This window comes from Microbacterium indicum DSM 19969 (assembly GCF_000422385.1).
Lineage (GTDB): Bacteria > Actinomycetota > Actinomycetes > Actinomycetales > Microbacteriaceae > Microbacterium > Microbacterium indicum.
In genome coordinates this window covers 451,240-507,610 of record NZ_AULR01000002.1, presented here as the reverse complement: position 1 = coordinate 507,610, position 56,371 = coordinate 451,240, and the positions used below count along the sequence as shown (strand labels likewise).

Below are 56,371 nucleotides of genomic sequence, written 5' to 3'. Positions count from 1 at the left end.
GCCCGAGCACGCGGCGCCCCTCCTCGTCGACGGGTCGCCCTACGCGGGGCCGCTCGGGTGGGATCCCTACCGGGACTGGTCGGCCTGAGGCTCGCCCCACCACAGGGTCGTGTCGCCGTACGCCTTCGCGCGGTACGCGGCGAGGCCCGCCGCCGCCCAGTCGGGCCCGCCCGACCGCGTCGCGCGCTCGACGATCACGAGTGCGTCGGCGGCGAGGCGGGGCGCGAGGGCGCGGAGATCCTCCGCGAGCTGCGCGTCGGGGACGTCGTAGGGCGGGTCGAGGAAGACGAGGTCGTACGCGCGCCCCGGCTGGCGGAGGAACTGCTGCACGCCCGTGTGGTGCACGGCAGCGGATCCGCCTGCCCGCGCGACGCGGTCGGTGTTCGCGCGGGCGACCTGGGCCGCCTTCTGGCCCTTCTCGACGAGGTCGGCCGTCGCCGCGCCGCGGCTGAGCGCCTCGAGGCCGAGGGCGCCCGAGCCGGCGTAGAGATCGAGCACGGCCGTGCCCTCGAGGAGTCCCGTCGACTTGAGGGCCGCGAAGAGCGACTCGCGCACACGCTCGCTCGTGGGGCGGGTTCCCGCGGGCGGGACGTCGAGCCGGATGCCGCCCGCGCGGCCCGCGATGATCCTCGTCACCCGCCCAGCCTACGTGCGTCGCCCGAGATCGAAACTATGATCGAAGCATGGTCCTGACGTTCGAGACCCCTCTCGCCGAGGCCCTGGGCGATGGCCCCGCGAAGCAGCTCGCCCGCGGCTTCGAGATGGCGACGGTGGGAGACCTCCTCGGCCACTACCCGCGGCGATACGCCGAACGCGGCAAGCTCACGCCCATCGCCGAGATCCCCGTGGGCGAGCAGGCGACGATCATCGCGCAGGTGATCAGCGCGCAGTCGCGGCCCATGCGCAACCGCCGCGGCACCATCCTCTCGGTCGAGATCGGCGACGGAACCGACACGATGTCGCTCACGTTCTTCGGCCAGGCCTGGCGAGCGCAGGAGCTCCTTCCGGGCAGGCGCGGGATCTTCTCCGGCAAGGTCGGCATGTACCGCGACGTCGTGCAGTTCTCGCACCCCGAGTACGAGATGTTCGTCGACGACGAGGAGCAGCCCGACGACGCCGAGGACTGGGCCGACACGCCCGTGCCGCTCTACTCCGCGACCTCGACGGTGCGGTCGTGGGAGATCGCGAAGTTCGTAGGCCAGGCGCTCGACGACCTCGGCGACGTGCCCGACCCCGCGAGCGACGAGCTGCGGGCCGCGCAGAAGCTCCTGCCGGCGCGCGAGGCCCTCGAGCGGATCCATCGCCCGCGCCGCGAGTCCGACTACCGCGTCGCGCGCCACACGCTGCGCGTGCACGAGGCGCTCGTCATGCAGACGGCGCTCCTGCAGCAGCGCCGGGTCGTCAGCGCCCTCGAGACGGCGCCGCGCCCGGCCGCGCCCGGCGGGCTCCTCGAGCGGTTCGACGCGGCGATGCCCTTCACGCTGACGGCCGACCAGCAGACGGTCGGCGACGAGATCGCGCGCGACCTCGTCTCGGGCAGCCCCATGAACCGGCTCGTGCAGGGCGAGGTCGGCTCGGGCAAGACCCTCGTCGCGCTGCGCGCCATGCTCCAGGTCGCCGAGTCGGCCGCGCAGAGCGCCCTCATCGCGCCGACCGAGGTGCTCGCGGGCCAGCACCTGCGCTCCATCACGAAGATGCTCGGCCCCGACCTCGCGGCCGAGCTCCTGCCGACCCTCATCACGGGGCAGATGACGACGTCGGAACGGCGCAGGGCGGCGCTGCGCGTCGCGTCGGGCCAGGCGCGGATCGTGGTCGGGACCCACGCGCTGCTGAGCGACAAGACGACCTTCGCCGAGCTGGGATTCGTCGTCGTCGACGAGCAGCACCGCTTCGGCGTCGAGCAGCGCGAGGCGCTGCGCGCCAAGGGCGACAACCCGCACGTCCTCGTCCTCACGGCGACGCCGATCCCGCGCACCGTCGCGATGACGGTCTTCGGCGACCTCGACGTGTCGACGATCCGCACGATGCCATCGGGCCGCGCGGGCATCTCGACCTTCGTCGCGCCGATCGCCGAGAAGCCGGGGTGGTTCTCCCGCGTCTGGCAGCGCACGGCCGAGGAGGTCGCCCAGGGGCGCCAGGCCTTCGTGGTGTGCGCCGCGATCGACACCGACGAATCGTCGACGGGGCCGAAGGAAGACGGATCGGTGCTCGACGCGCCGCAGGACGACGACCAGAAGGGGCCGCGCTTCGGCGTCGTCCAAGTCGCGCGCATGCTCGCGCAGCAGGAGGCGACGCGCGACCTGCGCATCGCGATGCTGCACGGCAGGCTCCCGGGCGAGGAGAAGGACGCGATCATGCAGGCGTTCGCGCGCGGCGAGATCGACGTGCTCGTCGCCACGACGGTCATCGAGGTCGGCGTCGACGTCCCCAACGCGTCGACCATGGTGATCCTCGACGCCGACCGCTTCGGCGTCTCGCAGCTGCATCAGCTCCGCGGGCGCGTCGGGCGCGGATCCGTCCCCGGCCTCTGCCTGCTCGTGACCGAGGCCCTCGAGCACTCCGATGCCCGCGAGCGCGTCGAGGCCGTCGCCGCGACGCTCGACGGGTTCGAGCTCGCCGAGGTCGACCTCGAGCTGCGCGGCGAGGGCGACGTGCTGGGCGACGCGCAGTCGGGCGGCCGCTCGTCGCTGCGCGTCCTGCGCGTCGTGAAGGACGCGAAGCTGATCCAGGAGGCGCGCGTCGTCGCGCAGGGGATCCTCGACGAGGATCCGACGCTCGAGCGGCATCCGGGTCTCGCCGAGCTCCTCGCCGCGCGGGTGTCGAGCGACGAACTCGCCGCTCTGCGCAAGAATTGACGCCATGAGCAGCAACCGCGTCGCCGTCGTGCCCGGCTCGTTCGATCCGCCGACGCGCGGACACCTCGACGTCATCCGCCGCGCGGGCGGCCTCTATGACGAGCTCCACGTCCTCGTCGTGCACAACCCCGACAAGCACGGCATGCTGCCGATCGAGGTGCGGCTGCGGCTGCTCGAGGAGTCGATCGCCGAGGAGCGCCTTCCCGGCCGCGTCGTCGTCGGATCGTGGAGCTCGGGGCTGCTCGTCGACTACGCGCGCGACGTCGGTGCCGGCGTGCTCGTCAAGGGGATCCGCTCGCCCCAGGACGTGTCGTACGAGACGCCCATGGCCGTCGTCAACAACCACCTGACGGGCGTCGAGACCGTGTTCCTCCTCGCCGATCCGGCGAACTCCGTCGTGTCGAGCTCGCTCGTCCGGCAGGTCGCGGCCCTCGGCGGAGACGTCTCTCCGTATGTGCCCGGCCCCGTCTCGGCCTACCTGGGGTCGGCGGAACGTACCCTGGATGAGTGAAGAACCGCACTGACGGACCATTCGTCCTCTCGGCACACGACATCGTGCGCCACCCGGGCGAGATGCGCGAGCACGCGCTCACGGTCCCGGCGCCCGACAGGTGGGGCGAGGGGATCGTCGCGATCGAGAAGGGTCGCGACATCGAGCTCGAGGTGCGCCTTGAGTCGGTCCACGAGGGGATCCTCGTGTCCGGCACCGTCGACTCGGTGTTCGACGGTGAGTGCAGCCGCTGCCTGCGAGCCATCTCCCAGCCCGTCGAAGTCGAGTTTCAGGAGCTCTTCGAGTATCCTGGAGGAGAAACCGCTGACTTCGAGCTTCAAGACGACCACGTGGATCTTGAAACTCTGGTCAGGGATGCGATCGTTCTGTCGCTTCCGTTTCAGCCGGTCTGTCGGCCCGATTGCCCGGGCCTTGATCCCGTCACGGGCGAGCTGCTGACCGAAGAATCCGGTGTGAACGCCGAGCCCATCGACTCCCGTTGGGCCGCGCTCCAGAACTTCACCGAAACCCCGCCGGCGCCCAGCGCCGCGCAGACCAGAGAAGAGAAGTAGTCATGGCAGGTAACCCTCCGAAGCGCCGCGTCTCCCGTTCGAACACGCGCTCGCGTCGTTCGCAGTGGAAGGCTCAGGCTCCCGCCCTCGTCAAGACGGTTGAGAACGGCAAGGTCGTGTACAGCCGTCCCCACCAGGCGAAGGTCGTCACCGACTCGCAGGGCACCGAGCTGTTCCTCGAGTACAAGGGCCGCAAGGTCGCGAACGCGTAAGCACCCGCACCCGCAATGACAGGCACCACTTCACGCGTGCCGTCATCGCTCACCGAGAAGCTCGGCGTCGAGATCGACGCCGAGCTTCTCTCGTTGGCGATGACGCACCGGTCCTACGCGTACGAGAACGGCGGGATCCCGCACAACGAGCGCCTCGAGTTCCTCGGCGACTCGGTTCTCGGCCTCGCGGTGACGGCCCGGCTCTACGAGCGCTTCCCCGACAAGCCCGAGGGCGAGCTCGCGAAGCGACGTGCCGCCGTGGTGTCGACCCTCGCCCTCGCCGACGTCGCGCGCGGCATCGGCCTCGGCGAGCACATCAAGCTCGGCCGCGGCGAGGAGCAGACGGGCGGGCGCGACAAGGACTCGATCCTCGCCGACGCGACGGAGGCGCTCTTCGGGGCGACCTTCCTGTCGGCGGGGCGCGCGGCCGCCGACGCGCTCGTCTTGCGCCTCATCTCGCCGCTCATCGAGGATCCGGCCCGCTACGGGGCGTCGGCCGACCCCAAGACGAGCATGCAGGAGCTCGCCTCCCGGCTGGGGGTCGCCCCGCCGGCGTACGAGGTCACAAGCACGGGCCCCGACCACGACCGCCGCTTCCGGGCCGTCGTCACCGTCGGCGAGCACAGCGCCGCGGGCGAGGGCACGAGCAAGAAGCACGCCGAGATGGCGGCCGCCCGCGAGCTGTGGCGCGACTTCCACGCCGCGAACCCCGCGGGTGCCTGAGCTCCCCGAGGTCGAGGTCGTCCGTCACGGCCTCGCGCCCGCGGTCACGGGCGCGCGCGTCGCGGGCGTCGAGGTTCTCGACGAGCGCGCGCTGACGCGTCACCTGGGCGACGGGGCCGACTTCGAGCGGCGGCTCGTCGGCCGCAGGTTCCTCGCGGCGGCGCGCAGGGGCAAGTTCCTCTGGCTGCCGCTCGACGGGGCCGACGAGTGCGTCGTCGCGCACCTCGGGATGAGCGGCCAGATGCTGCTGCGTGAGCCCGGGGCCCCGCGCGAGCGGCACGAGCGCATCCGCCTCGCGATCGAGCACCCCGAGCACGGGGAGTTGGCGATCGCCTTCGCCGACCAGAGGACCTTCGGATCCCTCGCCCTCGACGCGCTCGTCGCGACGCCGGACGGCGCCGCCGGCGGGTTCGGATCAGAGCTCGCGTCGGTCGCCGCCCAGGCGGCGCACATCGGGCGCGATCCGCTCGATCCCGCGTTCGACGAGCGCGCCTTCCGGGCCGCGCTCGCACGCCGGCGTTCGGCGATCAAGCGCGTGCTCCTCGACCAGGGCCTCGCGAGCGGCATCGGCAACATCTACGCGGACGAGGCGCTGTGGGCCGCGCGGATCCATCCCGAGACCCTCGCATCCGACCTGTCGACGCGGGCGGCGAACCGGCTTCTCGCCGAGGTGCGCCTGATCCTCGAGAAGGCCCTCGCCGAGGGCGGGACGAGCTTCGACGCGCAGTACGTCAACGTCAACGGGCAGGCGGGGTACTTCGCGCACTCGCTGAACGCCTACGGGCGCCACGGCGAGCCGTGCGCCCGCTGCGGCACCGCCATCGTGCGCGAGAGCTTCATGAACCGCGGTTCGCACTTCTGCCCGAGGTGCCAGCGGAGGCGCTGAGCGCGGGACCGGAAGGCGGTGTGCGCGCCCGAGGGCCGATGAAGTGTCTCGGCAGGTCAGTGGGAAGCCCTCCGCGTGATCGCTGACCCAGGGAGCGCAGCGAACCATTTCACGTGCACGTCCACGCGCTCGGATCCTCGCGTACGCACTCTCGCGTCCTGCACGGATCGGGCAGACCGTCACGATCGACGCCCTCACGCTCCTGGGTGACGGGCCGGAGATGCTCCGTCTCTCGGGCGACGATGTCCTGGCGCGGATCCGCTTCAGGAGATCGCCCGATCCGGACCGTGCGCCGGCTGCCGGACTGAGCGACACCGTGATCCTCGACGTGACGGTCTCCGCGGGCTCGGAGATCCGGTCCCCGCTGACGCGAGTCGTCGGGCTCTCGCCCGATGCCGCGATGCCGCCCCTGGTGACGGCGCAGACGATCGCGCCCGTCGACACCATGGCTCCCGCACCGATCGTCATCGGACCCCGCCGGAAGGCGACGGCAGGCCCGTCGGGAACGGGTGCCGCGGAGCGTCGGCATCGGAGCGCGATCAACCCCGACGGCTTCGAGCTCGAGGAGTACGGCGGGAACCACGTCATGGGGAGAACGGCGGGCGGGGCGTACGCGTGCTACGCGCACCTGCAGGGCGGCAACGCCGAGGACCTCGCCATCGGGCAGGAGATGTCGCGGGTCGACGCGCTGGGGCAGCTCGGCAACTCGGGCAACACCGACATGCCTCACCTGCACTTCCACGTGATGGAATCGCCGTCGCCGCTCGGGTCGAACGAGCTCCCGCTGATGCTCGACGAGGTCACGGTCGCCGGGGAGGTCCTCGTCGGCCAGGGGGCCCGTCCAAGTATGCCGCCGCGACGACCGCGAGCTGGCCCGTGCCGTCGTCGTCCTTCAGGAGGTAGGTCTCGTAGAGCGCGGCGGGGGATCCGGGGCGCCCCGTGCGGGTCGCGGCGAAGCACCCCCTGGGGCGGATTGCGCGGCCCGAGGAGGTCGCATCGGTCATCGCCTTCGCCCTCTCGCCCGAGGCGTCCTACGTCGCGGGCACCACGATCCGCGTCACCGACGCGGCCTGAGCACCTACGATCGGGACATGAGCCGGATCCACCAGCTGACCTTCGCCGCGGTCTACCCGCACTACGTCGCGAAGGTCGAGCGCAAGGGCCGCACGGTCGACGAGCTGCACACCGTGATCGAGTGGCTCACGGGCCTCGACGAGCCGGCGGTGCGCCGCGAGATCGAGGACGAGCACACCTTCGTCGAGTTCTTCGACGACGCGACGCTCAACCCGAACGCCCACCTCATCACGGGCACGATCTGCGGGATCCGGGTCGAGGAGATCGAGGACCCCGTCGACCAGAAGGCGCGCTACCTCGACAAGCTCGTCGACGAGCTCGCGAGGGGCCGGCCGCTCGAGAAGATCCTGCGCGCCTGAGCCCTCAGCTCGAGGTGCGACGCGAGAACCCCGTCGCGACCGTCGCGAGGCAGCCCGCGCAGATGACGGCGAGCCCCGCGAGGCCCCACGCGTAGGGGATCTCGGGGGCGATCGCCGCGAGGACGGTCGGCAGCAGGAACCCCACGTACGTGAGCGAGTAGAAGAGGCCCGTGATCCCGGCGAGGTCGCGCGGCGTCGCGAGCGACTGCGCGATCACGAGGCCCGAGACCACGCTGATCCCGTAGCTCCCGCCGAGGACCGCCGCGACCGCGACCGCGTAGGCGGGGCTGTCGAGCACGGCGCCGGCCGAGGCGCCCACGAGGCCGAGGATCACGCCGCTGAGCCCGACGATGAGGGCGCGTCCGCGCGTGATCCGGTTGACCCAGGGGACCGCCGACTGCGCGAGGGCGCCGACGCCGAGCCCCACGACCGTGAGGAGGGTCGCGTAGATCGTGGCGTGATCGCCGAGGCGGTGCTCGAGGATCGACGGCAGGACGGCGTAGGCGATGCCCGCCGCCCCGAACACCCACGGCGCGGCAGGGACGACGATCCGCCAGAACGCGCGTTGTCCCGCCGACGGGATCGCGAGATCGCGCCACCAGGCGCCCGTCGCTCGAGCGCCGCGCGGCAGCGTCTCGGGGACCCTCAGGAGAGCGAGCGCGGCGAGGATCGTCAGCACGATGTGCACGACGTAGGGCAGGACGGAGGGAAGGGGCGCCCACTGCGCGATGACGCCCGAGACGCCCGCGCCGATCGCGAAGCCGAGGGTGAGGATGAGGGACGACCGCCGCGCGCCGAGCGTCGCCTCGGCGCCGGGTTCCCAGGGATCCGCCGAGAGCTCCTTGATCCACGACGACCCGACCGACATCGCGATGCCGACCGCGATCCCGGCGAACACGCGGCCAGCGCAGAGCAGGGGGTACGACGCGAGACCCGCGGCGAGGATCGCGCTCGCGGCGAGCGACGCGGCGAGGCCCGCCACGAGGACGGGGCGCCGACCGAAGTGATCCGAGAGCGCCGACGCGATGAGGAGACCGGGGACGAGGCCGAAGACGTACATCCCGAGGAGGAGGTTCGCCTGCCACGCGGCGTAGCCGCCGAGCGTCTCGTAGAGGTGCAGCAGCGGCGTGAAGTGGTTGCCGCCCCACGCGAGCATGAAGACGGCGGGCGCGGCGGCGGCCCAGGGGCGCCTCATGCGAGGTACCCCGGGTGCCCCGCCGAGAGGTGCGCGTCGAGGGCCGCGCCGAACGCCGCCTCGTCGCCTGCCGCGACGGCGTCGGCGAGGGCGCGGTGGCCGTCGAGCAGGCCGTCCGTCCCCGTCGGCGAGGTCGTGACCGCGAGGTGCGTCAGGCGGTACAGGCGCGGCGCGAGGGTCGTGAGGATCTCCTCGACGACGCCGTTGCCCGCGGCCCGGATGAGGCTCATGTGCCCCGCGTAGTCGGAGGCCGCGAACGCCGTCGCGTCGCCGAGGGCCGCCTCCTGACCCGCGAGCGCGTCGCGCATGTCGGCGGCCGCGGCCGCGCGGAGGCTCTCGGACGGGGCGATGGCCGCCAGCGCGTCGCGCTCGAACATCGCGCGGACGCCGAGGAGCTCGTGGCGTTCGCGCGCGAGCGGGGACGTCACGACCGAGCCCTTCTTCGGGACGAGCCGCACGAGGCCCCAGCGCTCGAGACGCAGCATCGCCTCGCGCATGGGGGTGCGGCTCGCGCCGTAGGCGGCGGCCGTCTCGACCTCGGTCAGCAGGGCGCCCGGGGGGATCTCGCCCGTCGCGATCCGTCGCGCGAGGTCACCCGCGACGCGCTCGGCGACGGGCGACCTGTCGGTCGTGAGATCCCATGGCAGCAAGAACGACATGCGTCGATCTTAATGCATGCATCAATGGGTGCATCATGTGAGCACTAGCCTGGGGCGATGCGCATCACCGTGATCGGGGGCGGCGTCGGGTGCGCCCGCTTCGTCCTGGGGCTCCGCGAGCACGTCCGCCGTTCGGGCTCGGGCGACGAGATCAGCGTCGTGGTCAACACCGCCGACGACTGGTGGGTCTCGGGACTCCGGATCGCACCCGACCACGACAGCCTCCTCTACGCGCTCGCGGGCGTGAACGACACCGAGCGCGGGTGGGGGCGCGCGGGGGAGAGCGAGCGCGTCTCGGCCGAGCTCGCCGCCTGGGGCACGGCGCCCGACTGGTTCACGCTCGGCGACCTCGACCTCGGAACGCACATCGCGCGCACGGCGTGGCTGCGCGGCGGCGCGACGGTCAGCGAGGTCTTCCGGCGCCTCGGCGCGCGGTGGGATCTCGGCGCGACGCTCGTGCCCGCGACCGACCAGGAGATCGACACGCACGTGCAGACCGACGGCGGAGAGATCCACTTCCAGGAGTGGTGGGTGCGGCACAGGTCTCAGATCCCCGCGCGGGGCTTCGCGCAGCGCGACGTCTCCTCGGCCGAGCCGTCGCCCGGCGCCCGGGCCGCGCTCGAGGGCGCCGACGTGATCCTCCTCGCCCCCTCGAACCCCATCGTCTCGATCGGGCCGGTCCTCGCCGTCCCCGGCATGCGGGACCTCGTCCGGGAGGCGGCGGCGCCCGTTGTCGGCGTCTCCGGGATCATCGACGGGGCCGTCGTCCGCGGCATGGCCGATGCGTGCCTCGCCGCCGTGGGCGTCGAGACGAGCGCCCGAGCGGTCGCCGAGCACTACGGCGCCCGCTCCCGCGGCGGCGTGATCGACGGCTGGCTCGTCGACGAGACCGACGCGCCTGCCGCGGCCCCGCTCGAGGCGGCCGGGATCGCGACCAGAGCCGTTCCGCTCTGGATGCGCGACCCCGACACCTCGGCGCGGCTCGCGGCCGACGCGCTCGCTCTCGCGCGCGAGCTCGTCTGACCCGGCTCAGGCCAGCGTCTTCTGCCAGTCGGCCTCCCAGAACAGCGGGCGGAAGCCGACCCGCTCGTTGACGTCGAGCATGAACCGGTTCTCCTCGGCGTTGAAGGTGACGACGCACGGAGACTCCGGCACCTCCTCCTTCCACCGCAGCAGGCCGAGGCACTTGACCACGGTGCCGAGCCGGTGCCCGCGGTGCTCCGGCATGACGAGGGTCCCGTAGTTGTGCGCCGTCGCCGACCTGTCGGGGTCGGCGACGATCTCGTTGAACGCCGCGACCTCGCCCGTCGGGCGGTGGATCACGGCGGTGATCCCCCAGGTGCGCCCCGTCGCGATCTCGCGGAGGTCGCGTTCGCGCACGCGGTCGGCGTCCCAGACGGCCTGCTCGATCTCGAGCTCTCCGGCCGGGACGTCGGTCGACATGCGGGCGATGGCGGCGGCGTAGCCCGCGCGGAGGTGCTCGGGCGTCGGAAGCGGCCACCAGGCGGTCTCGTACTCGGGGCCGGCCTCGGCGAGCGCCGCGGCGAGCACCTCGCGGAGCGGCTCCGTCGGGCCGTCGAGGTCGAACACGCTCGCGCGCTCGACCTGCGACAGCCGGTACCCGGCGTCGATCATCGCCTGGACGCGGGGATCCCGCGGGTCGATCGCCCCCGCGCCCGTCGCGGGGCGGAGCACGCGGTCCTCCGGCTCCGCCCGCAGGTCGACGGCGGTCGTCGTCCAGGTCGTCACGAGCGTGCGCCCGAGCGCCCGCGCCTCCTCCTCGAGGAAGTCGAGCAGGCGGCGCTCGACCGCGAGGTCGCGGCGCGCGGGATCCACCGCCACGAGCAGCAGGGCCTCGCGGTCGGTCGAGCGGTCGTACTGGAGGTTCGCGACGCCGAGGATCTCGCCGTCGCCGCCGCGCGCGACCCACAGGTGGATCGCGTCGTAGCGCTGGTCGCGGGCCTTCGCGAGCCAGACCGCGGGGTCGCCGCGGAGGAGATCGGTCCGGGCGTCGTCGGCCTGCACGGCGTTCGCGATCTCGACGTACCGGTTCCAGTCGCGCGCGTCCGGCGCGTCGACGGACTCGGGGATGCGCAGGGGTTCGATGGTGAGGGCGGCTGTCGTCATGTGGTCCTCCTGGTCACAGTCCGAAGGTGCGGTAGACGTCGTGGTGCAGCAGGGCACCGCGGGCGAGCGAGGAGTCGACCGCGTGCGCGGCGTAGGCCTCGCGGGGTTCGGCCCGCTCGGGCACAGCGGCCTGACGTGCGGGGCGGCTGCCCCAGACGAGCAGCGCGAGGCCGACGCGCATCGCGAACCGGTCGACGAGGGGCACCCGCGGGGAGCGCCTCTCGACGACCAGTGCGGCTGCGGTCGCCGCTGCCACGGCAGACCGCTGGGGACAGGGCGGATGGAGTGTCTTGTTCATGGGAGCGAGAGCTCTTTCGTGGGAGTCGTGATGAGGGGGCGTGAGTACGCCGCGGAGCCGCGGCGCGGCAGAGCCCGGATCGGGCGCCGCCTGCCGGCGACGGGGGAGCGCGCGCGGGGCGCGCCGAGGACATGGCCTCAGGCGTCGCCCACGTGGGGCGCGGGAGCGTTCATCGGCCGCGGACGCGGCACGGAGCGGCTGCTATCCGAGACGGACGGAGCAACGACGCAGAGCGGGGAACGGAAGGTCACGAAGATCGTGGTGCGTGATCGGATTCATGGTCTTCCTCCTCTCGGACCTCTGCGGGCGATCGACCCGGGTGAACAGTGCCTTCGAACGATAGGCGCCGAGCCGCCGCCGCGTCAAGGGAACTCCCAGCGTGTCGGCGTGTCCCGCGTGTTTCCGGGCCCGCCGCGGGCGAAAGCCTAGGGTTGACGGAGCGTGTCGCGGGCCACGACGGAAGGGGGAGCGCGTGCATCTCAAGAGCCTCACCCTCAAGGGGTTCAAGTCCTTCGCGAGCCCCACGACGTTCGCGCTCGAGCCGGGCGTGACGGCGATCGTCGGCCCCAACGGATCCGGCAAGTCCAACGTCGTGGACGCCCTCGCCTGGGTCATGGGCGAGCAGGGCGCGAAGACGCTCCGCGGCGGGAAGATGGAGGACGTCATCTTCGCCGGCACCGCGACGCGCGGCCCGCTCGGTCGCGCCGAGGTGCAGCTCACGATCGACAACGCCGACGGTGCGCTCCCGATCGAGTACAGCGAGGTCTCGATCCGCCGCACGCTGTTCCGCAACGGCCAGAGCGAGTACGCGATCAACGGAGAGACCTGCCGCCTGCTCGACGTGCAGGAGCTCCTGAGCGACTCGGGGCTCGGCCGCGAGATGCACGTCATCGTCGGCCAGGGCCGCCTCGACACGGTCCTGCGCGCGACGCCCGAGGAGCGCCGCGGCTTCATCGAGGAGGCGGCGGGGATCCTCAAGCACCGGCGGCGCAAGGAGAAGACGCTCCGCAAGCTCGAGGCGATGGAGCAGAACCTCGCCCGGCTCAGCGACCTCGCGGGCGAGGTGCGCCGCCAGCTGAAGCCGCTCGGGCGCCAGGCCGAGATCGCGCGCCAGGCGCAGACGATCGCGGCGGTCGTGCGCGACGCGAAGTCGCGGCTCCACGCCGACGAGGTGGTCGAGCTGCGGCAGGCCCTCGCGGCCCACGCACACAGCGAGCAGGAGCGGCACACCGAGCGCGTCGCCCTCGAGGAGGAGGCCGCCGGAGTGCGCCTGCGGATCTCGCAGCTCGAACGCGAGCAGACTGCGCGGGCCGTCGACGAGGCGCGGCGCGTGCTCTTCGGGCTCGAGCAGGTGCAGGAGCGGCTGCGCGCGCTCTTCGCCCTCGCGAACCAGCGCCTGTCGCTGCTCTCGGCGGACGACGACGATCCGTCGGCGCACGTGACGGTGTCGCAGGGCGCGATCGACGCGGCGCGCGAGGAGGTCACGCGCCTGCGAGACGGGATCGGCGATGCCCAGGACCAGGTGCAGCAGGCGTCGCGCGTCCTCGCGCGGGCGCGTGCAGACCTCGACGCCCTCGACATCGAGATCGCCGCCCAGACGGCGCTCATCTCGGAGCACGACATGCGGCTCACGACGCTCCGGGGGGCGGCCGACGCGGCGCGGCAGACGCTCGAAGCGGTCCGGCAGGGCGTCGTGCGCCAGCAGCAGGCGCTCGACAGCGCGATCGAGCGCAGGGCCGCGGCGCAGGCGGCCTTCGACGAGCTCGAGGCCGCCGAGGCGTCGGAGGAGGTCGCGGCGCGTCACCAGGAGGCCTACGAGCGCGCCCAGGCCGAGACGGCGGCGGCCGAGAAGGCGCTCGACGAGCTGCGCGAGCGGCACCGCGCCGCCGAGCGCGAGTCCGACGCGCTGCAAGCCAAGACGGCGGCCCTCGGGTCGGCCCTCGACGTGAAGAACGCCGCGGGCGCGATCGTCGCGCGCGGTGACGCGGGCGTCACGGGTCTCGTGAGCGAGTCGGTTCAGGTCACGGCGGGATACGAGCAGGCCGTCGAGGCCGTCCTCGGGCCGCTGGCGGCGGGCGTGCTCGTGTCCGATCGCGCGGCGGCGCTGCGGATCGCGGGATCGACGGGCGACGCGGGATCCGTCGACATCGCGATCGCCGACGCGCCCTGCGGGGAGGCCGTCCCCGCCGCGGCCGGCGCGGTGCCGGCCGTCGACGTCGTGACCGCGCCTGGCGGCGTGCTGGGCGTCCTCGCGCCCGTGCTCATCGCCGACGACCTCGGCCGGGCGGCCGAGGCGCTCGAGGCGCTGCCCGGTGCGTGGGCCGATCGCGCGGTCGTCGTGACGCGCGGCGGCGAGATTACGACGCTCCGCACCGTGCGGGCGGGGTCGGGCGGCGGGAGCTCCCGTCTGGCGCTCCAGGCCGAGCGCGACGAGGCGGCGCAGCGGCTCGACGTCGTGCGCTCGGACGTCGAACGGCTCGCATCCGAGCGGCGGGTGCTGCAGGAGCGGGTCCAGGGAGCGCGGGTGGCGCAGAAGGACGCGCTCGCGGCTCTCCGCGCGCACGACGCCGAGCTCGCGCGGCAGGCCGAGCACGTCAACAGGGTCACGGTGCGCCGCGAGACGGCGATCGCCGAGTGCGACCGGCTCTCCGCCGATCTCGAACGCGCCGAGGGGGCCGTCGCCGACTCCGAGCAGCGCGCGGCGCGCGCCCGATCCGCCCTCGAGACCGCCGAACAGCAGCCGCGACCGCTCCTCGACGCGTCGCAGCGCGATCCGCTCCTCGCCGAGGTCGAGGCGGCCCGCGAGCGGGAGGTCGCGGCGCGACTCGAGGTCGAGACGACGCGCGAGCGGGTCCGCGCCGCCGAGGCCCACGCCGCGGGCCTCGAGGCGCAGCGGGAGCGCGAGCAGCAGGCGGCCGAGCAGGCCGCGCGCCGCGCCGTCGTCCGGCGCCGACAGCGCGACGTCGCGCAGCAGGTCGCCGACCGGCTCCCCGCGGCGCTCGCGTCGGCCGACCGCTCGGTCGCCGACGCGCGCGTCGCCCTCGGCGAGGCAGAGAAGGTGCGCAGCCAGGTCGGCGGAGAGCTGCGCGACCTCCGCGAGCGCGAGTCGCGCATGCGCGAGCGTCTCGCGGGGCTCACCGAGAGCGTCCACGGGCTCGAGCTGCAGATCCACGAGAAGAAGCTGCAGCTCACGAGCGTCCTCGAACGCGTGCACTCCGAGCTGGGCCTGAGCGAGGAGATCCTCGTGGCCGAGTACGGGCCCGATCAGGGGGTCCCGCCCGAGGACGAGGGCGGGGAGCCCGAGGCGTACGACCGGCAGGCGCAGCAACGCCGGCTGCGCGACGCCGAGAAGCGCCTCGCACAGCTCGGCCGCGTCAACCCGCTCGCGCTCGAGGAGTTCGCGGCACTCGAGCAGCGGCACGGCTTCCTCGTCGAGCAGCTCGACGACCTCACGCGCACGCGCGCCGACCTCACGAAGATCATCGCCGACCTCGACGAGCGCATGCAGCAGATCTTCGCCGAAGCCTTCGCCGACACGCAGGCGGCCTTCGAGCAGGTCTTCCCGATCCTGTTCCCGGGCGGCACGGGATCGGTCTCGCTCACGAAGCCCGACGACCTTCTGACGACGGGGATCGAGGTCGCGGTCCGGCCCGTCGGCAAGAAGATCGAGCGGCTCTCGCTGCTGTCGGGCGGCGAGCGATCGCTTGCGGCGGTCGCGCTGCTGACCGCGATCTTCATGGCGCGGCCGAGCCCCTTCTACATCCTCGACGAGGTCGAGGCGGCGCTCGACGACGCCAACCTCGGGCGCCTGCTCGGGGTGTTCGAGAAGCTGCGCGAGAGCAGCCAGCTCCTCGTCATCACGCACCAGAAGCGCACCATGGAGATCGCCGACGCGCTCTACGGCGTCTCGATGCGCCAGGACGGCGTCTCGGCGGTCGTGGGGCAGCGGATCAGCGAGAGGGCGACGGCGTGAGCGCGCTGCTCGCCGCGTTCGACGGGCTCGCCCCGCTGCTCGGTCGTGCGCCCGACGTCGAAGCGCACGACCTCGTCGCGGCCGATCGCAGCGACCGACTGATCCTCGCTGAGGTCGAGCCCCTCCTGGGCGGCGCCGACGAGGTCGTCGTGATCGGCGACAGATACGGTGCCCTGACGCTGCCGATCCTCCTCGCCGACCCGGGCATCCGCGTGCGGCTGCATCAGGACCCGATCACGAGCGAGCTCGCGCTCGCGCGCAACGCGGAGGAGGCGGGCGTCTCGCTCGAGCGCGTCTCGTGGCACGGGCTCGACGCGGGCCTCGCCGAGGGTGCGCGGGTCGTGATCGCGCAGCTCCCGCGCGGCCTCGACGCGCTCGACGAGATCGCGGGCGTCGTGGCGGGGGCGGCCGATCCCGCGGTCCGCCTCCTCGCGGGCGGGCGCGTCAAGCACATGACGCCGTCGATGAACGAGACTCTCGCGGTGCACTTCGGCGAGGTGCGCGCCTCGCGCGGGGTCGGCAAGTCGCGCGCCCTGCACGCGTCGGCGCCGATCGCGCGCCCGTCGACGTGGCCGCGTTCGCGCCGGCACGAAGACATCGGCGTGACGCTCGCGGCGCACGGCGCGGCCTTCGCCGGGACCGATCTCGACATCGGCACGCGATTCCTGCTTGCGCATCTGCCGGATATGCCGCATGCGGAATACGTGATCGACCTGGGATGCGGCACGGGCGCGATCGCGGCGGCGTACGCGCTCGCGCGGCCGGGATCGCGCGTCACCGCAACCGACCGCTCCGCGGCGGCCGCGGACTCGGCGCGCGAGACGATGCGGCTCAACGGCGTCGCCGACCACGTCAAGGTCGCCCGCGACGACGGTCTCGCGTCGCGCGCCGACGCATCGGCGGACCTCGTTCTCCTCAACCCGCCGTTCCACTCGGGGAACGCCGTCACGGAGGGCATCGCGCCGCGCCTGTTCGCAGACGCCGCCCGCGTGCTGCGCCCCGGCGGCGAGCTCTGGACCGTGTGGAACAGCCACCTCCGCTACCGCCCGGCGCTCGAGCGCCTCGTGGGCGAGACGCGGCAGGTCGATCGCGACCGCACCTTCACGGTCACGGCGTCGACGAGGCGCTGAGCCCCGCCCCGTAGACTGGGCGCATGGCTCCCAAGTGGTCTCTCGGCCGCGCGCTGCGCGGAATGTTCGTCAAGGAAACCATCGACGAGAACACGTGGGACGACCTCGAGACGGCGCTCATCACGGCCGATTTCGGCCCCGACATCACCGAGGCGATCGTCGACGACCTGCGCGAGAAGGTCGACCGCTTCCGGACGACCGACCCCAAGGACCTCAAGCGCATGCTCGTGGAGAGCCTCGAGGAGCGCTTCGCGAAGTTCGACACGACGCTGAAGCTCACCGAGCGACCGGCCGTGGTGCTCGTCGTCGGGGTCAACGGCGTCGGGAAGACCACGACGATCGGCAAGTTCGCGGCCTTCCTCGGCCGCTACGGCCGCTCGATCGTCGTCGGCGCGGCCGACACGTTCCGCGCGGCGGCGGTCGAGCAGCTCGCGACCTGGGCCGAGCGCGGGGGAGCGGCGATCGTGCGCCCCGAGCGCGAAGGACAGGATCCCGCGTCGGTCGCCTTCCAGACGATCACGTACGCGAAGGAGACGGGCACCGAGATCGTGATCGTCGACACCGCGGGCCGCCTGCACACCAAGGCCGGCCTCATGGACGAGCTCACGAAGGTGCGCCGCGTCATCGAGAAGCAGGCCCCCATCAGCGAGGTGCTGCTCGTGCTCGACGCGACGACGGGTCAGAACGGAGTCATGCAGGCCGAGGCCTTCCTCGAGCACGCGGGCGTCACGGGCCTCGTGATCACGAAGCTCGATGGATCCGCGAAGGGCGGCTTCGTCCTCTCGGTGCAGGAGCGCACGGGCATCCCCGTCAAGCTCCTCGGCCAGGGCGAGGACATCGGAGACCTCACCGGCTTCACGCCAGCGGCGTTCGCGGCGCAACTCGTCGACTGAAACCGTGGCCCGCCGCGGGATCTCGTGATTGGCTGAGGGCATGGCGATCGAACACGACTTCTTCGGGCTCCTCGAGTCGGGCCCCGACGGCGCGATCTTCTGGTCGGAGAACGTCGACCTCGGCGACATGCGCGTGACGGTCGACCTCACGGCGCCCGACCAGCTCGATGTGACCCCCGAGGGCCTCGACGCCGCGGCCGCGATCATCCAGGCGCTCGAGGAGATCGACAGCCGCTCGCGCGAGGCGATGCTGTCCGAGACCGACAACAGGGCGAGCGACGTCACGGAGTTCGTCATCACGATCTCCGACCGATTCGGCGACGACCTCGAAGATCACCTCATCGACTTCTCGGGCGACGCACCCGTCGACGTCATCCGCTCGCTGACGCTTGTGAGCATGACGATCCTCGCCGACGAGCACGGCAGCGAAGATCCCTTCGCCGTCCTCGAGTACGCGTTCGACTCGGACGACGCCGACGAGGTGCTCCTCGTCAACGTCGCGAGCGACGGAACGGTCCAGTCGGTCACGAGCGCCGACTGATGCGCGACGGGTGGCGCGTGGTCGACGACGTCGCGGCGCTGGAGGCCGTCGTCGGGGTCCCGCTCCCGTCGACCCGAGACAAGGTGCGCGCCGAGCTGGCTGACGACGACGTCGCGTGGCTCGCCGCGACGCCGTTCTGCTTCGTCGCGACGAGCGACGCCGCGGGCAACTGCGATGTGTCGCCCAAGGGCGATCCCGCCGGCTCGCTCGTGCACGTGATCGACGCGCGCACCGTCGCGATCGCCGAGCGGCCGGGCAACCGCCGCGTCGACGGATACCGCAACATCCTGCAGAACCCGCACGTCGGGCTCGACTGCGTCATCCCCGGCCGCGGCGACACGCTCCGCATCAACGGCCGCGCGACGCTCGTCTCCGACGCGCCGTTCTTCGACGACCTCGCGGTGACGGGCCGCCGCCCGATCCTCGCTCTTGTGGTTGACATCGACGAGGTGTTCCACCACTGCTCGAAGGCGTTCCTCCGGTCTCAGCTGTGGAAGCCCGAGACCTGGGACCCCGAGCGCACGGTCCCGCGCCGCGCCGTCCTCGCGTCGCGGCTCGACCGCCGCGACGCGTCGCTCGAGGAGCTCGACGCGTACTACGGCGACTCCTACGGCCGGAAGCTCTACTGAGGGTCAGCGGCTCGCCGCGATGAGCTCGCGCGCGAAGGCCGTGCGCGGGTTCGCGTAGACGCTCTCGGTCGGCCCCTCCTCGACCACGCGGCCGCGCCGCATCACCATCACGCGATCGCTGATCCTCCGCACGACCGCGAGGTCGTGCGAGATGAAGAGCATCGCGAGGCCGCGCTCGCGCTGCAGCCCCGCGAGCAGGTCGAGGATGCCCGCCTGCGTCGTCACGTCGAGGGCCGATACGGGCTCGTCGCAGACGAGCACGTCGGGGGAGGCGGCGAGGGCGCGTGCGATCGCGACGCGCTGGCGCTGGCCGCCCGACAGCGCGCGCGGGCGGCGCGCGAGGACCTCCCGCGGCAGGCCGACGCTCGCGAGGAGCGCCTCGGGGGCCTCGCCGCCGGATCCGCCCGCGAGGCGCAGGATCCGCTCGACGGCGAAGCGCGGGTCGAAGCTGCCGAGCGGATCCTGTGGGATGAGGCGGATCCGCGGGGCGCCCGCGAGCGCGACCCCGCCCCGGTCGGGCCGTTCCTGCCCGATGACCAGGCGCGCGAGCGTGGACTTGCCCGACCCGGACTCGCCCACGACGCCGAGGGTCTCGCCGGGGCCGAGCGTCAGCGACACGTCGTCGACCGCGGTGGTCCTGCCGTAGCTCTTCGTGACGCCGGAGGCCGTGACGAGCGCGGCCGCGGCGGGCGGCGCCGGATCCGGTTTGGGGCCCGACGGGACGGCGGCCAGGAGCGCGCGCGTCCGGGGGTGCGCCGGCGCCGCGAGGACCGCGGCCGTCGGCCCCTGTTCGACGATCTCGCCGCGGTCGAGGACGGCCACCCGGTCGGCGACGCGCCGCACGGCGTGCAGGTCGTGGCTGATGAGGACGAGCGCCGCGCCCTCGTCCCGGAGCCGCGCGAGCAGGTCGAGAACGCGAGCGGCCGTCGTCGCATCGAGCGCCGTCGTCGGCTCGTCGGCGACGACGAGGTCCGCCCCGCCGACGATCGCCGACGCGATGAGAGCGCGCTGGCGCATGCCGCCGGAGAGCTCGCCGGGGCGGCGCCCGAGGAGCTCGCGTGCGCCCGGAAGACCCGCGCGCTCGAGGGCGGAGACGGCGCGCTCGCGCCGCTCCGCGCGCGGCACGCGCCGCAGCGCGAGCGTCTCGGCGACCTCGGCCTCCACGGTGCGCAGGGGGTCGAGCGACTGCAGCGCGTCCTGCAGGACGAGCCCCATGCGCGAGCCGCGGAGCTGCCGCCACTCGCGCTGCGACGCGCGCGAGAGGTCGCGCCCGTCGAAGGCGAGGGATCCCGACACGCGCGCGGCGCGGTCGGCCTGCGTCAGCCCGAGGAGCGTGCGCGCGAGCACCGACTTCCCCGCGCCCGACTCGCCGACGACGCCGAGCGCCTCGCCGGCGGCGACGGAGAGGGTCGTGCCGCGCAGGACGGGTCCCGTCCCGGGGAGATCGACGCGCAGGTCCGAGACGTCGAGCAGGGTCATCGAGAGAGCCTCCGTCCGAGGACCGTGAGGGCCGTCGCCGTCGCGACGATCGCGAGGCCCGGAAAGACCGTGATCCACCACGCGGTCTGGATGTACACGCGCCCGGCGTTGAGGAGCGAGCCCCACTCGGGCGAGGGAGGCGGGGTGCCGAGGCCCAGGAAGCTGAGCGCCGACACCCACACGATCGCCTGCCCGATCCCCAGCGTGATCATGGCGGCGAGTGGCCAGAGGGTGTTCGGCAGCACGTGCCGGCGGAAGACCGTGACGGGCCCCGCGCCCTCGTGCCGCGCGTAGGCGACGTAGTCGCCGAGAGCCACCGAGCGGACGCGGGCGCGGACGATGCGGGCGTATCCGGGCGCCGTCGCGAGCCCGATCGCGAGGACCGAGGACGTCGTGCCCGGGCCCATGACGGCGACGAACAGCAGCGCCATGACGAGCGTCGGGAGCGCGTAGAGGACCTCGATGATCCGGGCGAGCGCCGCGTCGAGGAGGCGCGGGCCGAGGCCCGAGGCGAAGCCGAGGACGATCCCGATCCCGACGCCGAGGGCCGTCGCCGCGAGCCCGATGCCGGCCGAGGCCGCCGCGCCGTGGACCACGCGCGAGAGGAGGTCGCGCCCCGACTCGTCGGTCCCGAAGAGGTGCGCGCCCGAGGGCGGCTGGAACCCGTCGGCGGGAGCGACGGCGAGCGGATCCGCGGGGGCGAGGAGCGACGGGGCCGCGACCGCGATCGCGAGGAGCACGACGACCGCCGCCGCGACGAGGCCCGGGGCGCCGAGCCTGCGGACCGCCGTCACGATCCCACCGCCTGGTCGGGCGCCGTCCGGGCCGGGGTGCGCGCGCCGCGCAGACGCGGGTCGACGACGAGCTCGAGCGCGTCCGTCGCGGTTACGACGACGACGTAGATGACCGCCACGACCGCGACGGCGCCGATCGCCACGGGGACGTCGCGTTGGAGCGCGGCGTCCTGGAGGAGCCGGCCGAGCCCCGGCCGCGCGAAGAGCACCTCGACGACGACCGCGCCCGAGAGCAGGTTGCCGAGCGACCAGCCCGACAGCGAGAGCGCGGGGAGTGCCGCGTGGCGCAGCGTGTGGCGGAGCAGGACGCGGGCCTCGCCGGCGCCGCGCGCGCGGGACGTCGTGGCGAAGGGCGCGCCGTCGGCCTCGACGAGCGCCTCGCGCGACACCTGCGACAGGAAGCCGGCGATCGGGACCGCGAGGGTGACGACGGGGAGCACGAGGGAGGCCGGATCGTTCGCGGCGCTCGTCGCGGGCAGCCAGCCGAGCGAGGTCGAGAACACGACGATGAGGACCGCGCCGAGCCAGAACCCGGGCATGACGCTCGCGACGATCTCGCAGAAGCGCAGCACGGCCCCCGCGGCGCGGCCTACGGGCCCCCGCGCCGTCTGCTGGATGAGCGCGCCCGCGACGGCGAGCACCCAGGCGAGCGCGAGCGCGAGGACCGCGAGGACCAGCGTGTTCGGCAGCTGCTCCGCGATCAGCGTCGATACCGGGGTGCGGCGCGCGTACGAGTCGCCGAGGCTCAGGGTCGCGATGTCGCGCAGCTGGAGGAGGTACTGGACGACGACGGGGCGGTCGAGGCCGTAGCGCGACGTCGCCGCCGCGATCGCCTCGGGGCTCGCGTTCGAGCCCGGCCCGCCGAGGATCGCCTCGAGCGGGTCGCCCGTCGCCCGGAGGGCGAAGAAGACGACCGTCGCGACGATCCACACGACGAGGATCGCGGAGCCGACGCGCGCCGCGATCCACCGGACCGCCGTCATTCGGTGAGCTGGGCGTTCAGGAACGACGGGACCGACACGGTGTCGAGGGTCTCGATCCCCGTGACGCCGCCCACGAGGAAGTGGTTCTGCTGGTCGTACAGCGGGAGCACGGCGTATGTGCCGAGGATGATCTCCTGCGCCTGGGCGTAGAGGTCGCGGCGCGCGTCGAAGTCGGTCGTCGCGAGGGCCTGATCGAGGACGTCGTCGAGCTCGGGGATCGAGATCTGCGCGTTGTTCGCGAAGTAGCCGCTCGGGGCGGGCTCGATGCTCTCGCTGCTGTAGACGATGCGCAGCACGTCGGGGCCGACCATCGTGTACGGGGCCGAGACGACCTCGTACTCGTGGGCCGCGAGCGCGCCGTACCAGGACGAGAGGTCGACAGGCGAGATCTCGACGTCGAAGCCGACGCCCGCCTCGTTCGCCTGGATCTGCTCGAAGAGCGACTGCTCGGCGGCGGTCGACTGGCTCGTCGACACGGGGAAGCGGACCGTGAGCCGCTCGCCGTCCTTCATGCGGGTGCCGTCGTCGTCGCGGTCGGTCCATCCGGCCTCGTCGAGCAGACGGTTCGCCTCATCGACGTCGGTCGCGAACAGGTCGGGCTCCGAGACCGCGAACGGCTCGAGGCTCGAGAGGACCGAGTACGAGCGCTCCGCCGTGCCCTGGAAGAGCGCCTCGATCCCGGGGTCCGGGTCGGCGGCGCGAATGAACGCCTCGCGCACGCCCGCGTCGTCGAACGGGGCCTGCGCCGTGTTGAGCTCGAGGCGGTTCGACGCAGCCTGGCGCGGGGCGTCGATGTGCTCGAGGCCCTGCGCCGAGGCCTGGACGATGTCGCTCGGCAGGGGGTTGTCGATGACGTCGACCTCGCCGGACGCGAGCGCCGCCTGCCGCGTCGCGGCGTCGGGGATGAAGCGCCACGTGATGCCGTCGAGGTGCGCCGCGCCGTCGCGGTCGGCGAAGGGCGCCGAGCCCGCGTAGTCGTCGTTGCGGACGAGGTCGACCTGCTGCTGGGGAACCCAGTCCTCGACGACGAAGGGGCCCGTCCCGATCGGCGCCTGGCAGTTCTCCTCCTGCCCGCGCGCGATGCCGGCGGGCGACTCCATGGCGTTCCACGGCTGGCTGAGCACCTCGAGGAGCGCCGACTTCGGCGTCGAGAGGTGCAGGTCGACGTGCGTCGCGTCGACGACCTCGACGTCGGAGATCTGCTCGACCGCGAGGTATCCCGTCGACGACGCCGTGTCGGGATCCTGCAGGTGCTCGATGTTGGCCTTCACGGCGTCGCCGTCGAACGGCGTGCCGTCGGTGAACTCGATCCCGCTCTTCAGCGTGATCGACCACGTGAGGCCGTCGTCCGACGGCGTGCCCGACTCGGCGAGCCACGGCACGATCTCGCCGTCGGCGTCGCGCCCGAAGAGCGGCTCGAGGTACTGCGCCGAGAGGATCGCCTGCGGCCAGTTCCCGCCGACGTGCGGGTCGAGGCAGGTGGGCTCGGCGTCGCCCGTCGCGTAGACGAGGGTCCCGCCGTCCTCGGGCTCGGCCGTGGCCGCGGATCCGCCTCCCGCGGAGCACCCCGCGATCAGGAGGGCGGCGGCCGCGGCGGCGGAGATGGACAGGACGCGGGGGAGAAGGCGCATGCGTTCCTCGATGGGATCAGGTGGACGCGGTCCAGAAAATGGGCCGACGTCCATGCTAACCCGGCAGGGAGCGCTCGTATTCCGCGCTCAGACCGCCCGTGCGAACGCCGGCTCGACGTCCGCGGCGATGTGGGCGAGGTGCGCGGGGATCTCGCGGCCCTTCTCGCGCATCGACGTCGCCCAGAGGCGGCCGGCGCGGTACGAGGAGCGCACGAGGGGGCCGGCGAGGACGCCGAGGAACCCGATCTCCTCGGCGGCCTGCTTCAGCTCGACGAACTCCTCGGGCTTCACCCAGCGCTGCACCGGCATGTGCCGAGGCGACGGCCGCAGATACTGCGTCAGCGTGATGATGTCGCACCCGGCCTCCCGCAGGTCGCGGAGGGTGTCGAGGATCTCGGTGCGCTCCTCGCCCATGCCGAGGATGAGGTTCGACTTCGTGATGAGGCCCGCCCGGTGCCCCTGCGCGATCACCGCGATCGACCGCTCGTAGGCGAACGCCGGGCGGATCCGCCGGAACACCCGCGGCACGGTCTCGACGTTGTGCGCGAACACCTCGGGCCGCGCCTCGAAGATCTGCCCGAGGAAGTCGGGTTCGCCGCTGTGGTCGTTCGCGAGCAGCTCGACGCCCGTCGCGGGGTTCATCGCGTGGATCTGCCGCACGGTCTCGGCGTTGAGCCACGCGCCCGTGTCCTCGAGGTCGTCGCGCGCGACGCTCGTGACGGTCGCGTAGCGCAGCCCCATGCGGCGCACCGACTCCGCGACGCGGCGCGGCTCGTCGGTGTCGTACTGCGCGGGCTTCCCCGTGTCGATCTGGCAGAAGTCACAGCGCCGCGTGCACTGCGAGCCGCCGATGAGGAACGTCGCCTCGCGGTCCTCCCAGCACTCGAAGATGTTGGGGCACCCCGCCTCCTGGCACACGGTGTGGAGGTCCTCGGTCTTCACGAGATCCTGCAGCTCGCGGTAATCGGGGCCCTGGCGCACCTGGACCTTGATCCAGTCGGGCTTCTTCTCGATCGGGGTCTGCGCGTTGCGCACCTCGAGGCGCAGCAGCCTGCGTCCGTTCGGCTCGGCGGTCATGCGGGAACTCCTTCGACGATCTCGGTGAGGGCCGCGGCGACGGCGTCGCGCGCGTCGCTCGGTGCGATGGTGCGCCCGGACTCCCGGGCCAGGGTCGTGGTGCCCACGTCGGCGATGCCGCAGGCAATGATCTCGGCGAACGGGTCCGTCGCGCACGAGCAGTTGAGTGCGAAGCCGTGCATCGTGACGCCCTGCGCGACGCGCATCCCGATCGCCGCGATCTTCGCGGATCCGTCGGCGGTCCACACGCCGCTGCGCCCCTCGACGCGGCGGCCCGCGACGCCGAACGCCGCCGCGACCGAGATGAGGGCGCCCTCGAGGCGGCGGACGAAGTCGAGGCCGCCCCGTTCGCCCACCTGCACGATCGGGTAGCCGACGAGCTGTCCCGGACCGTGCCAGGTGATCTTGCCCCCGCGGTCGACGTCGACGACGGGCGCGGATCCGGAGGTCGGGCGCTCGTGGGGCAGCGTGCGCGACCCCGCCGTGAACACGGCCTCGTGCTCGAGCAGGATCAGGGTGTCGCCCCTCTCGCCCCCGGCGACCTCGGCGTGGATGCGGCGCTGCAGGTCCCATCCGTCGCGATAGGGGACGAGGTGCGGTGCGAGGCCGGCGTCGAGGATCTCGAGCATGCTCACCCTTTCATTGTTGGACTGTGTCCAAGAATAGACCCCGGCGCGCCCATCGCGGGCCGCCATACGATCGAGTCATGGCGACGAACCGCGGCAGGGGCCGGCCCAAGGCGATCTCGCGCGAGATGCTCGCCGAGGCGGCAGGAGAGCTCTTCCTCGAGCGCGGGTACGACGAGACCTCGATCACCGAGATCGCGACTCGCGCGGGCGTCGGCCGGTCGAGCTTCTTCAACTACGCCGCGGGCAAGGCCGACCTGCTCTGGGGCGGCCTCGACGAGCGGATCCGCGCCGCCGCGGAGCTCGTCGACGTGGGGGCATCGGCGTCGGAGGCGGTCGTCGCGATCGCCGACGGCTTCGCGCCCGACGCGCTGGCCCTCGCCTTCGCGAACGCCGGGACGATGCGGATCGAGGCGCACCTCGAGGCGGAGTCGGCGCTCCGGATGCTGCGCGTCTCGCGCCTCACGGCGCGCGCCCTCGTGCGCGACGGGGCCGATCCCCTCGCCGCCGAGGTGCGCGGGGGAGCCTTCGGGGCGGCGCTCGTCGCGGCGCTGCGGGCGTGGGCGCTCGGCGGCGCGGGGGCGACTCCGCTCGCGGCGCACATGCGACGCGCAGTCGCCGCCGCCGAGGCACGGTAAAATCTGGTCATCATGGCTGCATTCGGCAATCTCTCCGAGCGTCTCACCGAGACCTTCCGCAATCTGCGCACCAAGGGCAAGCTGTCGGCCGCCGACGTCGACGGCACCGTGCGCGAGATCCGTCGCGCCCTGCTCGACGCCGACGTCGCGCTCGAGGTCGTCAAGACCTTCACCGCGAAGATCCGCGAGCGCGCGCTGGGCGACGAGGTCAACAAGGCGCTCAACCCCGCGCAGCAGGTCGTGCAGATCGTCAACGAGGAGCTCGTCGAGATCCTCGGCGGTCGCCAGCGCCCCCTGCAGTTCGCCAAGAACCCGCCGACCGTGATCATGCTCGCGGGCCTCCAGGGATCCGGTAAGACGACCTTTGCGGGCAAGCTCGCGCGCAAGCTGCAGAAGGAGGGCCACACGCCGCTCCTCGTCGCGGCCGACCTCCAGCGCCCCAACGCGGTGAACCAGCTGCAGGTCGTCGCCGAGCAGGCGGGCGCGGCGATCTACGCGCCCGAGCCCGGCAACGGGGTCGGCGACCCTGTCGCGGTGTCGAAGGCGGGCGTGGCCGAGGCCCAGCGCCGCCAGCACGACGTCGTCATCATCGACACCGCCGGCCGACTCGGCGTCGACGCCGAGCTCATGAAGCAGGCGTCCGACATCCGCCGGGCGACCGACCCCGACGAGGTCCTCTTCGTCATCGACTCGATGATCGGACAGGACGCCGTCAACACGGCGAAGGCCTTCCAGGAGGGCGTCGACTTCACGGGCGTCGTGCTCTCGAAGCTCGACGGCGACGCGCGCGGCGGCGCCGCGCTCTCGGTCGCCTCCGTCACAGGTCGCCCCATCATCTTCGCCTCGGCGGGCGAGACGCTCGACGCGCTCGAGGACTTCCACCCCGACCGCATGGCGAGCCGCATCCTCGACCTCGGCGACATCCTCACCCTCATCGAGCAGGCCCAGCAGGCCTTCGACGAGGAGGAGGCGAAGAAGGTCGCCGAGAAGCTCGCCAAGGAGGCGTTCACCCTCGACGACTTCCTCGAGCAGATGCAGCAGCTCAAGAAGATGGGCTCGATGAAGAAGATGCTCGGCATGCTGCCGGGCATGGGCGGCCAGATGAAGCAGCAGCTCGAGCAGTTCGACGAGCGCGAGATCGACCGCACCGAGGCCATCATCCGCTCGATGACGCCCGCCGAGCGCGGCAACACGAAGATCCTCAACGGCTCGCGGCGCGCCCGCATCGCGCGCGGCTCCGGCATGACGGTCACCGACGTCAACCAGCTCGTGAACCGCTTCGAGCAGGCGGCCAAGATGATGAAGAAGGTCGCGCGCGGCGAATCCGCAGGGATCCCCGGCGTCGGCGCGATGCCCGGCATGAAGCCCGGGGCGTCCGCGAAGCGCGGCAAGAAGGGCAAGAAGCAGCAGAAGCCGCTCCAGCGGTCGGGCAACCCCGCGAAGCGCGCGGCCGAGGCGGCGAACGCGCCAGCGGAGACCGCCCCGACCGGCGCGGGCTTCGGCCTCGGCTCGGCGCCGCAGGAGGCGCCGAGCGAGGCCGACATGGCCGAGATCACGAAGCTCTTCGGCAGGCGCTGATCACGCGGCGAGGGCCGGGATCCGAATCGGATCCCGGCCCTCGTTCGTTCTCTCGGTCGTCAGGCGACGTCGTCGTCGATCCAGTCCATCGACTTCGTCACGGCCTTGCGCCACAGTCGCAGGGTGCGGTCAACCTCGGCCTGCTCCATCTGCGGCTCCCAGCGCTTGTCCTCCTGCCAGTTGGCCGACACCTCGTCGAGGTCCTTCCAGAACCCGACGGCGAGGCCGGCCGCGTAGGCGGCGCCGAGGGCCGTCGTCTCGGCGACGACTGGCCGCACGACCGGGACGCCGAGAACGTCGGCCTGGAACTGCATGAGCGCGTCGTTGGCGACCATGCCGCCGTCGACCTTGAGCTCCTCGAGCTCCACGCCGGCGTCGGCGTTGACGGCGTCTAGCACGTCGCGCGTCTGGAACGCGACGGCCTCGAGGGCCGCGCGGGCGATGTGGCCCTTCGTCACGTAGCGCGTCATGCCGACGAGCGCGCCGCGGGCGTCGGGGCGCCAGTACGGCGCGTAGAGGCCCGAGAACGCCGGCACGAAGTACACGCCGCCGTTGTCGTCGACGGTGTCGGCGAGCTTCTCGACCTCGGGCGCCGACTTGATGATCCCCAGCTGGTCGCGCAGCCACTGGATCAGCGATCCCGTTACGGCGATCGATCCCTCGAGCGCGTAGTGCACGGGCTGGTCGCCGATCTTGTAGCCGACCGTCGTGAGAAGGCCGTTCTTCGAGAGGATCTTCTCCTCGCCCGTCTGGAAGATGAGGAAGTTGCCCGTGCCGTACGTGTTCTTGCTCTCGCCGGGCGAGAAGGCCGCCTGGCCGAAGGTCGCGGCCTGCTGGTCGCCGAGGATGCCCGAGATGGGCGTCTCGCGCAGCAGCGACGTGTCCTCGGCGTAGCCGTAGACCTCGGACGACGACTTGATCTCGGGGAGCATCGAGCGCGGAACGCCGAACGCCTCGAGGATGTCGTCGCGCCAGTCGAGCGTCTCGAGGTCCATGAACAGCGTGCGCGACGCGTTCGTGACGTCGGTGACGTGCACGCCGCCGTCGACGCCGCCCGTGAGGTTCCAGAGGACCCAGGTATCGGTCGTGCCGAAGAGGAGGTCGCCCGCCTCGGCCTTCTCGCGCGCGCCCTCGACGTTCTCGAGGATCCAGGCGATCTTCGTGCCGGCGAAGTACGTGTTGATCGGGAGGCCGACGATGCTCTTGAAGCGCTCGATGCCCTCGTCGCCCGCGATCCGGTCGACGATCGCCTGCGTGCGCGTGTCCTGCCACACGATCGCGTTGTAGACGGGCTCGCCCGTCGTGCGGTCCCAGACCACCGCGGTCTCGCGCTGGTTCGTGATGCCGATGGCCTCGATCTGGTGGCGGGTCACGTCGGCGCGGCTCAGCGCGAGGCCGATGACCTCCTGGACGTTGCGCCAGATCTCGAGGGCGTCGTGCTCGACCCAGCCCGGGTGCGGGAGGATCTGCTCGTGCTCCTTCTGGCCGGTGGAGACGATCGATCCCTTCTTGTCGAAGATGATCGCGCGCGACGACGTCGTGCCCTGGTCGATCGCGAGAATGTATTCACCCATGCGTTCTCTCCTCTGAAGACGTGGTTCGGGTAGGGATCAGCCTGCGAGGCCGAGCGTGAGCGGCGCCGCGAAGGCCGCGATGGCGGCGCCGACGAAGGGGCCGAAGACCGGGACCCACGAGTACGCCCAGTCGCTCGACCCCTTGCCCTTGATGGGGAGCAGCGCGTGCGCGATGCGCGGGCCGAGGTCGCGGGCCGGGTTGATGGCGTAGCCGGTCGGGCCGCCGAGCGACGCGCCGATGGCGACGACGAGAAGGGCGACGGGGAGCCCGGCCAGCGGGCCGAGGCCGCCGGGGACGCCGACCTCGACGTCGCCGTAGTCGGAGAACCCGAAGATCACGAACACGAGGACGAAGGTCGCGATGACCTCGGTCAGGAAGTTCAGCCCGTAGGACCGTTTCTCGGGGCCCGTCGAGAAGACGCCGAGCTTCGCGGCGGGGCTCTCCTCGTCGTCGAAGTGCTGCTTGTAGGCGAGGTAGCAGACGATCGCGCCGATGATGCCGCCGATCAGCTCGGCGATCGTCGCGACGAGGAACATCGGGAGCGTGATCGTACCCCCGATCAGCAGCCCGAGGCCGACGGCGGGGTTGAGGACCGCGCCCGAGTACGCGGAGACGAGGAAGCCGGCGAACACCGCGAGGCCCCATCCCCAGTTGATCATGAGGGTGCCGCCGCCGAAGCCCTTCGTCTTCGCGAGGGTCACGTTGGCGACGACGCCCGTGCCGAGGAGCACGAGCATCGCTGTGCCCACGAGCTCGGAGAGGAAGTACAACCCCAGATTGATGTCCTGCATGTCTTCATCGACCTTCCTGGCCGGCGTCGCTGCCGGCCGTTCCATCGCCCGGCGGGGAAGGCCCCCGCCGGGCTGAGATCACACGGTCGCGGGGACCGAATGCTTCGCGTGGAGCTCGCCGCGCGCCTGCTCGAGCTCGGCGTCGCGCGTCTCGGCTCTCCAGCCCGCGATCTCGGCGAGCGCGTCGGCGATCTCCTCGAGCACGGCGTCCGAGGCGTCGCCCGTGAACGCGAGGCTCGTGCGGCGCAGGACCACGTCGCGCAGGTGCACGGCGTGCTCGCGCTCGACCATCCACGAGAGCTCGCGCGTCGAGAGCGCGCCGCCCGCGAGCTCGCGGTCCTCGCCCTCCTCGACGTACGACCACACGTCGGCCGCGCGGGTGCCGTAGCGGACGAAGAGCCCGTCGGCGCGGTGGCCCGCTCCCGAGAGGTGCGCGCGCTTCCACGCCTGCGTCTCCTGCGCGCCGAGCGGGAACGCCCGGCCGCCGCCGATCGCGAGGCCCGCCGTCGAGGCGGTGCGCGTGCGGCCGAGGAGCCCCAGGACGGTGTCGGCGAGGTTCTCGCCGATCGCGCGGAACGTCGTCCACTTGCCGCCGACGAGGCTCACGATCGGGGTCGAGCGCGAGTCGTCGACCTCGATCCGGTAGTCGCGCGAGACGAAGCCGGGGGCCGTGTCGCCGTGGCGGGGCAGAGGGCGGATCCCCGAGAAGCTGTAGACGATCTGCGAACGGTCGACGGCGATCTGCGGGAAGACGTGGTGCACGAGATCGAAGAAGTAGTCGATCTCCTCGTCGGTGCAGGTGACGTCGTCGGTCGGCTTGACGTCGATGTCGGTCGTCCCGACCATGACGCGGTCCTTGAGCGGGTAGATCAGCACGATGCGGCCGTCGGAGTGCTCGAAGAAGAGCTCGCGGCCCTTCGTCGCGGCGAGGAGCTCGGGGTGGTCGAGCACGATGTGCGACCCCTTCGTCCCGCCCATGAACGCCGTCTCGCGGCCGAGCTGCGCGTTCGTCATGTCGGTCCAGGTGCCGGACGCGTTGACGACGACGTCGGCTGCGACGGAGAACTCCTCGCCCGAGACGTTGTCGCGGAGCAGGACGCCGTCGGCGGTGGACCCGATCGCCTCGACGTAGTTCACGGCGCGCGCGCCCTCGTGGGCGGCCGATCCGTCGAGCAGGACGTCGAGCGCGAGGCGCTCGGGATCGTGCATCGAGGCGTCGTAGTACGTCGCGGTGTACTTGACGTCGGGGTCGAGGTCGGGGAGGGCCGCGAGCGACTTCCTGCGCCCGTGGAAGCGGTGGCGCGGGACCGAGCCGCCGTCGCGCGAGAAGGTGTCGTAGATCATGAGGCCGATCTTGATGAGCGCGGCGCCGCGCTCCTTCGGCTTGCCCTGCTTGTGCGTGAGGAAGCGCAGCGGAGCCGACATGATGCCCGAGAAGGTCGAGTAGATCGGGATCGTCGTCTCGAGCGGCTTCACGAAGTGGGGGGCGAGCTTGAGGAGGCGGTTGCGCTCCTGGACCGACTCTCGGACGAGGCGGAACTCGCCGTTCTCGAGGTAGCGGATCCCGCCGTGCACCATGTGGCTCGACGCGCTCGACGCGCCGCTCGCGAAGTCGCCGCGCTCGACGAGCGTGACGTCGACGCCCTGCAGCGCGAGATCGCGGAACGTGGAGATGCCGTTGATGCCGCCGCCGACGATGAGGACGGTCGTACGACCCGCGTCGCGCACCTCGGCGACGGACGGGCGGATGGGTGAAGAGATGTCGGACATCTTCGGCCTCGATTCTTGCTCGTTGTCGACTAGCGTGGATCCCCGTGGAACATCCGGTCAAGCCGAGTGCACATATGTGCGCGGACCGGGATCCCGCGAGAGAGGAACGCCATGGCGGCTGTCGACGACAGGGGTGCGCAGGCCCTCGCCGCCGCGCGCCTCTACTACCTCCAGGACCGCACGATGGAGTCGATCGCGCGGGAGCTGCGCACCTCGCGTTCGTCGGTCTCGCGTCTGCTCTCGTACGCCCGCGAGCAGGGGATCGTCGACATCCGCGTGACGAGCCCGAACGAGCACGGCGAGACCCTCGAGGCGCGCATCCTCGAGCGCTCGGGCGTCCGCGCGCACGTCGTCCCCGTCTCGGCGAACGTCAGCGAGGCCGAGCGGCTCGATCGGGTCGCGATGACGGCGGCGCGGCTCGTCGCCCAGGTGATCGAGTCGAACATGGTGGTCGGTCTCGCGTGGGGATCGACGCTCAGCGCCGTCGTCCGCCACCTGCCGCAGAAGGAGACGCACTCGACGACGGTCGTGCAGCTCAACGGCGCCGGCAACACCCTCACGACGGGCGTCGAGTACTCGAGCGAGATCCTGCAGCGCTTCGGCGAGGCGTTCGGGTCGGCTGTGCAGCAGTTCCCCGTCCCGGCCCTGTTCGACGACCCCGCGACGCGCGACGCGATGTGGCGCGAGCGCATGACCAAGCGCGTCCTCGGGCTGCAGGGCCGCATGGACCTCGCGATCTTCAGCATCGGCTCGCCCGGCGCGGGAGTGCCGAGCCGCGTGTACGTCGGGGGATACCTCGACGAGCGCGACTACCAGAGCCTCGCGGAGGACCGGGTCGTGGGCGACGTCGCGACGGTGTTCTTCCGGGCCGACGGGTCGTGGCGCGACGTGCGACTCAACGCGCGCGCGACGGGGCCCTCCTTCGACCGTCTGCGCCGCGTGCCGCGGCGGCTCTGCGTCGTGGCGGGGCAGCACAAGCTCCGCGGGCTGCGCGGGGCGCTCGCGGCCGGCCTCGTCACCGACCTCGTGCTCGACGAGGCCCTCGCGGCCGAGCTCCTGGAGCGCTGACTCAGGAGCCCTCGGCGCGGCCCTGGCGCCAGTACCCCATGAAGGCGACGGCGCGACGGTCGACGCCGATCTCCTTCACGAGGTGGCGCCGCAGGGTCGTGACGGCGATCGACTCGCCCGCGATCCAGGCGTAGAGCGGCGCGCTCTTCAGCGCGGCGCCGCCCTTCGCCGAGCGCGGCACCTCCCACAGCGGGTCGCGGTCGACGTCGATCTCCTCGACGTCGGACCCCGTGCCGTCGGGGCAGAGGATCGGGGCGTGCGCCGCGACGACCCGCGTGAGGTGCTCGTGGCGCTCGGATCCCTCCCGTCCCGCGGCGTAGATCCGGAAGCCCGGGTGGTGGGGCAGATAGGCGCAGTCGCGCTCGTCGGGGACCTCGAGCACGACGACGCCCGTCGCCTCCCGGGGGAGCTGCTCGAGGATCCGCGCGATCGCGGGAGCCGCCGTCTCGTCGCCGACGAGCAGATGCTCGCCCGTCGCGGCCGGCGGCACGAAGTCGAGGCCGCCCGGCTCGCCCTCGTAGCGCGCGTCGGGCGCGAGGAGGAGGACCTCGTCGCCGGGACGGGCCGAGGCGATCCATGCCGACGCGGGGCCGAGGATCGCGTGCGAGACCATGTCGACGTCGACCTCGGTCTCCTCACGGCGCACCCCGCGCGTCGTGTAGGTGCGGAACGGCGGGCGGGCCGACTCGGGCATCGCGCGGTACTCGGCGTACCAGTCCTCGCCGGTGGGCATGGCGTCGAGGCCGGCCGCCTCGGTCGGGAACACGACCTTGATCCGCTGGTCGAAGCCCGGGTCGCCGTAGAGCGCGAGGTCGTCGCCCACGAAGGTGAAGCGGCGGAAGCTCGGGGTGAGATCGGTGATCCGGGCGACGCGCGCGCGGAAGAAGCGGTGCGGGCGGACGGGGGCGGTGACGGCGCTCATGCGGCGGCCTCCTGTGCGGTCGGGGCGAGGACGTGGTGGCGGCCGCGGGGCAGCACGAGGGGCGTTCCCGAGACGGGGTCGGCGATCACGGAGGCGTCGAGCCCGAACACGTCGGCGACGAGCTCGGGCGTCACGACCTCTCCCGGCGCGCCGGACGCGACGAGGCGGCCGTGCTTCAGGGCGAAGAGGTGGTCGGCGTACCGCGCCGCGAGGTTGATGTCGTGCAGCACCATCGCGATCGTCGTGCCGCGCGAGCGGTTGAGATCGGTCAGGAGATCGAGCACCTCGACCTGGTGGGCGAGGTCGAGGTAGGTCGTCGGCTCGTCGAGGAGCAGCAGATCGGTCTCCTGGGCGAGGGCCATCGCGATCCACACGCGCTGGCGCTGGCCGCCCGAGAGCTCGTCGACCGAGCGGTCGGCGAGGTCGGCGACGCCGGTCTGCTCGAGGGCGTCGGCGACGGCCCGCTCGTCCTCGGCCGACCACGAGCGGAAGAGCTTCTGGTGGGGATGGCGCCCGCGGCCCACGAGGTCGGCGACGACGATGCCTTCGGGCGCGACGGGCTGCTGGGGGAGCAAGCCGAGCGTGCGCGCCAGCTGCTTCGTCGGCACCTGGTCGATGCGCTTGCCGTCGAGGACGACGGATCCGCCCGCCGACGGGATCAGGCGCGAGATCGTCTTCAGGAGCGTCGACTTGCCGCAGGCGTTCGCGCCGATGATGACGCTCACCTGCCCCGCCGGGAGCACGAGGTCGACGCCGTCGACGATGGTGCGCCCGCCGTAGCCCGAGCTGAGGTTCTGCGTCTCGAGGGTGTGGTGGACGGTCACGAGGAACCTCCGATGCGGGTCATGCGCAGGAGCAGCACGAGGAGATACGGGGCGCCGGCGATGCCGGTGATGACGCCGACGGGGAAGCGCGTGTCGAACGCGAACTGCCCGATCAGGTCGCCCGCGAGGACGAGGCAGGCGCCGACGAGCGCGGCGGGGATGAGGAGGGACGATCCGCGACCCACGATGTGCGACGCGATGGGGCCCGACAGGAACGCCACGAACGCGATCGGCCCCGTCGTCGCGGTCGCGAAGCAGGCGAGGGCGACGGCGCAGACGATGAGGAGGAGGCGCGTGCGGCTCGCCGAGACGCCGAGCGAGACCGCGGTCTGCTCTCCGAGCTCGAGCGCCCCGAGCCCGCGCGAGAGGACGAGGATCGCGGGGGCGAGGACGACGACGGCGATCGCGAGCGGCGCGGCGCCGTCGAGCGAGGATCCGTTGAGGCTGCCCGCGATCCAGCGCATCGCCGCCCCCACGTCGTGCTCGCTCGAGCGCTCGACGAGGAACGAGACGACCGAGTCGAGCATCGCGCCGATGCCGATCCCGATGAGGATCAGCCGCCCTCCCGTCGAGTCGCCGCCGCGGGCGATGAGCGAGATGGCGAGCGCCGTCGCGATGCCGACGACGAGGGCGAACGCGTTCGTCGCGACCGTCGACCAGCCGAGGACCGTGATCGAGAGCACGGCGGCGGCGCTCGCGCCCGAGGTGATGCCGATGACGTCGGGGCTCGCGAGCGGGTTGCGCAGGAGGGTCTGGAACGTCGACCCCGCGAGACCGAACGCGATGCCGGCGAGGGCGCCCGCGACCGCGCGCGGGATCCGCAGGGTCCCGATCGTGAACGACGCTCCGGGCACGTCGTGGCCGAGGAGCACCTGGACGACGTCGCCGATCGGGTAGATCGTCTGGCCGATCACGAGCGAGGCCGCGAGGAGGGCGACGAGGAGGACGGCGAGCGCCGTGATCCCGACGCGGCGGCGCGTCGCGCGGCGCCGGCGTCCGGCGCGCAGTGCGGCGAGGGCGCCCGTGGGGGCGGAAGGGGCGATCGCGGTCATCAGAGCCCCCGCATCCGGGTGCGGCGGGCGATCGCGACGAGCACGGGCGCGCCGATGAAGGCCGTGAGGATGCCCGCGGCGACCTCGCCGGGGCGGCCGATGACGCGGCCCGCCGTGTCGGCGAGCGTCAGGAGGGCGGCGCCGCCGAGGGCCGAGAGGGGAAGGATCCAGCGCTGGTCGGGCCCGGAGACGAGGCGGATCGCGTGCGGGACCATGAGCCCCACGAACGCGATCGGGCCCGCGATCGCCGTGACGGCGGCGCAGAGCACGACGCCCGCGGTCGCGGCGACGATCCGCGTCGTGCCGACGCGGACGCCGAGCCCGCGGGCCGTGTCCTCGCCGAGGGCGAGGGCGTTGAGGCCGGGGGCGGTCGCGATCGCGACGGCGCCCGCGACGAGGATTAGGGCGGCGACGATGCCGACGGATCCCCAGTCGGCGCCGCCGACCGAGCCGACCTGCCACTGGCGGAAGTCGTTCATCGCCTGCGCGCGGGGGATCATGACGGCGCTGACGAGCGACGACAGCGCCGCCGTCGTCGCGGCGCCCGCGAGCGCGAGCTTGATGGGGGTCGCGCCGCCGGGGCCGAGCGAGCCGACGGCGTAGACGAACGCGGCGGCGAGGAAGCTGCCGGCGAGCGCGAGCGCGAGGTACTGCGAGATCGAGGTGATCCCGAGGAACGCGATGCCGCAGACGACGAAGAGGGAGGCGCCCATGTTGACGCCGAGGATGCCCGGGTCGGCGATGGGGTTGCGCGTGATCGCCTGCATCGTCGCGCCCGACATCGCGAGCGCCGCGCCGGCGATGAGCGCGAGGACCGTGCGGGGGATGCGCTCCTGGACCGCGATCGCGCCGATGTCCTGCGCGACCTCGCCGCGGAGGAACGCCCCGACGCCCGACGCGATCTCGGAGAGGCCGACGACGCGCGATCCGAAGGCGAGCGACGCGAGCGCGGCGACCACGACGAGCACCGACACGACCACGACGAGCGCGGCGCGGCGCGGCGCCCCCGCCGATGTCGCAGCGGGGGCGCCGGGGCGCGTCGCGGTCGCGGTCGTCACTCCGCCTTGCCCGCGGCGTCGTTCAGCGTCGAGACGTAGCCGTAGTCGTCGAGGAGCATCGGGATCGACAGTGCCGTGGGCGTGACCGCGCCGCTGAAGTCGTCGCCGGATCCGACGGCGACGACGGCGCCGTTCGCGATCGCCGGGACGGTCGACCACAGCGGGTCGGCCTGCAGCGCCGCGAGCGTCGACTCGTCGCCGTACGACACGATGACGTCGACGTCGTCGAGGAGGTCGGCGTTCTCGGCCGAGATGTCGGCGTAGAACTGGTCACCCGTGTTCTCGGCGACCGACGGGAAGTCGAAGCCGAGGTCGCCGAGGAAGGCCGTGCGCGAGTCGTCGACGCCGTAGACCGAGATCACCGAGGTGTCGGACGGGTCGATGTAGAAGAACGCCGCGGTCTTCCCCGCGATGTCGGGCGCGTCGGCGACGGCGTCGGCGATCTGCTGGTCGAGGTCGTCGACGAGCGCGTCGCCCTCGTCCGCGAGTCCGAGGCCGGCGGCGTCGGTGCGGATCGTGTCGCGCCACGGCGTGAACCAGGCGGTCTCGGGGTAGGCGACCGTCGGCGCGATCTGGGTCAGCGTGTCGTAGTCGTCCTGCGTGAGGCCGGAGTACGCCGCGAGGATCACGTCGGGCTGCACGTCGGCGATCGCCTCGAAGTCGGTGCCGTCCGCCGTCGAGAAGATCGCCGGCTGCTCGGCGCCGAGCTCGTCGTACGCGTTGCTCGTCCACTCGTAGACGCCGTCGGTCGACGAGCCGTCCATCGACCAGGTCTGGTTGTCGACGCCGACGGGGGCGACTCCGAGCGCGAGCGCGACGTCCTGGTTGCCCCAGCCGACCGTCGCGACGCGATCGATCTCCGCCGGCACCTCGGTCGTGCCGAACGCGTGCTCGACCGTGAGCGATCCGTCGTTCGTGAGCGCCTCGGGCGCCGCCGTGGATCCGGACGACGCAGAGTCGGAGGCGGATCCGCAGGCGGTGAGGGCGAGGGCGGCGATCGCGACGGAGGCGACGGCGAGGGGGCGCTGGAGACGCACGGGGGGCTCTTTTCGTAGCGGGGGAGCGGCTGCTCCGAACGGGGGGACGAAGGTAAGGCTCGCCTAAAGCGGCTGAGATTTCAACTCGAACCGCGACGCGCGCCCCCTCCCGTTCGCCTCTCAGGGCCCGTTCTGGCAGAATGGACAGCTGGAACGCGCGCTCGACCCTCTATCCGGCGCGGCGCTCCGACCTTTCAGAGCTTCCGCCACCCCGTGCATGACCCCACGCGGCTGGCGACGGGTTCGACTACCTTTCCTCACCACTGGAGATCACTGTGGCTGTCAAGATTCGCCTCAAGCGCCTGGGCAAGATCCGCGCGCCGTACTACCGCATCGTCGTCGCCGACTCGCGCACCAAGCGCGACGGTCGCGTCATCGAGGAGATCGGCAAGTACCACCCCACCGAGCACCCCTCGTTCATCGAGGTCGACTCGGAGCGGGCTCAGTACTGGCTCTCCGTCGGCGCGCAGCCGACCGAGCAGGTCCTCGCGATCCTCAAGATCACGGGCGACTGGGGCACGTTCAAGGGCGACAAGGACGCCAAGAGCACGCTCCTCGTCGCCGACGAGAAGAAGGCCTACACGGCCGATACGGGCAAGAAGTCGGTCGTCAAGCCGCAGGCCGCCAAGCCGGCTGAGGCCCCCGCCGCCGAGGCGCCCGCCGAGGACGCCGCCGAGACCGAGTCGGCGGAGTAATCCCGATCGTGCTGGCCGCCGCTCTCGAACACATCGTCACGGGGATCGTCGACGACCGCGATGCCGTGCGCATCGACGAGTCCGACGGTCCGCGGGGGAACGTGCTCACCGTGCACGTCGCCCCCGCCGACCGGGGCCGTGTGATCGGGCGCGGCGGCCGCACGGCCAAGGCGCTGCGCGCGCTCGTCGCCGCTCTGGCCGACGAGCGCCGCGTGCGCGTCGACGTGGCCGACGACTGATGGCCGCGCCGAAGAACCAGCTGCGCGTCGGTCGTGTGCTCAAGGCGCACGGCCTCAAGGGCGCGCTCAAGCTCGAGCTGTACACCGACGACCCCGACGGCCGTTTCGTGCCGGGGGCGACGTTCACCCTGCAGGTCCCCGAGCACTCCCAGTGGCACCGCAAGACCATCACGGTCCGCGAGTTCCGCTGGATGAACCAGAGCCCCGTCGTGTTCTTCGAGGACATCGACGACCGCAACGACGCCGAGACGCTCGTCCGGGCGATCCTCTGGGTCGACGAGGACGAGACGGCCTCCTCCGAGCCCGACGCCTGGTACGACCACCAGCTCGTGGGCCTCGAAGCCGTGCGCGACGGAGAGGTCGTGGGCACCGTCGCCCGCGTCGAGCACCTCCCCGCGCAGGACCTCCTGATCGTCGCCGTCGGCGAGCGCGAGGTCATGGTGCCGTTCGTGTCCGAGATCGTCCCCGAGGTCGACGTCGAGGCAGGCCGCGTCGTGCTGACGCCCCCGCTCGGGCTCTTCGAGGATCTCGCAGACGAAGCCGAGTGAGGCTCATCGGCCGGCGTCGTAGGGTCGCGCCCGTGACGACTTCCGATCCGCGGCCGATCCTCCCGCTCTGGGCTGCGCTCATCGCCGCCGTCGCCGGCGGGCTCGCGTACGACGCATCCTTCCCCGCGCTCGGCATCTGGCCGCTCGCCTTCGTCGCCGTCGCGCTCTCGCTCGTCTCGCTCGTCGGGCGGCGAGCTGGCGCGGCGTTCCTCGTCGCGCTCGCCTTCGGGGCGAGCTTCTACTTCCCGGACATCGACTGGATCGACGGGTTCCTCGGCGACGACCCCCTCTCCTGGGTGCCGTGGGTCGCGCTCGCCGGCGTCGAGGCCCTCTTCATGGGGGCCGGCGGCGTCCTCATCGCCCTCGCGTACCGGTGGGTGCCGCGCGTGATCCGGCGGCCCGGGTGGCGCTTCGCCGCGACGGCGGCGCTCGTCGCGGGGATCTGGACGGCTCGCGAGATCGTCATGATCTCCTGGCCCTACACGGGCTTCCCCTGGGGTCGCCTCGGCATGAGCCAGGCGTCGGGGCCGCTCGCGCAGGTCGCGTCGTGGGTCGGAACCGAGGGGCTCACGTTCCTCTGCGCGCTCGCGGTCGCCCTCCTCGTGGAGACGGGCCGCGCCGCGCGCTGGGCCGGCGTCCCGCGCCGCGTACCCGCGGCGGGGCTCGGAGCGGCGGCTGTGCTCGCGATCGCGCTCGTCGTCGTCCCGCAGTTCCCGACGACGGAGGCCGGATCGATCCGCGTCGGCGCGGCCCAGGGCGACGGTCCCGCGGCCTACGCCGACCAGCGCGCGCGGTACGACGTGCTCGATGCGCAGCTCCAGGCGTCGGATCCCGTGATCGGGCAGGACGTCGACCTCGTCCTCTGGCCCGAGGGAGGGCTCGGCGGCGTCGACCCGCTGACCGACCGGGCGGCCGCCGCGGCCCTCACCCGGGCCGCGGCGACGTACGGCGCGCCGATCCTCATGAACTCGGCCGTCGCGCAGGGCCAGCTCGTCTACAACATGTCGATGCTGTGGACGGCCGACGAGGGCCCCGTCGCGCACCACTCGAAGCGCTACCCCGTGCCGTTCGGCGAGTACGTCCCGGACCGCGCGTTCTACGAGGCGATCGTCCCGAGCCTCATCGGGCTCATCGGCCGCGAGTACGAGCCCGGCGACGACGCCCCGCTCATGCACGTCGGCGACGTCGCGGTCGGGCTCGCGATCTGCTTCGACGTCGCGTTCGACGATCTCGTGTGGGAGGGCGCTCAGGACGGCGCCCAGGTCTACATGTTCCAGACGAACAACGCCGACTTCCGCGGATCCGACGAGAACCTGCAGCAGCTCGAGATGGCGCGCATGCGCGCGATCGAGACCGGGCGCAGTGTCGTCAACGTCTCGACCGTCGGCACGAGCCAGGTCATCGCGCCCGACGGCACGACGGTCGACGAGATCCCCGCCGACGAGCAGGGGCTCATCGTCGCCGACGTCGAGCTGCGCGACGGGCTCACCCCCGCCGTCGTCGCGGGGGAGGGGATCCGCCTGGGACTCCTCGTCGTGCCGGCCGCGGCGCTCCTCGCGCTCGGGATCCTCGCGATCCGCGCGCGCCGTCGCGCCTGATCCGGACCCCGGGTAGCGTGGGCGCCATGGCCGCCGAGTTCTGGTTCAACATGCGCACGCGCCTCGTCGAGGAGGGACCCCAGTCGGGATCCCTCGACCTCGCGGGGCCCTTCGCGACGCGCGAGGAGGCGGAGCGCGCGCCCGAGGTCCTGGCCAGGCGCTCGCAGGCGTGGGAGGACGACGACGAGGCTGAGCGCGCGTGGCGATCCGACGAGTCCTGAGAGCGGCGTGTCCCCGCTCCCGCGGCCAGTAGGCTGATCGGCATGGACAAGCAGCAGGATTTCGTGCTCCGCACGATCGAGGAGCGCGGCGTGAAGTTCGTCCGCCTGTGGTTCACCGACGTCATCGGAACGCTGAAGTCGGTCGCGCTCGCCCCCGCCGAGGTCGAAGGCGCGTTCGGCGAGGGCATCGGGTTCGACGGCTCGGCCATCGAGGGCCTGACCCGCGTGCAGGAGAGCGACCTGCTCGCGCACCCGGATCCCACGACCTTCCAGCTCCTGCCCTGGCGTGGCGACGTCGAGCCCACGGCCCGCATGTTCTGCGACCTCACCACGCCCGAGGGCGACCCCGCGGTCGCCGATCCGCGCAACGTCCTCAAACGCACGCTCTCGCGCGCCGCCGACGCGGGGTTCACGTTCTACACGCACCCCGAGATGGAGTTCTACCTCTTCGAGCAGGGGGAGCGCGGATCCGCGCCCGTCCCCGTCGACTCGGCCGGCTACTTCGACAACGTGCCGGGCGGCACGGCGCACGACTTCCGCCGCCGCGCCGTGCGCATGCTCGAGGACCTCGGCATCTCGGTCGAGTTCAGCCACCACGAGGGCGGCCCGGGGCAGAACGAGATCGACCTGCGCTACGCCGACGCGCTCACGATGGCCGACAACATCATGACCTTCCGCACCGTCGTGAAGGAGGTCGCGATCGAGCAGGGCGTGCACGCGACGTTCATGCCCAAGCCGCTTGCGGGCGCCCCCGGCAGCGGGATGCACACGCACATGTCGCTCTTCGAGGGCGACGCCAACGCCTTCTACGAGGAGAGCGACCCGCACCAGCTCTCGAAGACGGGCCGCCACTTCATCGCGGGCCTCCTGACGCACGCCGACGAGATCTCGCTGCTGCTCAACCAGTTCGTCAACTCGTACAAGCGCGTGTGGGGCGGCGACGAGGCCCCCAGCTACATCGCGTGGGGCCACAACAACCGCTCGGCGCTCGTGCGCGTTCCGCGTTACAAGCCCGGCAAGAGCACCTCGGCGCGCATCGAGCACCGCGGCATCGACTCGGCGGCGAACCCGTACCTCGCGTACGCGCTCATGCTGTCGGCCGGGCTCAAGGGCATCGAGAACGAGTACGAGCTCCCGCCCGAGGCCGAGGACAACATCTGGCTGCTCTCCGACGCCGAGCGCCGCGCGCTCGGGTACCGCGCGCTGCCGTCGAGCCTCGACCAGGCGATCGCGCGCATGGAGGAGTCCGAGCTCGTCGCCGAGACGCTCGGCGAGCAGGTGTTCAGCTACGTGCTCGCGAACAAGCGCCGCGAGTTCGAGCAGTACCGCGCGCAGGTCACGTCGTTCGAGCTCGAGACGACGCTCGACGTCATCTGACGTGGCGACTCCCTCGGAGCGCCGTTCGGGACGCTCGACCCTCGTCAGGGCGGGCTTCTCGGACGTCGACCAGGCCGACGGCGACCTCGCCGAGCTGTCGGCCGCGACGGGGCACGCGCGCGACGACCTGATCGCGCTCGCCTCGCTCGCGGCCGACCCCGATGCGGCCGTGCGCGCCGTCCTCGGCATCGCGAGGCGCGACCCCGACACGATCCGCGAGGTCCTCGCGGCCGGGCACCGCTCGCGTCGCGTCTGGCGCGTCCTCGGCGGATCGCAGGGTCTCGCCGACTTCGCGCTGCGCCACCCGCGCACCCTCGTCGACGAGCTGACCTCGCGGCCGCGGTCGCTCCCCACCGCGGACGAGATGCGCGGCGAGCTCCTGGCCGCAGTCGGCGCGTCCGACGGGTTCGCCCGGAGCGACGGCGAGGAGGCGCGCATCGCGCTGCGCATCGCCTACCGCCGGGCGCTCCTGCGCATCGCGGGCTACGACCTCTCGGATCCCGACTCGGTCGAGGCGGTCCGCGACGTGTCGACGGCGCTCTCCGAGGCGGCGGGCGCCGCGCTCGAGGCGGCCCTCGCGATCGCACGCACGAAGGTCGCGAACGACCGCGGATCCGCGGGCCTGTTCCCGTCGGACGATGTGCGGGCGACGCGCCTCGCGATCATCGGCATGGGAAAGACGGGCGCCGAGGAGCTCAACTACGTCTCGGACGTCGACGTGATCTTCGTCTGCGGCGTCGCCGAAGGGTCCGAGCTGTCCGAGACGCGCATGATCGACGTCGCGACGCGCCTCGCCTCCCAGGCGATGCGGGCGATCGACGGCTTCGAGACCGAGCCGCCGCTGTGGGAGGTCGACGCGAACCTGCGCCCCGAGGGCAAGCAGGGGGCGCTCGTGCGCACGCTCGAGTCCCACCTCGCGTACTACCGGCGCTGGGCGCACTCGTGGGAGTTCCAGGCCCTGCTGAAGGCGCGCGCGATCGCGGGGGACGCCGAGCTGGGCGCCGCCTACGTCGACGCGACGCGTCCCCTCGTGTGGGAGAGCGCGGGGCGCGAGGGCTTCGTCGACAGCGTGCAGGCGATGCGCGAACGCGTGCGGGACACGATCGCCTCGGGCGAGATCGACCGCCAGGTCAAGCTCGGTCCCGGCGGGCTCCGCGACGTCGAGTTCACGGTGCAGCTGCTGCAGCTCGTGCACGGCCGCGTGGATCCGTCGGTCCGCGCCCGCGGCACGCTCGCGGCGCTCGACCAGCTCGTCGACGCGGGGTACATCGGCCGCGCCGACGCCGCGGCGTTCTCGACCGACTACCGGATCCTCCGACTCATCGAGCACCGCCTGCAGCTGCAGCAGCTTCGGCGCACGCACCTGATGCCGGAGGACGGGGAGAGCCTGCGGGTCCTCGCCCGCTCGACGGGGCTCTTCGACGCCTCGGCCGACGCCGCGGGCGGCACGGCGCACGATGTCACGGCGCTGTGGGAGCGCGTCAAGGCCGAGGTGCGCGACATCCACGTGCGGCTGTTCTACCGCCCGCTGCTCTCGGCGGTCGCCGCGACCGGCGGCGACGCGCGGGCTCTCACGGGAGACGAGGCGCACGACCGCCTCGCCGCGATCGGCTTCCAGGACCCGAAGGGCGCGCTGCGCCACATCGCCGCCCTGACGCGCGGGGTCAGCCGCAAGGCCACGGTGCAGCGGACGCTCATGCCCGTCATGCTCCTGTGGTTCGCCGGGGGAGTCGACCCCGACTACGGGCTTGTGGCGTATCGACGCATCAGCGAGCGCCTTGGCGACAGCCCCTGGTTCCTGCGCATGCTGCGCGACTCGTCCGGCGCGGCCGAGCAGCTGACGACCCTGCTGAGCGGCTCGCGCTACGTCGGCGAGCTCATGGAGTGGATCCCCGAGTCGGTCGCGTGGCTCGACAGCGACGAGCTGCGGCGCCCGCGGTCGGTCGAGGTCCTCGAGCAGGAGGCGCGTGCGATCCGCAGCCGGCGGCCGTCGCTCGACGACGCCATGAGCGCGATCCGGCAGATCCGCCGGCGCGAGCTCCTGCGGGTCGCGATGGGCGCGATGCTCGGGACCCTCTCGATCGGCGAGGTGACGCGCGCGCTGAGCGCCATCACCGACGTCACGCTGCGCGCGACCGTGTGGGCCGTGCGCGACGCCGTCGTGCCGCCCGAGCACGCGGCCCTCGAGTTCGCGATCATCGGCATGGGGCGCTACGGCGGCGAGGAGGTCGGCTTCGGATCCGACGCCGACGTGCTCTACGTCTATCGCGCGGCCGGCGTCGACCCGCAGACGGCCGAGCGCCTCGCGCAGCGGATCGTCGCGACGGTGCGCCAGGTGTCCGAGGACCACCGCGCGCCGCTCGAGCTCGACGCGGACCTCCGGCCCGAGGGCCGCCGCGGGCCCATCGTGCGCTCGCTCGACGCCTACGCCGCCTACTACGACCGCTGGTCCGTCACGTGGGAGGCGCAGGCGCTGCTCCGTGCGCGGCCCGTCGCGGGGACCGCGGCCCTGCTCGACGACTTCATGGCGCTCGCCGACCGCCAGCGCTATCCCGGCCTGTGCGACCCCGCCGACGTGCGCGAGATCAAGCGCATCAAGGCCCGCGTCGAGAGCGAGCGCATGCCGCGGGGCATCGACCCGTCGCGACACCTCAAGCTCGGGCCGGGCGGGCTCAGCGATGTGGAATGGCTCGTGCAGCTGCTGCAGCTCCAGCACGCGCACGACGTCCCGGCCCTGCGAACGCCGCAGACGCTCGGCGCGCTCGACGCCGCCGTCGAGGCGGGGCTCCTCGCCGCGGGCGACGCCGCCCAGCTCGGCGACGCGTGGCGGCTCGCGACGCGACTGCGCTCGGCGAAGACCCTGCTCACGGGCCGCACGAGCGACGACCTGCCGCTCGACCACCGTCAGCTCGACGGGATCGGGCGGATCCTCGAGATGCCCCCGGGATCAGGCCCGCGTGTCGAGGAGGAGTGGCTGCGCGCGGCGCGGCGCGCGCGGCGCACCTACGAGCGCGTGTTCTACGACCTCTGATCAGGCCCGCGAGACGACGTGCCAGAGGGCGCGGAACGCCTTCGCCGGGTCGGAGGACGCCGCGAACTCCGTCACGGCCTCGTGGCGCTCGCCCATGCGCTCGACGACGACCGAGGCGGGGACGACGATGTCGCTGAGGCCGCGGATCTCCGACGGCAGGCGCTCGGCGGCGTCGCGGTGGGTCTTCTTGCGGCGGTCGACCATGTTGAGGAAGGCGATGAGCTTGGCGCGCGACTCCTGCTCGGCGAGGAACGCCGTGACCTGCTCGTAGGAGCGGAGCGACAGCAGAGCGGGCGACAGGGGAGTGACGACGACGTCGGCGACGTGGAGCGCGTTCTCGGCGACGAGCGAAGCGCCGGGCGGGCAGTCGATGATGATGACGTCGTACACCGACTTCAGCGGCTTGAGCGCCTTCGCGAGGCGCGAGGACGACTTCTTCGCGGCGTCGAGCGCGATGTCGAGGTCGCGATACGAGGCGTCGGCCGGGACGACGTCGAGGCCCTGGACGTCGGTTCCGCGGATCGCCTTCTTGAGCGGTGCGTCGCCCGCGAACACCGCCCCCGCGCCGCCGCGCATCTTCTGCTTGACCTCGAGGAGCCACGTCGATGCGGCCTGCGGGTCGAGGTCCCAGAGCAGGACCCTGTTCCCGTCGGCCGCCGCGATGGAGGCGAGGGTCACCGCGGTCGTGGTCTTCCCGACCCCGCCCTTGGTGCTGTACACGGTCACGATCCGAGCGCTCACGTCGTCATCCTCTCAGGTCTGTGAGAACGGCGTGTGTCGGATCGCGGCCGGATGCGGATCTCGGGCGCGCGGTTGCGGTGCGGTCCGTCGGGCGACAGGCTGGGAGCATGAGCACGGCGATCGGCGTCATCTGGAACCCGTCCAAGGTCGATGAGGGCGAGCTGCGCGACGCCGTCGGAGCGGCGCTCGGCGACGACGTCTCCTGGTGGGAGACGAGCGAGGACGACCCCGGTCGCGGAATGGCCGAGGAGGCGCTGGCCGCGGGATGCGCGACGGTCGTCGCCGTCGGCGGGGACGGGACCGTCCGCGCCGTGGCCGAGGCGCTCGCGGGCCGGGACGCGGCGCTCGGCATCGTCCCGCGCGGCACGGGCAACCTCCTCGCCCGGAACCTCGAGGTGCCGCTCGACGACATCCCGGCGGCGCTCGAGCGGATCGCCCGCGGAGACGAGCGCCGGATCGACTTCGGCTGGGTCGAGATCGACGGCTCCGAGCAGGGCTTCGCCGTCATGGTCGGCATGGGCGTCGACGCGCAGATGCTCGTCGAGACCGACGACGACCTCAAGGACCGGGCCGGCTGGCTCGCCTACGTCGAGGCGATGGGGCGTGCTCTGACCGGCGCCGAGATGACGGGGATCGCGCTGTCGATCGACGACGGCGACGCGGCCGAGATCCGCGCGCACACGCTCCTCGTCGGCAACTGCGGGATGCTGCAGGGAGGGATCCGACTGCTGCCCGACGCGGAGCTCGACGACGGGCGTCTCGACCTGCTCGCGGTCAGCTCCGACGGAGCTCTGCAGTGGGCCGACACGCTGCGCTCCATCGTGTGGGACAACGGGATCCGGCGGCTCTTCGACCGCGACGCCGCGGCGGTGAGCACCGAGTCGACGCGCCACCTGACGGCCGAGCGGGTCGGCGTCGAGCTCGACGCGCCGCGGGCCTTCGAAGTCGACGGCGAGGAGGTCGGCGAGGTCTCGCGGTTCTCCGTGCGGGTGGATCCGGGCGCGCTCCGGGTGCGGTGACCGCGCGGCGCCGACACAGGTAAAGACGGGCCCTCCCACGCACACCCCGCCCCGGCGTAGCGTCGCGAGCATGAGCCTTCCCGCTTTCACTCTGAACAACGGCGTCGAGATCCCGGTCCTGGGGCTCGGCGTCTTCCAGTCGTCCCCCGAGGAGACCACGGCGGCGGTCGCCGAGGCCCTGCGCGTCGGGTACCGCCACGTCGACACCGCCGCCGCGTACGGCAACGAGCGCGAGGTCGGGCAGGCGATCGCCGCGAGCGGTCTTCCGCGCGACGAGGTCTTCATCGAGACCAAGGTGTGGCCCTCCGACTACGGCTACGACGAGACGCAGCACGCCTTCGACAAGGCCGCCGCCAAGCTGGGCGTCGAGCAGATCGACCTCCTGATCCTCCACCAGGCCGCCGTCTCGATGTTCGACCGCACGATCGACGCGTACCGCGCGCTCGAGACGCTGCTGCGCGACGGGAAGGTGCGCGCCATCGGCGTCAGCAACTTCACCCCGGCCGCGCTGACGCGCCTCCTCGACGTCGCGAGCGTCGTGCCCGCCGTCAACCAGGTCGAGCTGCACCCGTACCACGCCCAGAAGGACGTGCAGCAGGCCGACTCCGACCTCGGGATCCTGACGCAGGCGTGGTCGCCCATCGGCGGCATCACCTTCTACCCCGGCTTCGGAGACGAGCGCCGCAGCGTCCTGCAGGACCCGGCGATCGCCGAGATCGCCGCCGCCCACGGCAAGAGCCCCGCGCAGACGATGCTCCGCTGGGGCATCCAGCAGGGCCGGTCGGTGATCCCCAAGTCGACGAACCCCGAGCGCATCGCCGAGAACTTCGATGTCTTCGACTTCGAGCTCGCGGCGGAGGAGCTGGGCCGCATCGACGCGCTCGACACCGGCGTGCGCAGCGGCCCCGACCCCGACCGGGTGTTCACGGAGCAGATGCTCTTCCCGATCCCCGAGGCCTGACCCGCCGCGGCGCAGACGAGAGCGCCCGCCCCCTCGCGAGAGGGGACGGGCGCTCTTCCGTGCGCGATCGGGATCAGACTCCGTAGTAGAGCTCGAACTCGAACGGGTGAGGGCGCTGGGCCATCGGGATGATCTCGTTCTCGTACTTGTAGTCGATCCAGGTGTCGATGAGCTCCTGCGTGAAGACGCCGCCCTCGAGGAGGAACGCGCTGTCCTCGCGCAGAGCCTCGAGCGACTCGGCGAGGCCGCCCGGAACCTGGGGGATGCCCTTGGCCTCCTCGGGGGGAAGCTCGTAGAGGTCCTTGTCGACGGGCTCGTGCGGCTCGATGCGGTTCTTGATGCCGTCGATGCCGGCCATGAGCTGGGCCGCGAACGCGAGGTACGGGTTGCCCGACGAGTCAGGGGCGCGGAACTCGAGGCGCTTGGCCTTGGGGTTCGAACCCGTGATCGGGATGCGGATCGCCGCCGAGCGGTTGCCCGCCGAGTAGACGAGGTTCACGGGGGCCTCGAAGCCCTTGACGAGGCGGTGGTACGAGTTCAGCGTGGGGTTCGTGAACGCGAGGACGGCGGGGGCGTGCTTGAGCAGGCCGCCGATGTACCAGCGCGCGAGGTCGCTGAGCTGGCCGTAGCCCTGCTCGTCGTAGAACAGCGGCTCGCCGTCCTTCCAGAGCGACTGGTGCGTGTGCATGCCCGAGCCGTTGTCGCCGAAGAGGGGCTTCGGCATGAACGTCGCCGTCTTGCCCCACTCCTCGGCCGTGTTCTTCACGATGTACTTGAACTTGAGGATGTCGTCCGCCGCGTGGACCATCGTGTCGAAGCGGTAGTTGATCTCCTGCTGGCCGGCGGTGCCCACCTCGTGGTGCGCGCGCTCGAGCTCGAGACCGGCGTCGATGAGGCGCAGCGAGATGTCGTCGCGGAGGTCGGCCGTCTTGTCGACGGGCGAGACGGGGAAGTAGCCGCCCTTGTAGGGCGTCTTGTTTCCGAGGTTTCCGCCCTCCTCCTTGCGTGCCGTGTTCCAGGCGGCCTCTTCGGAGTCGACCGAGTAGAAGCTCTTGCCCTGCGAGACCTCGTAGCGGACGTCGTCGAAGATGTAGAACTCGGCCTCGGGGGCGAAGAACGCGGTGTCGGCGATGCCGGTCGACGCGAGGTACTTCTCGGCCTTCTTGGCGACCTGGCGCGGGTCCTTCGAGTAGATCTCGCCGTTGCGCGGGTTGTAGATGTCGAACACCATGACGAGCGTCTTCTGCTCGCGGAACGGGTCGAGGTACGCCGTCGTCACGTCGGGGATGAGCTGCATGTCCGACTCGTTGATGTTCGCGAAGCCGCGGATCGACGAGCCGTCGAACAGCTGGCCGACAGTGAAGAAGTCCTCGTCGACCGTGGAAGCCGGGATGTTGAAGTGCTGCTGGACACCGGGAAGGTCGGTGAAGCGGATGTCGAGGAACTTGACATCCTCGTTCTCGAGGAACGCGAGCACCTCGGATGAGTCTTTGAACATGGAGGCTCCAGATCGGTGGGACTTCGGGTCGTCGCTCGCGCGAGATCGAGTGACTCTCCGAACCTATCGGGGAGGCGTTGCCCGGGCATAACTCTGATGTTTCGCGCATGTTACGAGCCTGTGTGCGTCGTGCGTCACTCGGCCATCAGCGGGGTGAGAGGCTCGCTCTCCTAGGCTGGGACGCGTGACCTCAGCAGCGCACGGATCCGAGTACCCCGGCAGCTCGATCGGCCTCCCGGCCTCCGGACCCGGAAGCATCGGCCCGCTCTCGCGCCGCGTCGGGGGCTTCGCGATCGACTGGGCGGCGACCGTGATCCTCTCGGTGGCGTTCTTCGACTACGCCTGGTGGTCGCTGCTGCTCATCTTCTTCGTCATCCAGGTGCTGTTCCTTCCCACCCTCGGCGGGAGTCCCGGGCACCGGATCGTCGGACTGCGCCTCATCAGGCGCGGGGGCGAGTGGGCCGGCGTGTGGCGGCCGATCGTCCGCACGGTCCTCGTGCTGCTCGTGATCCCCGCCGCGATCTGGGACAAGGACCACCGGGGGCTGCACGACCTGCTCGCCGACACGGTGCTCGTCCGTTCGCGCTGATACGGCGACGGCCCGGACCCCCTCGGGGATCCGGGCCGTCGCTGCGTCAGGCGATCAGCGCGGGCGCGGCGCGCGCACCCGGAGCGGGTCGATGCCCTTCGGGATCGGCATCGCGGCGGCGCCGCCGCGCGACATCGACTCGGAGCGCGAGATGAGCTGGTTCATGCCGGCGCGGTCGACGGCGTTCGGCAGCTTCTTGATCGCCTTCGCGAGGTTCTTGATCTCGACCTGGCCCTCGTCGTGCCCGACGTAGAAGACGTTGACGGGCACGGAGCTGTGCGTGATGCGCAGCGCCGTCGCCTTCTCCTTCTTGACGAGCCGATCGAGCCGGCTCGGCGCGCCCTCGCCGACGAGCACGACGCCTCCGCGGCCGACGGCGCGGTAGACGGCGTCCTGCGACTTCGGGTTCACGGCGACGGGCATCTCCTCGCCGCGCCACTTGCGGCCGAGCATGTTCGACACCACGTGGCCGCCGGCGCCGGGCATGCCGTCGATCTGGCGGTACATCGCGGTCGTCGCGAGGCGGTTGAGCAGGAGCATGCTGGCGATGAGCCCGAGCATGATGCCGAAGATCACCCAGAGGATGTAGCCCCACCACTGCTGGTCGGTCACGATCGCGACGACGACGCCGACCCAGACGCCCAGCAGGATGACGATCGGCAGCCCCCACGCCACCCAGCTGTACTCCTTGTGAACGAAGGTGAACAGCTGCTTGATGGTGGCGAAGAAGCCGGGGCGCTTCTCCGGAGCCGGGGTGCGTGATGCCATGCGGGCCATTCTACCGGGGCGTCGGCGTGTCGACGGAGGGGGTCAGCACGTCCCCAGGCGCGGATCCCTCCGGTCCCTCCACAGCGGGGGTCCGCGCCGGCGAGCGGGGATGCGCCCGGTGGCGCACGCTGTCGGCATGGACTCCTCGACGCGCTCCGCGACCGCCGCGCTCGATGCGGCGGTGCGCCGCATCCGCCGCATCGCACCGCCCGACGCGCCCTACCCCGGGGTCCGGGCCCGCGAGGGCGACGACGAGGTCCTGCTCGTCGACGCCGGGGACCTCATCGGCTGGGACGGCTGGCGGATCGACGGCGCGCAGCACGTGCTGTGCCCGCGCGACGTCATGCGGCGGGCGGGCGGCCACGAGGTCGTGTTCGACGATCTCCGGGAGCCGCTCGACCGGGCGTGCGGGCGGCGCGAGGAGGGGGCGCACGGGTGGCTGCGCGGCGAGGCGGTGACGGCGATCGTGTCGCTCGTGCGCGGCACCGCTGAGATGCACGAGGCCGGGCTCGTCGCCGCGGCGGGCGCGTGGTGGATCGCCGCCGACGGGCGTCCCGTGTTCTGCTGCGGGAGCGGGGGAGCAGACGCCGGGTCCGCCGCCGACGCCGCTCAGGAGCTCGTGCGCCGGATCGCGGGCGCGACCGACGACAGGCTTGTGCGGCTCGCCGCCGAGGAGGTCGTCGAGGCTCTCGCGCGGCCGGCCGCCCTCGCGCGCCGGATCGGCGAGCTCGAGGCCCAGCTCTTCGAGGCCGCGGCGCCGCAGCCGATCACGGAGGCGCCGGCCCGCGCCTCGCGCGGCGGCGAGCCCCGCGACATGGACGATGCGGCGGAGGACGGGCTCGGGATCGCGGGTCTCGTGGGCCGGCTGGTCGACGGGACCCTCGCGGAGGCGATCGCGGAGGCGTGGCGGTCGATCCGCGCGCGGCTCCCGTGCTCCCGGCGCGCGGGGCGGCGCGGGCTGGTGCTCGCGGGCCTTGCCGCGGCCGTTCTCGCGGTCGTCGTGGGTCTCAGCTGGCCGGCGGAAGGCGAGGGCGAGGCGGCGCAGGCGCAGGTTCCTCGGGCGTCGCGCGCTGCGGGGCCCGCGCCGAGCCTCGCCGCGAGCGTCGCGCCGGCCGACCCCTCGCCGCCCGCGGCGGAGGTCGGAACGGAGGATCCCGTCGCCGCGGCGGGCGCGCTCCTCGCCGAGTGGGACGCGTGCTCGGGATCGTGCGCCGAGGACTCGGGCCTCGCGGGGCGCACGCGGGAGGGCGCGGTCGCGTCGCCCTCCCGTGCCGTCGGGCTCGTCGACGACTACGGGTCGGTCGCCGTCGTCGCCGTGGAGGCCGAGGGCGCGGACCGGCAGCTCCTCGTGATCGAGCGCGTGGGGGAGCGCTGGCGCGTGCGCGACCTCTACGCCGCGGGGGGCGCCCGATCGTGAGATCGAGCGGCCCCCGCAGAAGGCGACGCGTGCGTCAGATGCCCAGGTCGGCCTCGAAGTCGGCCTCCTCCAGGCGCGCCTTGACGGCCGAGAGGTAGCGGGCCGCGTCGGCGCCGTCGATCGTGCGGTGGTCGTACGAGATCGCGAAGTACACGTACGAGCGGATGCCGATGACGTCCTCGCCGTCGACCGTCACGACGCCGGGGCGCTTGTAGACGGTGCCGGTGCCGAGGATCGCCGACTGCGGCAGGAAGACGAGCGGCGTGTCGAACAGCGCGCCGCGCGAGCCCGTGTTCGTCAGCGTGAACGTGCCGCCCTGCAGGTCGTCGGGCTTCAGCTGGCCGTCGCGCGTGCGCTGGGCGAGCGTCGCGATCTCGTTCGCGAGCTGCGCGATCGTCTTCGACGCCGCGTCGCGGATCACGGGCGTGTAGAGGCCCTTGGGCGTGTCGACCGCGATCGAGAGGTTCTCGGTCGCGGGGTAGACGACCGTCTCGTCCTGGATCGTGGAGTTGATGATCGGGAACGCCTGCAGCTGCTCGACCGCCGCGAGCGCGAAGATCGACATGAAGGAGAGCTTGTCGCCCGACTTCTCGAAGAACGCGTTCTTGTGCTTGTTGCGGAACGCCGCGACCTTCGTGACGTCGATCTCGATGAACGTCGTCAGCTGGGCCGTCGTGTTGAGCGACTCGACGGCGCGCTTCGCGACGACCTTGCGCAGGCGCGAGAACGGCTGCGTGGTGCCGCGCAGCGGCGAGGGCTCGGGCTTCTTCGCGGCCGGGGCGGAGGCCGCCGCCGGCGCCGCCGCGGGGGCGGGTGCGGACGACGCGGCGTTCAGGACGTCCTCCTTGCGGATGCGTCCGCCGACGCCGGAGCCCGTGACGGTCGCCAGGTCGACGCCGTTCTGCTCGGCGAGCTTGCGCACGAGCGGCGTGACGTAGATCTTGTCGTTCGTCGCGGCGGGCGCGGCCGGGGCGGCGGGCGCCGGAGCGGCGGGAGCGGGCGCCGGGGCCGGAGCGGGAGCAGGCGCCGGCGCGGCGGGGGCGGGGGCGGGCGCCGGAGAGGCCGGGGCGGGTGCGGCAGGGGCCTGCTCGGCGGGAGCGGCCGGGGCAGCGGGAGCGGGCGCGGCCGCAGCCGGGGCGCCCGAGCCGACGCGCGCGAGGACCGAGCCGACCTCGACGGTGTCGTCCTCGGCGGCGAGCAGCTCGAGGACCGTGCCGGCGACGGGCGAGGGGACCTCGGTGTCGACCTTGTCGGTCGCGATCTCGAGCAGCGGCTCGTCGACCTCGACGGTGTCGCCGACCTGCTTGAGCCAGCGGGTCACGGTGCCCTCGGTGACGCTCTCTCCGAGCTCGGGCAGCACGACGTCGGTCGCGTCGCCGGATGCGGCGGGGGCCTCCGGAGCAGCGGCGGCCGGCGCCGGAGCGGCGGGCGCCTCGGGGGCGGGAGCGGCAGGGGCGGCGGGCGCGGCCGCCTCGGGGGCGGGAGCCGCGGCGGGCGCGGCGGCGGTGCCGTCGCCCACGGTCGCGAGCTCGGCGCCGACCTCGGCGGTCTCGTCCTCCTGCACCAGGATCGACTCGAGGACGCCGGCGACCGGCGACGGGATCTCGGTGTCGACCTTGTCGGTGGCCACCTCGAGCAGCGGCTCGTCGACCTCGACGGTGTCGCCGACCTGCTTGAGCCAGCGGGTGACCGTCCCCTCGGTGACGCTCTCGCCGAGAGCGGGGAGGACAACGGAAGTGCTCATATTCGAGTCTCCTTCAGACTTTGCGCGGTACTTCTCAGCTTAGGGGATCCGCGGGCGCCGGAAGTGGCCGTCCGCGGCGGTTCTCAGAGGGAATGGAGCGGGGATCCCGCGAGAGCGAGGAACGTCTCGCCGAGCGCCTCGCTCTGGGACGGGTGGGCGTGGATCAGCGGGGCGAGATCCTCCGGGTGCGCCTCCCACGCGACGGCGAGCTGGCCCTCGGTCACGAGCTCGCCCACGCCGAGTCCGGCCAGGTGCACGCCGATCACGGGCCCGTCCTTGCGGCGGACGACCTTGGCGATGCCGCCGCGGACATCCGAGCCCGCCGAGACGATCTCGGCCTTCGCGTTGCCCGCGAGGGCGAACGTCGCGGTCTCGACGGCGTCGGCGCCGTGCGCCTCGATCGCCTGCGACTCGGTGAGGCCGACCGCCGCGATCTCGGGCGTCGAGTAGGTGACCCGCGGGATCGCGGTGTCGTCGAGCGGGGCGGGGGAGAGCCCGGCGATCGTCTCGGCGACGAAGATCCCGTGCCGGAACCCGCGATGCGCGAGCTGCGGGCCCGGGACGATGTCGCCCACGGCCCAGACGTGCGCGGCCGTCGTGCGCAGGTCGGCGTCGACGTCGACGAAGCCGCGCGTGCGCGCGACCCCCGCCTCGTCGAGCCCGAGCCCGTCGGTCGCGGGGGCGCGGCCGATCGCGACGAGCACGACATCGGCCTCGAGCGCGGCCTCGGACCCGTCGGCCCGCCGGATCGCGACGCTCGCAGATCCGGGCTCCTCGGAGACTCCCGTGACGGAGGCGCCCATCTCGAGCGCGATCCCGCGCCGGCGGAACGAGCGGTCGAGGACCTTGACGGCGTCGGCGTCGTCGTTCGGCAGGAGCGACGGCGCCGCCTCGACGATCGTGACCTCGGCGCCCAGCGAGCGCCACGCGCTCGCGAACTCGACGCCGATGACGCCGCCGCCGATGACGACGGCGCGCGACGGGACGTCGGCGAGCTCGAGGGCGCGCTCGGAGTCGATCACGCGCGCGCCGAACGGGGCACCGGGCAGCGCGCGGCTCGCCGCGCCCGTCGCGATCACGACGTCGGACCCGACGAGGAGGTCGTCGCCGACCCGGACGGCGGGGCGGTCGGCCGTGAGGACGAGGGATCCCTCGCCCTCCACGACCGTGATGCCGCGCGCGGCGACGAGGGAGGTCAGCCCGCGGTGCTTGCCGGCGACGAGCGCGCGGCGCCAGTCGAGGGCCGTCTGACCGTCGACGCCGTCGAGCGTCGCGGAGACGCCGACGGCTCCTGCGTGCCGCACGGCGTCCGCGACCTCGGCCGTGTGCAGGAGCGCCTTGGTGGGAACGCAGCCGCGGTGGAGGCAGGTGCCTCCGAGGAGGCCGCGCTCGACGAGCGCGACCGACCGGCCCAGCTCGGCGGCGCGCAGCGCGGCGGCGTAGCCGCCGCTGCCGCCGCCGAGGACGACGAGGTCGTACCGGTGATCCGTCACGATGCGCTCTCCGTCCCGGCGATCAGGCGACCTCGCCGCCGGCGGCGACGAAGTCGATGAGGGCGCGGGTCGACGCGCCGGTCGGCCCCTTGTCCGTGAAGCCGAAGGCGGCGGTCGCGCTCATCGACGAACCGGCGATGTCGACGTGGACCCACGGGATGGGCTCGCCCGCGTCGTCGGACCCGACGAAGCGCTGCAGGAAGAGGCCCGCGAAGATCGATCCGGCGGCGCGGTTGCCGACGTTCGCGTTCTGCATGTCGGCGACGCGCGAGTCGAGCTGGTCCTCCATGTACTCGGGGAGGGGCAGCGCCCAGGCGGGGTCGCCCGTGCGGTCGGAGGAGGCGAGGAACGCGTCGACCGCCTCGCCGCGGCCCATGACGCCGGTGTAGCGCGTGCCGAGGGCGATGATCACGGCCCCCGTGAGGGTCGCGACGTCGACGATCACGTCGGGGTTCTCGCGGCTCGCGGCGACGAGGCCGTCGGCGAGCACGAGGCGCCCCTCGGCGTCGGTGTTCGTGACCTCGACGGTCGTGCCGTCGGCGATCGTGAGGACGTCGCCGGGGCGGGTCGCGGATCCCGACGGCATGTTGTCGGCGATGCACATCCAGCCCGTGACGCGGACCGGCAGCTCGAGACGGGCGGCGGCGCGCACGACGGCGAGCGTCTCGGCAGCCCCCGTCATGTCCTCCTGCATGCCGACCATCGAGGCGGCCGGCTTGAGCGAGAGCCCGCCCGAGTCGAAGGTGATGCCCTTGCCGACGATCGCGATGTGGCGCTCGGCACCCGCGGGCGCGTAGTCGAGGCGCACGAGGCGCGGCGGGCGGACGGATCCGCGGCCGACGCCGAGGATCCCGCCGAAGCCGCCCTCCGCGAGCGCCTTCTCGTCCCACACCGTCGTCGTGACGGGGAGTTC

Annotated in this window: 54 protein-coding genes and 1 pseudogene (2 of these 55 running past the window's edge); 30 read left to right on the top strand and 25 right to left on the bottom strand. The window is 72.5% G+C overall.

Features of this window, described 5'->3' with window-relative positions; all coding sequences use genetic code 11:
- Positions 1–88 carry the 3' portion of a thiamine-phosphate kinase gene (thiL, locus tag H576_RS0105045; protein WP_029150044.1) on the top strand. It extends 887 nt beyond the left edge of the window, so only the last 88 of its 975 coding nucleotides appear in the window; the start codon falls outside the window, past its left edge; it ends in the stop codon at positions 86–88.
- On the opposite strand, the gene rsmD is transcribed toward thiL, so the two are convergent.
- Positions 67–636 (bottom strand): 16S rRNA (guanine(966)-N(2))-methyltransferase RsmD, encoded by a 570-nt coding sequence (gene rsmD / locus H576_RS0105040; protein ID WP_029150043.1) that lies wholly within the window; start codon positions 634–636, stop codon positions 67–69. The genes thiL and rsmD overlap by 22 nt on opposite strands.
- Before the next feature lie 47 nt (positions 637–683).
- Here rsmD and H576_RS0105035 point away from each other — a divergent pair, with 47 nt between their 5' ends.
- From H576_RS0105035 to H576_RS0105000, 9 genes and pseudogenes are all read left to right on the top strand, one after another.
- Entirely contained in the window at positions 684–2,855 is a 2,172-nt protein-coding gene (locus H576_RS0105035; protein ID WP_029150042.1) for an ATP-dependent DNA helicase RecG, read from the top strand.
- 4 nt (positions 2,856–2,859) lie between these two features.
- Entirely contained in the window at positions 2,860–3,366 is a 507-nt protein-coding gene (gene coaD, locus H576_RS0105030) for a pantetheine-phosphate adenylyltransferase (RefSeq protein WP_036319204.1), read from the top strand.
- A 62-nt stretch (positions 3,367–3,428) separates the two neighbouring features.
- A complete protein-coding gene (locus H576_RS0105025; RefSeq protein WP_051172200.1) occupies positions 3,429–3,917 on the top strand; it encodes a YceD family protein in 489 nt (162 codons plus the stop codon).
- A 2-nt stretch (positions 3,918–3,919) separates the two neighbouring features.
- Complete coding sequence (gene rpmF, locus H576_RS0105020) at positions 3,920–4,129, top strand: 50S ribosomal protein L32 (RefSeq protein ID WP_029150039.1); 210 nt, start codon at positions 3,920–3,922, stop codon at positions 4,127–4,129.
- A gap of 15 nt (positions 4,130–4,144) precedes the next feature.
- Positions 4,145–4,852 (top strand): ribonuclease III, encoded by a 708-nt coding sequence (gene rnc / locus H576_RS0105015; protein ID WP_029150038.1) that lies wholly within the window; start codon positions 4,145–4,147, stop codon positions 4,850–4,852.
- Complete coding sequence (gene mutM, locus H576_RS0105010; RefSeq protein WP_029150037.1) at positions 4,845–5,738, top strand: bifunctional DNA-formamidopyrimidine glycosylase/DNA-(apurinic or apyrimidinic site) lyase; 894 nt, start codon at positions 4,845–4,847, stop codon at positions 5,736–5,738. Before rnc ends, mutM begins: the two co-directional genes overlap by 8 nt.
- A gap of 220 nt (positions 5,739–5,958) precedes the next feature.
- A pseudogene (locus H576_RS17360) lies at positions 5,959–6,480 on the top strand (peptidoglycan DD-metalloendopeptidase family protein); the annotation flags it as partial.
- Positions 6,481–6,677: 197 nt separating this feature from the next.
- A complete protein-coding gene (locus H576_RS16280) occupies positions 6,678–6,812 on the top strand; it encodes an SDR family oxidoreductase (protein ID WP_084502446.1) in 135 nt (44 codons plus the stop codon).
- A 17-nt stretch (positions 6,813–6,829) separates the two neighbouring features.
- Positions 6,830–7,171 (top strand): DUF2200 domain-containing protein, encoded by a 342-nt coding sequence (locus H576_RS0105000; RefSeq protein WP_029150036.1) that lies wholly within the window; start codon positions 6,830–6,832, stop codon positions 7,169–7,171.
- Positions 7,172–7,175: 4 nt separating this feature from the next.
- Here H576_RS0105000 and H576_RS14345 read toward each other — a convergent pair whose 3' ends face one another.
- Together H576_RS14345 and H576_RS0104990 are read right to left on the bottom strand one after the other, a co-directional pair.
- Positions 7,176–8,366: an MFS transporter gene (locus H576_RS14345; RefSeq protein WP_036319200.1), complete on the bottom strand. Its 1,191-nt coding sequence runs from the start codon at positions 8,364–8,366 to the stop codon at positions 7,176–7,178.
- Positions 8,363–9,025: a GntR family transcriptional regulator gene (locus H576_RS0104990; protein WP_051172170.1), complete on the bottom strand. Its 663-nt coding sequence runs from the start codon at positions 9,023–9,025 to the stop codon at positions 8,363–8,365. Before H576_RS0104990 ends, H576_RS14345 begins: the two co-directional genes overlap by 4 nt.
- A 57-nt stretch (positions 9,026–9,082) precedes the next feature.
- On the opposite strand from H576_RS0104990, the gene cofD reads away from it, so the two are divergent.
- Entirely contained in the window at positions 9,083–10,048 is a 966-nt protein-coding gene (gene cofD, locus H576_RS0104985; protein ID WP_029150034.1) for a 2-phospho-L-lactate transferase, read from the top strand.
- A 6-nt stretch (positions 10,049–10,054) separates the two neighbouring features.
- Here cofD and H576_RS0104980 read toward each other — a convergent pair whose 3' ends face one another.
- Both H576_RS0104980 and H576_RS16575 read right to left on the bottom strand, forming a co-directional pair.
- Positions 10,055–11,152 (bottom strand): GNAT family N-acetyltransferase, encoded by a 1,098-nt coding sequence (locus H576_RS0104980; RefSeq protein ID WP_029150033.1) that lies wholly within the window; start codon positions 11,150–11,152, stop codon positions 10,055–10,057.
- Positions 11,153–11,165: 13 nt separating this feature from the next.
- Positions 11,166–11,408, bottom strand: a complete 243-nt coding sequence (locus H576_RS16575) for a hypothetical protein (RefSeq protein ID WP_156888120.1) — start codon at positions 11,406–11,408, stop codon at positions 11,166–11,168.
- A 514-nt stretch (positions 11,409–11,922) separates the two neighbouring features.
- On the opposite strand from H576_RS16575, the gene smc reads away from it, so the two are divergent.
- The 5 genes from smc to H576_RS0104950 are packed head-to-tail and all read left to right on the top strand — an operon-like array spanning position 11,923 to position 18,616.
- Positions 11,923–15,423 (top strand): chromosome segregation protein SMC, encoded by a 3,501-nt coding sequence (smc, locus tag H576_RS0104970; protein ID WP_029150031.1) that lies wholly within the window; start codon positions 11,923–11,925, stop codon positions 15,421–15,423.
- A complete protein-coding gene (locus H576_RS0104965; protein ID WP_084502443.1) occupies positions 15,420–16,553 on the top strand; it encodes a class I SAM-dependent methyltransferase in 1,134 nt (377 codons plus the stop codon). Before smc ends, H576_RS0104965 begins: the two co-directional genes overlap by 4 nt.
- 23 nt (positions 16,554–16,576) lie before the next feature.
- A complete protein-coding gene (ftsY, locus tag H576_RS0104960; RefSeq protein ID WP_029150029.1) occupies positions 16,577–17,446 on the top strand; it encodes a signal recognition particle-docking protein FtsY in 870 nt (289 codons plus the stop codon).
- A gap of 40 nt (positions 17,447–17,486) precedes the next feature.
- Positions 17,487–17,987, top strand: a complete 501-nt coding sequence (locus H576_RS0104955; protein ID WP_029150028.1) for a DUF2004 domain-containing protein — start codon at positions 17,487–17,489, stop codon at positions 17,985–17,987.
- On the top strand, positions 17,987–18,616 hold the full coding sequence (locus H576_RS0104950) for an MSMEG_1061 family FMN-dependent PPOX-type flavoprotein (RefSeq protein ID WP_051172168.1): 630 nt from the start codon (positions 17,987–17,989) through the stop codon (positions 18,614–18,616). The genes H576_RS0104955 and H576_RS0104950 overlap by 1 nt, the downstream gene beginning before the upstream one ends.
- A gap of 3 nt (positions 18,617–18,619) precedes the next feature.
- On the opposite strand, the gene H576_RS17265 is transcribed toward H576_RS0104950, so the two are convergent.
- The 6 genes from H576_RS17265 to lipB form a co-directional block, all read right to left on the bottom strand.
- Positions 18,620–20,095 carry an ATP-binding cassette domain-containing protein gene (locus H576_RS17265; RefSeq protein ID WP_036319196.1) on the bottom strand — a complete coding sequence of 492 codons (1,476 nt, stop codon included), beginning with the start codon at positions 20,093–20,095 and terminating at the stop codon, positions 18,620–18,622.
- A complete protein-coding gene (locus H576_RS0104940; protein WP_029150026.1) occupies positions 20,092–20,889 on the bottom strand; it encodes an ABC transporter permease in 798 nt (265 codons plus the stop codon). The genes H576_RS17265 and H576_RS0104940 overlap by 4 nt, the downstream gene beginning before the upstream one ends.
- Positions 20,886–21,872: an ABC transporter permease gene (locus H576_RS14335; RefSeq protein WP_036319193.1), complete on the bottom strand. Its 987-nt coding sequence runs from the start codon at positions 21,870–21,872 to the stop codon at positions 20,886–20,888. The genes H576_RS0104940 and H576_RS14335 overlap by 4 nt, the downstream gene beginning before the upstream one ends.
- Complete coding sequence (locus H576_RS0104930) at positions 21,869–23,503, bottom strand: ABC transporter substrate-binding protein (RefSeq protein ID WP_029150025.1); 1,635 nt, start codon at positions 23,501–23,503, stop codon at positions 21,869–21,871. The genes H576_RS14335 and H576_RS0104930 overlap by 4 nt, the downstream gene beginning before the upstream one ends.
- Positions 23,504–23,590: 87 nt before the next feature.
- Positions 23,591–24,580 carry a lipoyl synthase gene (lipA, locus tag H576_RS0104925; protein ID WP_029150024.1) on the bottom strand — a complete coding sequence of 330 codons (990 nt, stop codon included), beginning with the start codon at positions 24,578–24,580 and terminating at the stop codon, positions 23,591–23,593.
- Positions 24,577–25,275 carry a lipoyl(octanoyl) transferase LipB gene (gene lipB / locus H576_RS0104920; RefSeq protein ID WP_084502441.1) on the bottom strand — a complete coding sequence of 233 codons (699 nt, stop codon included), beginning with the start codon at positions 25,273–25,275 and terminating at the stop codon, positions 24,577–24,579. Before lipB ends, lipA begins: the two co-directional genes overlap by 4 nt.
- 11 nt (positions 25,276–25,286) lie before the next feature.
- On the opposite strand from lipB, the gene H576_RS0104915 reads away from it, so the two are divergent.
- Positions 25,287–25,844 (top strand): TetR/AcrR family transcriptional regulator, encoded by a 558-nt coding sequence (locus H576_RS0104915; RefSeq protein WP_029150022.1) that lies wholly within the window; start codon positions 25,287–25,289, stop codon positions 25,842–25,844.
- Between the two features lie 12 nt (positions 25,845–25,856).
- Positions 25,857–27,422 (top strand): signal recognition particle protein, encoded by a 1,566-nt coding sequence (gene ffh, locus H576_RS0104910; protein WP_029150021.1) that lies wholly within the window; start codon positions 25,857–25,859, stop codon positions 27,420–27,422.
- Between the two features lie 59 nt (positions 27,423–27,481).
- Here the strand turns inward: ffh and glpK are convergent, their stop codons facing one another.
- The 3 genes from glpK to H576_RS0104895 all read right to left on the bottom strand — a co-directional run bounded on the left by glpK (position 27,482) and on the right by H576_RS0104895 (position 31,558).
- Positions 27,482–28,996, bottom strand: a complete 1,515-nt coding sequence (gene glpK / locus H576_RS0104905) for a glycerol kinase GlpK (protein WP_029150020.1) — start codon at positions 28,994–28,996, stop codon at positions 27,482–27,484.
- A gap of 36 nt (positions 28,997–29,032) precedes the next feature.
- Positions 29,033–29,788: an MIP/aquaporin family protein gene (locus H576_RS0104900; RefSeq protein WP_029150019.1), complete on the bottom strand. Its 756-nt coding sequence runs from the start codon at positions 29,786–29,788 to the stop codon at positions 29,033–29,035.
- Between the two features lie 78 nt (positions 29,789–29,866).
- A complete protein-coding gene (locus H576_RS0104895) occupies positions 29,867–31,558 on the bottom strand; it encodes a glycerol-3-phosphate dehydrogenase/oxidase (protein ID WP_029150018.1) in 1,692 nt (563 codons plus the stop codon).
- 111 nt (positions 31,559–31,669) lie between these two features.
- Here H576_RS0104895 and H576_RS0104890 point away from each other — a divergent pair, with 111 nt between their 5' ends.
- Positions 31,670–32,626, top strand: a complete 957-nt coding sequence (locus H576_RS0104890) for a sugar-binding transcriptional regulator (protein WP_029150017.1) — start codon at positions 31,670–31,672, stop codon at positions 32,624–32,626.
- 1 nt (position 32,627) lies between these two features.
- Here the strand turns inward: H576_RS0104890 and H576_RS0104885 are convergent, their stop codons facing one another.
- Genes H576_RS0104885 through H576_RS0104865 form a run of 5 tightly spaced genes read right to left on the bottom strand, consistent with a single transcriptional unit; the run spans position 32,628 to position 37,519 of the window.
- The gene (locus tag H576_RS0104885; protein ID WP_029150016.1) at positions 32,628–33,548 is read right to left on the bottom strand and encodes a siderophore-interacting protein; all 921 of its coding nucleotides are present in this window, start codon (positions 33,546–33,548) and stop codon (positions 32,628–32,630) included.
- Complete coding sequence (locus H576_RS0104880) at positions 33,545–34,372, bottom strand: ABC transporter ATP-binding protein (protein WP_029150015.1); 828 nt, start codon at positions 34,370–34,372, stop codon at positions 33,545–33,547. Before H576_RS0104880 ends, H576_RS0104885 begins: the two co-directional genes overlap by 4 nt.
- Positions 34,369–35,424 carry a FecCD family ABC transporter permease gene (locus H576_RS0104875; RefSeq protein WP_029150014.1) on the bottom strand — a complete coding sequence of 352 codons (1,056 nt, stop codon included), beginning with the start codon at positions 35,422–35,424 and terminating at the stop codon, positions 34,369–34,371. The genes H576_RS0104880 and H576_RS0104875 overlap by 4 nt, the downstream gene beginning before the upstream one ends.
- Positions 35,424–36,482 carry a FecCD family ABC transporter permease gene (locus H576_RS0104870; protein ID WP_084502439.1) on the bottom strand — a complete coding sequence of 353 codons (1,059 nt, stop codon included), beginning with the start codon at positions 36,480–36,482 and terminating at the stop codon, positions 35,424–35,426. The genes H576_RS0104875 and H576_RS0104870 overlap by 1 nt, the downstream gene beginning before the upstream one ends.
- Positions 36,479–37,519 (bottom strand): iron-siderophore ABC transporter substrate-binding protein, encoded by a 1,041-nt coding sequence (locus H576_RS0104865; protein ID WP_029150012.1) that lies wholly within the window; start codon positions 37,517–37,519, stop codon positions 36,479–36,481. Before H576_RS0104865 ends, H576_RS0104870 begins: the two co-directional genes overlap by 4 nt.
- 275 nt (positions 37,520–37,794) lie before the next feature.
- Between H576_RS0104865 and rpsP the strand changes: the two genes are divergently transcribed.
- Genes rpsP through H576_RS0104830 form a run of 7 tightly spaced genes read left to right on the top strand, consistent with a single transcriptional unit; the run spans position 37,795 to position 45,228 of the window.
- A complete protein-coding gene (gene rpsP, locus H576_RS0104860; RefSeq protein WP_029150011.1) occupies positions 37,795–38,214 on the top strand; it encodes a 30S ribosomal protein S16 in 420 nt (139 codons plus the stop codon).
- A gap of 8 nt (positions 38,215–38,222) precedes the next feature.
- Complete coding sequence (locus H576_RS0104855; protein WP_029150010.1) at positions 38,223–38,453, top strand: KH domain-containing protein; 231 nt, start codon at positions 38,223–38,225, stop codon at positions 38,451–38,453.
- On the top strand, positions 38,453–39,001 hold the full coding sequence (gene rimM, locus H576_RS0104850; RefSeq protein ID WP_029150009.1) for a ribosome maturation factor RimM: 549 nt from the start codon (positions 38,453–38,455) through the stop codon (positions 38,999–39,001). The genes H576_RS0104855 and rimM overlap by 1 nt, the downstream gene beginning before the upstream one ends.
- A gap of 32 nt (positions 39,002–39,033) precedes the next feature.
- On the top strand, positions 39,034–40,599 hold the full coding sequence (gene lnt, locus H576_RS0104845; RefSeq protein ID WP_029150008.1) for an apolipoprotein N-acyltransferase: 1,566 nt from the start codon (positions 39,034–39,036) through the stop codon (positions 40,597–40,599).
- Between the two features lie 26 nt (positions 40,600–40,625).
- Positions 40,626–40,820 (top strand): hypothetical protein, encoded by a 195-nt coding sequence (locus H576_RS0104840; RefSeq protein WP_036319188.1) that lies wholly within the window; start codon positions 40,626–40,628, stop codon positions 40,818–40,820.
- Between the two features lie 42 nt (positions 40,821–40,862).
- Positions 40,863–42,197, top strand: a complete 1,335-nt coding sequence (locus H576_RS0104835; protein ID WP_029150006.1) for a glutamine synthetase family protein — start codon at positions 40,863–40,865, stop codon at positions 42,195–42,197.
- Between the two features lies 1 nt (position 42,198).
- Positions 42,199–45,228, top strand: coding sequence for a bifunctional [glutamine synthetase] adenylyltransferase/[glutamine synthetase]-adenylyl-L-tyrosine phosphorylase (locus H576_RS0104830; protein WP_029150005.1), 3,030 nt, complete (start codon positions 42,199–42,201; stop codon positions 45,226–45,228).
- Here H576_RS0104830 and H576_RS0104825 read toward each other — a convergent pair whose 3' ends face one another.
- Positions 45,229–45,969 (bottom strand): ParA family protein, encoded by a 741-nt coding sequence (locus tag H576_RS0104825; RefSeq protein WP_029150004.1) that lies wholly within the window; start codon positions 45,967–45,969, stop codon positions 45,229–45,231.
- A 107-nt stretch (positions 45,970–46,076) separates the two neighbouring features.
- On the opposite strand from H576_RS0104825, the gene H576_RS0104820 reads away from it, so the two are divergent.
- Together H576_RS0104820 and H576_RS0104815 are read left to right on the top strand one after the other, a co-directional pair.
- A complete protein-coding gene (locus H576_RS0104820; RefSeq protein WP_029150003.1) occupies positions 46,077–46,988 on the top strand; it encodes a diacylglycerol/lipid kinase family protein in 912 nt (303 codons plus the stop codon).
- A gap of 70 nt (positions 46,989–47,058) precedes the next feature.
- Positions 47,059–47,949 (top strand): aldo/keto reductase, encoded by an 891-nt coding sequence (locus H576_RS0104815; protein ID WP_029150002.1) that lies wholly within the window; start codon positions 47,059–47,061, stop codon positions 47,947–47,949.
- A gap of 73 nt (positions 47,950–48,022) precedes the next feature.
- On the opposite strand, the gene glnA is transcribed toward H576_RS0104815, so the two are convergent.
- Positions 48,023–49,447, bottom strand: coding sequence for a type I glutamate--ammonia ligase (gene glnA, locus H576_RS0104810; protein ID WP_029150001.1), 1,425 nt, complete (start codon positions 49,445–49,447; stop codon positions 48,023–48,025).
- 184 nt (positions 49,448–49,631) lie between these two features.
- Here glnA and H576_RS0104805 point away from each other — a divergent pair, with 184 nt between their 5' ends.
- Positions 49,632–50,036 (top strand): RDD family protein, encoded by a 405-nt coding sequence (locus H576_RS0104805; RefSeq protein WP_029150000.1) that lies wholly within the window; start codon positions 49,632–49,634, stop codon positions 50,034–50,036.
- A gap of 54 nt (positions 50,037–50,090) precedes the next feature.
- On the opposite strand, the gene H576_RS0104800 is transcribed toward H576_RS0104805, so the two are convergent.
- Complete coding sequence (locus H576_RS0104800) at positions 50,091–50,804, bottom strand: DUF4191 family protein (RefSeq protein WP_029149999.1); 714 nt, start codon at positions 50,802–50,804, stop codon at positions 50,091–50,093.
- Positions 50,805–50,940: 136 nt separating this feature from the next.
- Between H576_RS0104800 and H576_RS0104795 the strand changes: the two genes are divergently transcribed.
- The gene (locus tag H576_RS0104795) at positions 50,941–52,221 is read left to right on the top strand and encodes a hypothetical protein (RefSeq protein WP_029149998.1); all 1,281 of its coding nucleotides are present in this window, start codon (positions 50,941–50,943) and stop codon (positions 52,219–52,221) included.
- A 34-nt stretch (positions 52,222–52,255) separates the two neighbouring features.
- On the opposite strand, the gene sucB is transcribed toward H576_RS0104795, so the two are convergent.
- The 3 genes from sucB to H576_RS0104780 form a co-directional block, all read right to left on the bottom strand.
- The gene (gene sucB, locus H576_RS0104790; RefSeq protein ID WP_029149997.1) at positions 52,256–53,965 is read right to left on the bottom strand and encodes a 2-oxoglutarate dehydrogenase, E2 component, dihydrolipoamide succinyltransferase; all 1,710 of its coding nucleotides are present in this window, start codon (positions 53,963–53,965) and stop codon (positions 52,256–52,258) included.
- Positions 53,966–54,048: 83 nt separating this feature from the next.
- Complete coding sequence (gene lpdA / locus H576_RS0104785) at positions 54,049–55,458, bottom strand: dihydrolipoyl dehydrogenase (RefSeq protein WP_029149996.1); 1,410 nt, start codon at positions 55,456–55,458, stop codon at positions 54,049–54,051.
- A 22-nt stretch (positions 55,459–55,480) separates the two neighbouring features.
- Positions 55,481–56,371, bottom strand: partial view of a leucyl aminopeptidase gene (locus H576_RS0104780; protein ID WP_029149995.1) — the 3' portion only. 591 nt of this gene lie beyond the right edge of the window; 891 of the gene's 1,482 nt are visible here — the last part of the coding sequence; its start codon lies off the right edge, out of view — the gene reads right to left on this strand; its stop codon occupies positions 55,481–55,483.

Bases quoted from the DNA above. Each gene is read 5' to 3' on its own strand.
- H576_RS0105035 (WP_029150042.1), top strand. From the start codon at position 684: ATGGTCCTGACGTTCGAGACCCCTCTCGCCGAGGCCCTGGGCGATGGC.
- coaD (WP_036319204.1), top strand. From the start codon at position 2,860: ATGAGCAGCAACCGCGTCGCCGTCGTGCCCGGCTCGTTCGATCCGCCG.
- H576_RS0105025 (WP_051172200.1), top strand. From the start codon at position 3,429: ATGCGCGAGCACGCGCTCACGGTCCCGGCGCCCGACAGGTGGGGCGAG.
- rpmF (WP_029150039.1), top strand. From the start codon at position 3,920: ATGGCAGGTAACCCTCCGAAGCGCCGCGTCTCCCGTTCGAACACGCGC.
- rnc (WP_029150038.1), top strand. From the start codon at position 4,145: ATGACAGGCACCACTTCACGCGTGCCGTCATCGCTCACCGAGAAGCTC.
- H576_RS0105000 (WP_029150036.1), top strand. From the start codon at position 6,830: ATGAGCCGGATCCACCAGCTGACCTTCGCCGCGGTCTACCCGCACTAC.
- H576_RS14345 (WP_036319200.1), bottom strand. From the start codon at position 8,366: ATGAGGCGCCCCTGGGCCGCCGCCGCGCCCGCCGTCTTCATGCTCGCG.
- H576_RS0104990 (WP_051172170.1), bottom strand. From the start codon at position 9,025: ATGTCGTTCTTGCTGCCATGGGATCTCACGACCGACAGGTCGCCCGTC.
- cofD (WP_029150034.1), top strand. From the start codon at position 9,083: ATGCGCATCACCGTGATCGGGGGCGGCGTCGGGTGCGCCCGCTTCGTC.
- H576_RS0104980 (WP_029150033.1), bottom strand. From the start codon at position 11,152: ATGACGACAGCCGCCCTCACCATCGAACCCCTGCGCATCCCCGAGTCC.
- ftsY (WP_029150029.1), top strand. From the start codon at position 16,577: ATGGCTCCCAAGTGGTCTCTCGGCCGCGCGCTGCGCGGAATGTTCGTC.
- H576_RS0104955 (WP_029150028.1), top strand. From the start codon at position 17,487: ATGGCGATCGAACACGACTTCTTCGGGCTCCTCGAGTCGGGCCCCGAC.
- H576_RS0104950 (WP_051172168.1), top strand. From the start codon at position 17,987: ATGCGCGACGGGTGGCGCGTGGTCGACGACGTCGCGGCGCTGGAGGCC.
- H576_RS17265 (WP_036319196.1), bottom strand. From the start codon at position 20,095: ATGACCCTGCTCGACGTCTCGGACCTGCGCGTCGATCTCCCCGGGACG.
- H576_RS14335 (WP_036319193.1), bottom strand. From the start codon at position 21,872: ATGACGGCGGTCCGGTGGATCGCGGCGCGCGTCGGCTCCGCGATCCTC.
- H576_RS0104930 (WP_029150025.1), bottom strand. From the start codon at position 23,503: ATGCGCCTTCTCCCCCGCGTCCTGTCCATCTCCGCCGCCGCGGCCGCC.
- lipA (WP_029150024.1), bottom strand. From the start codon at position 24,580: ATGACCGCCGAGCCGAACGGACGCAGGCTGCTGCGCCTCGAGGTGCGC.
- lipB (WP_084502441.1), bottom strand. From the start codon at position 25,275: ATGGCGGCCCGCGATGGGCGCGCCGGGGTCTATTCTTGGACACAGTCC.
- H576_RS0104915 (WP_029150022.1), top strand. From the start codon at position 25,287: ATGGCGACGAACCGCGGCAGGGGCCGGCCCAAGGCGATCTCGCGCGAG.
- ffh (WP_029150021.1), top strand. From the start codon at position 25,857: ATGGCTGCATTCGGCAATCTCTCCGAGCGTCTCACCGAGACCTTCCGC.
- glpK (WP_029150020.1), bottom strand. From the start codon at position 28,996: ATGGGTGAATACATTCTCGCGATCGACCAGGGCACGACGTCGTCGCGC.
- H576_RS0104900 (WP_029150019.1), bottom strand. From the start codon at position 29,788: ATGCAGGACATCAATCTGGGGTTGTACTTCCTCTCCGAGCTCGTGGGC.
- H576_RS0104895 (WP_029150018.1), bottom strand. From the start codon at position 31,558: ATGTCCGACATCTCTTCACCCATCCGCCCGTCCGTCGCCGAGGTGCGC.
- H576_RS0104890 (WP_029150017.1), top strand. From the start codon at position 31,670: ATGGCGGCTGTCGACGACAGGGGTGCGCAGGCCCTCGCCGCCGCGCGC.
- H576_RS0104885 (WP_029150016.1), bottom strand. From the start codon at position 33,548: ATGAGCGCCGTCACCGCCCCCGTCCGCCCGCACCGCTTCTTCCGCGCG.
- H576_RS0104875 (WP_029150014.1), bottom strand. From the start codon at position 35,424: ATGACCGCGATCGCCCCTTCCGCCCCCACGGGCGCCCTCGCCGCACTG.
- rimM (WP_029150009.1), top strand. From the start codon at position 38,453: ATGGCCGCGCCGAAGAACCAGCTGCGCGTCGGTCGTGTGCTCAAGGCG.
- H576_RS0104840 (WP_036319188.1), top strand. From the start codon at position 40,626: ATGGCCGCCGAGTTCTGGTTCAACATGCGCACGCGCCTCGTCGAGGAG.
- H576_RS0104835 (WP_029150006.1), top strand. From the start codon at position 40,863: ATGGACAAGCAGCAGGATTTCGTGCTCCGCACGATCGAGGAGCGCGGC.
- H576_RS0104820 (WP_029150003.1), top strand. From the start codon at position 46,077: ATGAGCACGGCGATCGGCGTCATCTGGAACCCGTCCAAGGTCGATGAG.
- H576_RS0104815 (WP_029150002.1), top strand. From the start codon at position 47,059: ATGAGCCTTCCCGCTTTCACTCTGAACAACGGCGTCGAGATCCCGGTC.
- glnA (WP_029150001.1), bottom strand. From the start codon at position 49,447: ATGTTCAAAGACTCATCCGAGGTGCTCGCGTTCCTCGAGAACGAGGAT.
- H576_RS0104800 (WP_029149999.1), bottom strand. From the start codon at position 50,804: ATGGCATCACGCACCCCGGCTCCGGAGAAGCGCCCCGGCTTCTTCGCC.
- H576_RS0104795 (WP_029149998.1), top strand. From the start codon at position 50,941: ATGGACTCCTCGACGCGCTCCGCGACCGCCGCGCTCGATGCGGCGGTG.
- sucB (WP_029149997.1), bottom strand. From the start codon at position 53,965: ATGAGCACTTCCGTTGTCCTCCCCGCTCTCGGCGAGAGCGTCACCGAG.